This is a genomic window from Allochromatium warmingii (assembly GCF_900107145.1).
In the GTDB taxonomy this organism is placed as follows: domain Bacteria; phylum Pseudomonadota; class Gammaproteobacteria; order Chromatiales; family Chromatiaceae; genus Thermochromatium; species Thermochromatium warmingii.
This window is the reverse complement of record NZ_FNOW01000009.1, coordinates 1-57,671: the sequence shown is the minus strand read 5'-3', so window position 1 is coordinate 57,671 and position 57,671 is coordinate 1. Positions and strand designations below refer to the sequence as shown.

At 54.3% G+C, this 57,671-nt stretch carries 47 protein-coding genes and 1 tRNA gene (1 of these 48 running past the window's edge); 22 read left to right on the top strand and 26 right to left on the bottom strand.

The features are described 5' to 3' along the window. The 3 genes from BLW10_RS04420 to BLW10_RS04410 all read left to right on the top strand — a co-directional run. On the top strand, window positions 1-70 hold the 3' end of the coding sequence (locus tag BLW10_RS04420; RefSeq protein WP_091332591.1) for a DUF1134 domain-containing protein. Its footprint begins 611 nt before the window's first position; the window shows 70 of its 681 coding nt (coding positions 612-681); the start codon falls outside the window, past its left edge; the stop codon is at window positions 68-70. A 101-nt stretch (window positions 71-171) separates the two neighbouring features. Then, a complete protein-coding gene (locus BLW10_RS04415) occupies window positions 172-483 on the top strand; it encodes a YebG family protein (RefSeq protein ID WP_091332590.1) in 312 nt (103 codons plus the stop codon). Beyond that, entirely contained in the window at window positions 480-1,367 is an 888-nt protein-coding gene (locus tag BLW10_RS04410; RefSeq protein ID WP_091332589.1) for a trypsin-like serine protease, read from the top strand. Before BLW10_RS04415 ends, BLW10_RS04410 begins: the two co-directional genes overlap by 4 nt. Here BLW10_RS04410 and rimI read toward each other — a convergent pair. Continuing rightward, the gene (rimI, locus tag BLW10_RS04405; protein ID WP_425425882.1) at window positions 1,347-1,919 is read right to left on the bottom strand and encodes a ribosomal protein S18-alanine N-acetyltransferase; all 573 of its coding nucleotides are present in this window, start codon (window positions 1,917-1,919) and stop codon (window positions 1,347-1,349) included. The two genes, BLW10_RS04410 and rimI, sit on opposite strands and share 21 nt — an antisense overlap. Window positions 1,920-2,013: 94 nt before the next feature. Between rimI and nifJ the strand changes: the two genes are divergently transcribed. Then, window positions 2,014-5,595: a pyruvate:ferredoxin (flavodoxin) oxidoreductase gene (gene nifJ, locus BLW10_RS04400; protein ID WP_091332588.1), complete on the top strand. Its 3,582-nt coding sequence runs from the start codon at window positions 2,014-2,016 to the stop codon at window positions 5,593-5,595. 142 nt (window positions 5,596-5,737) lie between these two features. Continuing rightward, window positions 5,738-6,754 (top strand): dihydroorotate dehydrogenase-like protein, encoded by a 1,017-nt coding sequence (locus BLW10_RS04395; protein ID WP_091332587.1) that lies wholly within the window; start codon window positions 5,738-5,740, stop codon window positions 6,752-6,754. 110 nt (window positions 6,755-6,864) lie between these two features. Here BLW10_RS04395 and BLW10_RS04390 read toward each other — a convergent pair whose 3' ends face one another. The 3 genes from BLW10_RS04390 to hrpB all read right to left on the bottom strand — a co-directional run bounded on the left by BLW10_RS04390 (window position 6,865) and on the right by hrpB (window position 11,176). Then, complete coding sequence (locus BLW10_RS04390) at window positions 6,865-7,668, bottom strand: class I SAM-dependent methyltransferase (RefSeq protein WP_091332586.1); 804 nt, start codon at window positions 7,666-7,668, stop codon at window positions 6,865-6,867. Further along, window positions 7,668-8,465 carry a carbonic anhydrase gene (locus BLW10_RS04385; protein WP_091332585.1) on the bottom strand — a complete coding sequence of 266 codons (798 nt, stop codon included), beginning with the start codon at window positions 8,463-8,465 and terminating at the stop codon, window positions 7,668-7,670. Before BLW10_RS04385 ends, BLW10_RS04390 begins: the two co-directional genes overlap by 1 nt. Window positions 8,466-8,608: 143 nt before the next feature. Further along, window positions 8,609-11,176: an ATP-dependent helicase HrpB gene (gene hrpB, locus BLW10_RS04380; protein ID WP_091332584.1), complete on the bottom strand. Its 2,568-nt coding sequence runs from the start codon at window positions 11,174-11,176 to the stop codon at window positions 8,609-8,611. Window positions 11,177-11,293: 117 nt separating this feature from the next. Here hrpB and BLW10_RS04375 point away from each other — a divergent pair, with 117 nt between their 5' ends. The 3 genes from BLW10_RS04375 (at window position 11,294) to tsaB (ending at window position 15,282) form a co-directional block, all read left to right on the top strand. Then, on the top strand, window positions 11,294-12,016 hold the full coding sequence (locus tag BLW10_RS04375) for a transposase (protein WP_091332583.1): 723 nt from the start codon (window positions 11,294-11,296) through the stop codon (window positions 12,014-12,016). 710 nt (window positions 12,017-12,726) lie between these two features. Next, a complete protein-coding gene (locus BLW10_RS04370; protein WP_091332582.1) occupies window positions 12,727-14,442 on the top strand; it encodes a SufS family cysteine desulfurase in 1,716 nt (571 codons plus the stop codon). Between the two features lie 165 nt (window positions 14,443-14,607). After that, on the top strand, window positions 14,608-15,282 hold the full coding sequence (tsaB, locus tag BLW10_RS04365) for a tRNA (adenosine(37)-N6)-threonylcarbamoyltransferase complex dimerization subunit type 1 TsaB (protein WP_091332581.1): 675 nt from the start codon (window positions 14,608-14,610) through the stop codon (window positions 15,280-15,282). Window positions 15,283-15,311: 29 nt separating this feature from the next. Here the strand turns inward: tsaB and BLW10_RS04360 are convergent, their stop codons facing one another. After that, on the bottom strand, window positions 15,312-15,929 hold the full coding sequence (locus tag BLW10_RS04360) for an XTP/dITP diphosphatase (protein WP_091332580.1): 618 nt from the start codon (window positions 15,927-15,929) through the stop codon (window positions 15,312-15,314). A gap of 135 nt (window positions 15,930-16,064) precedes the next feature. Between BLW10_RS04360 and nifL the strand changes: the two genes are divergently transcribed. From nifL to carA, 13 genes are all read left to right on the top strand, one after another. Further along, window positions 16,065-17,711 (top strand): nitrogen fixation negative regulator NifL, encoded by a 1,647-nt coding sequence (nifL, locus tag BLW10_RS04355; protein ID WP_091332579.1) that lies wholly within the window; start codon window positions 16,065-16,067, stop codon window positions 17,709-17,711. A gap of 17 nt (window positions 17,712-17,728) precedes the next feature. Continuing rightward, a complete protein-coding gene (nifA, locus tag BLW10_RS04350) occupies window positions 17,729-19,330 on the top strand; it encodes a nif-specific transcriptional activator NifA (protein ID WP_091332578.1) in 1,602 nt (533 codons plus the stop codon). A gap of 133 nt (window positions 19,331-19,463) precedes the next feature. Then, window positions 19,464-20,117 carry a carbonic anhydrase gene (locus tag BLW10_RS04345; protein ID WP_091332577.1) on the top strand — a complete coding sequence of 218 codons (654 nt, stop codon included), beginning with the start codon at window positions 19,464-19,466 and terminating at the stop codon, window positions 20,115-20,117. A 41-nt stretch (window positions 20,118-20,158) separates the two neighbouring features. Beyond that, complete coding sequence (locus BLW10_RS04340) at window positions 20,159-24,175, top strand: response regulator (RefSeq protein ID WP_091332576.1); 4,017 nt, start codon at window positions 20,159-20,161, stop codon at window positions 24,173-24,175. A gap of 117 nt (window positions 24,176-24,292) precedes the next feature. Continuing rightward, window positions 24,293-25,624 (top strand): ABC1 kinase family protein, encoded by a 1,332-nt coding sequence (locus BLW10_RS04335; RefSeq protein WP_091332575.1) that lies wholly within the window; start codon window positions 24,293-24,295, stop codon window positions 25,622-25,624. Window positions 25,625-25,807: 183 nt separating this feature from the next. After that, on the top strand, window positions 25,808-26,386 hold the full coding sequence (locus tag BLW10_RS04330; protein ID WP_091332574.1) for a TerD family protein: 579 nt from the start codon (window positions 25,808-25,810) through the stop codon (window positions 26,384-26,386). 98 nt (window positions 26,387-26,484) lie between these two features. Further along, window positions 26,485-27,171, top strand: coding sequence for a TIGR00266 family protein (locus tag BLW10_RS04325; RefSeq protein ID WP_091332573.1), 687 nt, complete (start codon window positions 26,485-26,487; stop codon window positions 27,169-27,171). Window positions 27,172-27,280: 109 nt separating this feature from the next. Continuing rightward, on the top strand, window positions 27,281-27,877 hold the full coding sequence (locus tag BLW10_RS04320; protein ID WP_091332572.1) for a TerD family protein: 597 nt from the start codon (window positions 27,281-27,283) through the stop codon (window positions 27,875-27,877). 183 nt (window positions 27,878-28,060) lie between these two features. Then, window positions 28,061-29,098, top strand: a complete 1,038-nt coding sequence (locus BLW10_RS04315) for an ATP-grasp domain-containing protein (protein ID WP_091332571.1) — start codon at window positions 28,061-28,063, stop codon at window positions 29,096-29,098. Then, the gene (locus BLW10_RS04310) at window positions 29,095-30,228 is read left to right on the top strand and encodes a phosphoribosyltransferase domain-containing protein (protein WP_091332570.1); all 1,134 of its coding nucleotides are present in this window, start codon (window positions 29,095-29,097) and stop codon (window positions 30,226-30,228) included. The genes BLW10_RS04315 and BLW10_RS04310 overlap by 4 nt, the downstream gene beginning before the upstream one ends. 51 nt (window positions 30,229-30,279) lie before the next feature. After that, window positions 30,280-30,858: a TerD family protein gene (locus tag BLW10_RS04305; protein WP_091332569.1), complete on the top strand. Its 579-nt coding sequence runs from the start codon at window positions 30,280-30,282 to the stop codon at window positions 30,856-30,858. After that, the gene (locus tag BLW10_RS04300) at window positions 30,855-32,045 is read left to right on the top strand and encodes a TerD family protein (RefSeq protein ID WP_091332568.1); all 1,191 of its coding nucleotides are present in this window, start codon (window positions 30,855-30,857) and stop codon (window positions 32,043-32,045) included. The genes BLW10_RS04305 and BLW10_RS04300 overlap by 4 nt, the downstream gene beginning before the upstream one ends. Window positions 32,046-32,238: 193 nt before the next feature. Next, entirely contained in the window at window positions 32,239-33,393 is a 1,155-nt protein-coding gene (gene carA / locus BLW10_RS04295; protein ID WP_091332623.1) for a glutamine-hydrolyzing carbamoyl-phosphate synthase small subunit, read from the top strand. A gap of 34 nt (window positions 33,394-33,427) precedes the next feature. Here the strand turns inward: carA and rsgA are convergent, their stop codons facing one another. The 17 genes from rsgA to BLW10_RS04210 all read right to left on the bottom strand — a co-directional run bounded on the left by rsgA (window position 33,428) and on the right by BLW10_RS04210 (window position 49,787). Next, complete coding sequence (gene rsgA, locus BLW10_RS04290; protein WP_091332567.1) at window positions 33,428-34,426, bottom strand: ribosome small subunit-dependent GTPase A; 999 nt, start codon at window positions 34,424-34,426, stop codon at window positions 33,428-33,430. Between the two features lie 13 nt (window positions 34,427-34,439). Next, window positions 34,440-34,829: a preQ(1) synthase gene (queF, locus tag BLW10_RS04285; RefSeq protein WP_091332566.1), complete on the bottom strand. Its 390-nt coding sequence runs from the start codon at window positions 34,827-34,829 to the stop codon at window positions 34,440-34,442. Window positions 34,830-34,964: 135 nt separating this feature from the next. Continuing rightward, window positions 34,965-35,041: transfer RNA gene (locus BLW10_RS04280), tRNA-Arg, on the bottom strand. Window positions 35,042-35,115: 74 nt separating this feature from the next. Continuing rightward, window positions 35,116-36,183: a 3-dehydroquinate synthase gene (aroB, locus tag BLW10_RS04275; RefSeq protein ID WP_091332565.1), complete on the bottom strand. Its 1,068-nt coding sequence runs from the start codon at window positions 36,181-36,183 to the stop codon at window positions 35,116-35,118. Between the two features lie 2 nt (window positions 36,184-36,185). Next, entirely contained in the window at window positions 36,186-36,710 is a 525-nt protein-coding gene (gene aroK / locus BLW10_RS04270; RefSeq protein ID WP_091332564.1) for a shikimate kinase AroK, read from the bottom strand. Between the two features lie 56 nt (window positions 36,711-36,766). Then, on the bottom strand, window positions 36,767-39,076 hold the full coding sequence (locus tag BLW10_RS04265) for a type IV pilus secretin PilQ (protein ID WP_091332563.1): 2,310 nt from the start codon (window positions 39,074-39,076) through the stop codon (window positions 36,767-36,769). A 20-nt stretch (window positions 39,077-39,096) separates the two neighbouring features. Further along, window positions 39,097-39,621: a pilus assembly protein PilP gene (locus tag BLW10_RS04260; RefSeq protein ID WP_245709085.1), complete on the bottom strand. Its 525-nt coding sequence runs from the start codon at window positions 39,619-39,621 to the stop codon at window positions 39,097-39,099. Next, a complete protein-coding gene (locus tag BLW10_RS04255) occupies window positions 39,621-40,211 on the bottom strand; it encodes a type IV pilus inner membrane component PilO (protein ID WP_091332562.1) in 591 nt (196 codons plus the stop codon). The genes BLW10_RS04260 and BLW10_RS04255 overlap by 1 nt, the downstream gene beginning before the upstream one ends. A gap of 81 nt (window positions 40,212-40,292) precedes the next feature. Then, entirely contained in the window at window positions 40,293-40,853 is a 561-nt protein-coding gene (locus tag BLW10_RS04250; RefSeq protein WP_091332561.1) for a PilN domain-containing protein, read from the bottom strand. Continuing rightward, complete coding sequence (locus tag BLW10_RS04245; protein ID WP_091332560.1) at window positions 40,853-41,917, bottom strand: pilus assembly protein PilM; 1,065 nt, start codon at window positions 41,915-41,917, stop codon at window positions 40,853-40,855. Before BLW10_RS04245 ends, BLW10_RS04250 begins: the two co-directional genes overlap by 1 nt. 217 nt (window positions 41,918-42,134) lie before the next feature. After that, window positions 42,135-43,430: a citrate synthase gene (locus BLW10_RS04240; RefSeq protein WP_091332559.1), complete on the bottom strand. Its 1,296-nt coding sequence runs from the start codon at window positions 43,428-43,430 to the stop codon at window positions 42,135-42,137. Between the two features lie 115 nt (window positions 43,431-43,545). Further along, window positions 43,546-44,805, bottom strand: a complete 1,260-nt coding sequence (locus BLW10_RS04235; RefSeq protein WP_091332558.1) for a malic enzyme-like NAD(P)-binding protein — start codon at window positions 44,803-44,805, stop codon at window positions 43,546-43,548. Window positions 44,806-45,383: 578 nt separating this feature from the next. Next, complete coding sequence (rpmE, locus tag BLW10_RS04230) at window positions 45,384-45,584, bottom strand: 50S ribosomal protein L31 (RefSeq protein WP_091332557.1); 201 nt, start codon at window positions 45,582-45,584, stop codon at window positions 45,384-45,386. Window positions 45,585-45,697: 113 nt separating this feature from the next. Then, a complete protein-coding gene (locus BLW10_RS04225; RefSeq protein WP_091332556.1) occupies window positions 45,698-46,177 on the bottom strand; it encodes a Na+/H+ antiporter subunit E in 480 nt (159 codons plus the stop codon). A gap of 15 nt (window positions 46,178-46,192) precedes the next feature. Next, the gene (locus BLW10_RS04220) at window positions 46,193-46,594 is read right to left on the bottom strand and encodes a 4Fe-4S dicluster domain-containing protein (protein ID WP_091332555.1); all 402 of its coding nucleotides are present in this window, start codon (window positions 46,592-46,594) and stop codon (window positions 46,193-46,195) included. Between the two features lie 156 nt (window positions 46,595-46,750). Beyond that, window positions 46,751-47,182, bottom strand: a complete 432-nt coding sequence (locus BLW10_RS04215; protein ID WP_091332554.1) for a flagellar basal body-associated FliL family protein — start codon at window positions 47,180-47,182, stop codon at window positions 46,751-46,753. A 22-nt stretch (window positions 47,183-47,204) separates the two neighbouring features. Continuing rightward, window positions 47,205-49,787, bottom strand: a complete 2,583-nt coding sequence (locus BLW10_RS04210) for a methyl-accepting chemotaxis protein (RefSeq protein WP_091332553.1) — start codon at window positions 49,785-49,787, stop codon at window positions 47,205-47,207. A 48-nt stretch (window positions 49,788-49,835) separates the two neighbouring features. On the opposite strand from BLW10_RS04210, the gene BLW10_RS04205 reads away from it, so the two are divergent. Beyond that, window positions 49,836-50,141, top strand: coding sequence for a hypothetical protein (locus tag BLW10_RS04205; RefSeq protein ID WP_091332621.1), 306 nt, complete (start codon window positions 49,836-49,838; stop codon window positions 50,139-50,141). Window positions 50,142-50,149: 8 nt separating this feature from the next. Here BLW10_RS04205 and BLW10_RS04200 read toward each other — a convergent pair whose 3' ends face one another. From BLW10_RS04200 to BLW10_RS04185, 4 genes are all read right to left on the bottom strand, one after another. After that, window positions 50,150-51,379 carry a hypothetical protein gene (locus BLW10_RS04200; RefSeq protein ID WP_143117002.1) on the bottom strand — a complete coding sequence of 410 codons (1,230 nt, stop codon included), beginning with the start codon at window positions 51,377-51,379 and terminating at the stop codon, window positions 50,150-50,152. Window positions 51,380-51,495: 116 nt separating this feature from the next. After that, complete coding sequence (locus tag BLW10_RS04195) at window positions 51,496-53,778, bottom strand: hypothetical protein (RefSeq protein ID WP_091332551.1); 2,283 nt, start codon at window positions 53,776-53,778, stop codon at window positions 51,496-51,498. A 21-nt stretch (window positions 53,779-53,799) separates the two neighbouring features. Next, window positions 53,800-54,648, bottom strand: coding sequence for a sulfotransferase family protein (locus BLW10_RS04190; RefSeq protein ID WP_091332550.1), 849 nt, complete (start codon window positions 54,646-54,648; stop codon window positions 53,800-53,802). After that, entirely contained in the window at window positions 54,645-57,374 is a 2,730-nt protein-coding gene (locus tag BLW10_RS04185) for a glycosyltransferase family 4 protein (protein WP_177168976.1), read from the bottom strand. Before BLW10_RS04185 ends, BLW10_RS04190 begins: the two co-directional genes overlap by 4 nt. Between the last annotated feature and the right edge of the window lie 297 nt (window positions 57,375-57,671).

The window sequence follows — 57,671 nt, the reverse complement described above, 5'->3', positions numbered from 1 at the left end:
TGGTTGGCGACAAGGGGTCAGTGCTGGATATATTAGCTTTACGCGCACGGAGAATTATAATCCGTTTTGAGTAGGGGCTGGCAGCTTCCAGTGTGTTATTACGAAAGCAATGCACTGCCTAAAATCCTTTATACTCACCACCTAGACTACTCTTAAAGAGATACAACCACCGTGATTGAAATTGAGTACATCGTCAAAGACCGCCGGGGAGTCGAACGCTTGCGCACCGCCGATAAAAAAGCCGCTGAAGCCTATGATCGCATTCTGGAAAATGCCGAACGCCTCGCCGAGTGGCTTCGCGCTGAAGCGGTGTTACCGCAATTGCCAGATGAAGATTTGGAGACGTTGACGGTGCATCTGGCACGTCATGCGCGTGAGGTTGAATTGTTGCTGAAGGGCAAGCCGCTCGAACGCGAATCGGAGACCGACATCACACCTGCGGCACCGTCGCAACCGGTATCGCTCAAGGCCGTGACCGGGTGAAATCTTCGCTTCGTTGGTTGGCGCTGGGATTGGCGCTCATCAGCGCCCCAATCTCGGCATTGATAAACGGTCAGTTCGATGCCGCTGACCGTTATGCCGCTGTCGTCGTGATCTGGAGCGACGCAACGCGCCGTTGCAGCGCGACGAAGATCGCGCCTGATACCTTGCTCACTGCGGCGCATTGCGTCGTCGATGTCAAAACCGGCGCACTCGCTCCCGCCTTTCAAGCCGCTGGTACGCTGCATGTTGGCACCACGCCCGAAGCGACACCCGCGACCACTCTGAGCGTGACGGTACGAGCGACCCAACTCCCGCCCGCGTTCGCTGACGGATTTCAGCGCCTGTATACCTATCAACAATCGCTGATCGCTGAGTATCGCGCTCGCTACAGCGGCGATGCGTTAGCGCAACGCATTCGGCGCGTTCAAGCTGAGGCGCGGATTACGGATCGCTTTCCTGATGCGGCACTGGTGCAGCTTGCGACTCCAACCCCAATGATCCCCATGCAGCCGCTGAGTCTGGCCCCATTGCCTGCTGGCGCGGCGGTGATTTTGGTCGGCTACGGGTGCGAGCGGGTGCGCGATTGGCAGCGCCCCGACCGACACAGCCGTCCGGCGCGGCGGCATTGGGGTCAGAGTGAAGTGATCCGCGTCGATGCAGTGAATTTCTATACCTTCGGCAGTGAGCGCCGCGCTGGGAGTGCCACTTTATGCCCGGGCGATTCCGGCGGCCCGGTGCTGTTGAATAATCAGGTTGTCGGTGTGCATGGTACGGTCTGGGGGCTGAGTGGGCGCGATACCGCACGCTCGAATATGTCGGTTAATCTGCACGCGCTGGCGGATTGGCTGTCTAGCTTCCAACCGTCAGCTTTCAGCCACCAGTAATTCCCGCGCCATGACTAGGGCATCTTCGCGCCCGTTGGCGGCGGGATAATAGTTGCGTCGCCGACTGATTTCGCAAAATCCCTCAGCCCGATACAGCGCCAGCGCGGCAGTATTCGAGACCCGTACTTCTAAAAATGCCATATCAGCATTGCGTTTACGCGCCAGCCATAGCAGATGCCGCAGCATCTGGCGACCCAGCCCGCGCCCCTGCCAGTCGGGATGCACGCTGAGGTTGAAAATCTGGCACTCCCCGACCGCCACCGCCATCACGCCATGCGCGACAAGCATGGCGTCGATTTCACCGAGCCAGCACTGATAGCGTGTCTTGAGACAGTCAGCGAAAATCTCCCGACTCCAGGGAAACGCATAGGCCGCCTGCTCGACGGTCAGCACCGCCGCTAAATCCGCTTCACACATAGGCCGCAGTCGTAGACGTGCGCCCGTCATCGTCTCAGTCATCACGCTCTGTCCCCAAAGATATGCACGCCACGCGCCCAGCGTGCGCACTTGATCTCGGTCAGGATAACCGCGATTCGTGCCGCCGCTCGTCACATCCGGTCACCAATACAGCATATTTTCGGTCTATAGTGTCGATTGAAAATGCCGCGCTTGGCATCCCGTTTCACTCACATCACTGGACAGTCCGATGTCGCACCAGAGCCTAGTCACACTCGACGGCAACGAGGCCGCCGCTTATGTCGCGCACCTCACCAACGAAGTCATCGCCATTTATCCCATCACCCCGTCATCGAATATGGGCGAATGGGCCGATGAATGGTCGTCGTTGGGCGTGAAAAATCTATGGGGCACGATCCCCGATGTCGTCGAGATGCAGAGCGAGGGCGGCGCAGCAGGCGCAATTCATGGGGCGCTGCAAGGTGGGTCATTGGCGACGACCTTCACCGCCTCACAGGGATTGTTGTTGATGATCCCGAATATGTACAAGATCGCTGGCGAACTGACCCCAACGGTGTTTCATGTCTCGGCGCGGGCGCTCGCCGCTCAGGCACTATCGATCTTCGGCGATCATTCCGATGTGATGGCCTGTCGTGCGACTGGCTATGCCATGCTCTGCGCCGCGTCGGTGCAAGAAGTGATGGATTTTGCGCTGATTGCGCAGGCCGCGACGCTCGAAAGCCGTTTGCCGTTCGTGCATTTTTTCGACGGTTTCCGCACCTCGCATGAGGTCAACAAGATCGAGCGGCTGCCAGTTGCGACCATCCGCGCCCTGATCGACGAAAAGCTGGTCAGGGCGCATCGTGAACGCGGACTCAATCCCGATCATCCCAAACTGCGCGGCACCTCGCAGAATCCTGATGTGTATTTTCAGGGCCGCGAGACCGTTAATTCCTATTACGCTGCCGCGCCCGCCATCGTGCAGGGCGTGATGGATCGCTTCGCGGCGCTCACCGGTCGTCAATACCAGTTATTTGAGTATGTCGGTGCAGCGAATGCCGAGCGCGTGCTGATGCTGATGGGGTCGGGGCTGGGCGCAGCGGAAGAGACGGTCGAGCATCTGACTGCACGCGGCGAGCGGGTCGGGTTGCTCAAAATTCGGCTGTTCCGACCCTTTGATGCCGCTGCGCTCATCGCTGCGCTGCCGCCGACGGCGACGCGCCTCGCGGTGCTCGACCGCACCAAAGAACCCGGCTCCGATGGTGAGCCACTCTATAAAGATGTCGTCACCGCGCTCGCCCGTGCGTTCGCGGCTGGGGAACGTCAGATGATGCCGCGTGTGATCGGCGGGCGCTATGGTCTTGGCTCGAAAGAATTTACCCCGGCGATGGTCAAGGCCGTGTTCGATGAGCTGATGCAGGATGCACCGAAAAATCCCTTCACCATCGGCATCAACGATGATCTCAGTCACAGCAGTTTAGCTTGGGATCCCGATTTCAAAGCCGATGCGCTCCAGGGCGTGACTGCCTGCGTGTTCTATGGTCTCGGCTCAGACGGCACGGTCTCGGCGAATAAAAACTCGATCAAAATTATCGCTGAAGAAACGCCCAATCACGGTCAGGGCTATTTTGAATATGACTCGAAAAAAGCCGGCGCAGTGACCATCAGTCATCTGCGTTTTGGCCCCAATCCGATCAAAAGCACCTATCTGATCGGCGATAACGAGGCCAGTTTTGTCGCCTGTCATCAGCCGGTGTTTCTCAGCCGCTATGACATGCTCGACAAAGCCCGCGCTGGCGCGGTGTTCCTACTCAATTCGGCCACGCCGCCGGAGCGCGTCTGGGACGATCTGCCCCAAAAGATGCAGCGCACCATCATCGACAAAGGCTTGAGTTTTTACGTCATCGACGCCTATGGCATCGCGGCGGCGACCGGCATGGGGCGGCGCATCAACACCATCATGCAGACCTGCTTTTTTGCCATTTCCGGCATTTTGCCGAAAGCTGAAGCCATCGCCCACATCAAGCACGCCGTCGAAAAAACCTACGGCAAAAAAGGTCAGGCGCTGCTCGACCGCAATTATCAAGCCATTGATGCCGCGCTCGCCGGCCTGCATCCAGTCACAATTCCAGCACAGGTCACGAGTACCTTTGATCGGCCGTTGGTGGTGCCCGCCGCTGCACCTGAGTTCGTGCGTCAGGTGACGGCGACACTGATGGCCGGTCAGGGCGACCGGCTGCCGGTGAGCCTGATGCCCGCCGATGGCACCTGGCCGACCGGCACCACACGCTTTGAAAAACGCCAACTGGCGCTCCATCTGCCCAAATGGGATGACAACCTTTGCACCCAATGCGGCAAGTGTCCGCTGGTCTGCCCGCACGCAGCGATTCGCGCCAAAGTCTATCCAGCGGTACTGACCGACGCGGCTCCGGCCAGCTTCAAACACGCCGCGATCAAGGGCAAAGACTTCCCCGAAGGCTATCGCGTCACCTATCAGATCGCGCCCGACGACTGCACCGGCTGTGGACTGTGCGCCGAGGTCTGCCCGATCCGCGACCGCACCAATCCCGAACACAAGGCGCTCGACATGGTACCGGTCGCTGAGATTCAGGAACCTGAACGCGCTAACTGGGACTTTTTCCTCACGCTGCCCGAATATGACCGCACCCAGCTCGACGCGACCAAAATCAAGCACGCGATGATGATGCAGCCGCTGTTTGAGTTCTCCGGTTCGTGTGTTGGCTGTGGCGAAACGCCCTACATCAAGCTGGCCACGCAACTGTTCGGCGACCGGATGCTGATTGCCAATGCCACCGGCTGTTCGTCGATCTATGGCGGCAATCTGCCGACCACCCCGTACACGACCAATGCCGAGGGACGCGGCCCAAGCTGGAATAACTCGCTGTTCGAGGATAACGCCGAATTTGGTCTCGGCCTGCGGCTGGCGGTTGATAAACAGACCGAACAAGCCCGCGAACTGGTTACGCGGCTGGCGGCGCAACTCGGCGAAACCTTAGTCACTGGCCTGCTCACCGCCGATCAAACCAGCGAATCCGGCATTCACGCGCAGCGCGAACGGGTCGCGGCGCTCAAAACCAAGCTGGCTGGAATCGACTCCGATGATGCCCGCACCCTGCTGGCGCTGGCTGAACAACTGGTCAAGCGCAGTGTCTGGATCATCGGCGGCGACGGCTGGGCTTATGACATCGGTTACGGCGGCGTCGATCATGTGCTTGCCAGCGGGCGCAACGTCAATCTGTTAATTCTGGACACCGAGGTTTATTCCAATACCGGCGGTCAGCGTTCCAAAGCGACGCCATTAGGCGCAGTGGCTAAATTCGCCGCCAGTGGCAAGCCGACGTTCAAAAAAGATTTAGCGATGATGGCAATGGCCTACGAAACCGTTTATGTCGCACAGGTCGCCTTTGGCGCAAAAGATGTGCAAACGGTACGGGCATTTTTAGAAGCCGAATCCTATGATGGCCCGTCGATCATTATTGCGTATTCGCCCTGTATCGCGCACGGCGTCGATTTATCGAATAACTTGCGGCAACAAGATATGGCGGTCAATTCCGGGCACTGGCCATTATTGCGCTACGATCCGCGTCGCACCGCACGCGGCGAAAATCCGCTGCTGGTGGATAATAAAGCGCCGAGCCTACCTTACCGCGATTTTATTAACTCCGAGACCCGTTTTAATCTGCTGACCCGCACCCATCCTGAAGCTGCCGAGCGGTTCTTGCGCTTGGCACAAAAGCATGTGGATACGCGCTTCAGTCTCTACGAACAATTGGCGCATCTGGCTGTGCAAAAAGGGCCAGCGCACGAGTAAGCAACCGAAATAGACAGGATTAACAGGATGATGCAAGATTGACAAGATTTTTAAATCTTTTTTAATCCTGTTCATCCTGAAATATCTTGTTAATCCTGTCTAAATTTTATTCAGCTCCCAACACGACGAGGTTGCAACGGCCATGACCCTCAAAACACCCTATCTCGGACTGCAATTAAAAAATCCGCTGGTTCCATCCGCTTCGCCGCTGTCGAAAAGCCTGAGTTCCGCACGCGAATTGGAAGACAGCGGCGCGGCGGCAATTATCATGTATTCGCTGTTTGAAGAAGCGATTACCGCCGAAGCCGAAGCGATGACGCGCTTTTTGCATCATCAGGAAACCGGATTTGCTGAATCGAGCGATGGATTTTTGCCCGATCATCAGGATTTTGAAAATGGGCTAGAACGCTATTTAGAGCAAATTCGGCGCTTAAAAGAAAGCCTCGATATTCCAGTGATCGCCAGTCTCAATGGCGTGACACTGGGCGGCTGGATGAAACACGCGCTCGAATTACAGCAAGCGGGAGCTGATGCGCTCGAACTCAATGTTTATTATATTGCGGGTGATATTACGCAGAGCGGCGCTCAGGTCGAACAGCGTTATCTGGATGTCTTAACCGAATTGCGCGGACAGATTCAAATTCCGATCACCATGAAACTCTCGCCGAGTTTCAGTTCAATCGGGCATTTTGTCGGGCGATTAGCCGCAGCGGGCGCGAATGGCGTGTCGTTGTTTAATCGCTTTTATCAGCCGGACATCAATATTGATAGTCTGCGGCTGCAAGCACGGTTACATCCGTCCAATTCATCTGAAGCCTTGTTAGCAATGCGCTGGATTGCGCTGCTGCATGGTCGGATTCCGCATCTGTCATTGGGTGCAACCGGCGGTATTCATACCGCTGAAGATGCCATTAAATTATTGCTGGCGGGCGCAGATGTGGTGCATGTGTGTCATGTGCTCTTACAAAAAGGGCCGGCTTATATTGGTTTAATTCTGCGCGGGATTAAAGATTGGATGGAAGATCAGGGCTTTGAGTCAATTGACGATTTCCGCGGGCGCGTCAGTGCGCTCACGGTGCCGAATCCAGCCGAATTAGAACGCGCTAACTATATCAATGTGCTCGATAGCTATAGCGTTGCGCCTGGGGTGATGACTTGATGGTGAGCTTTCGGCTATCAGCCGCCAGCAATAAGCCTGTAAGCCTGTAGTCTTGCTCAATCTTGGTCACGAAGCTGGAGTTTCGTGACTAAGATGAAATACATGCTTATTTAGCCGCTTGCGCTAATATAAGCAATCCATGCTTCATCCGGTTCACCGTGCGCAACCGGCACAAAATAGCCATCCGCTTGATTCTGTGCCGTCCAGCCTTGCCAATAAACTTGGATGGCCGTAAATCCCGCCGCTTCGAGTAATTCCCGAATTTCCGGCAGTGTCCAGAGACGCCAATGATAGCTAAAGGCGCGTTCTAAACGCACGCCATCATCGAATTGAAAGTGAATATGACAAACTTGTCGCCCGCTGATTGGATCAAAGGCGGCTCGCTCCCAGCAATAATCAAAATCTTCGCCCGTTGGATCATGGATTCGCCGCCGCTCGCGTGTGAGTCGCTGGGCATCTGGCCCGCCGTGCGCGTCGAGCACAAATAATCCGCCCGGCACTAATTGCGTGCGCACGCGCTGAAAATAGGTCAGTAATGCCGCCCGCGTATCGAGTAACCAATAGCTAAAATTCAGCGCCAGCACCATATCAACCGGCGGTGTTTCAGCATGTAATACATCGGCGGTTAATAATTGGATACGTTCTTGCTGTTCGCTAGTAAGCAGGCGGCGTACTTGCCGCCGTCCCCAAATGAGCGCCTCGGGGTCGTAATCCACTCCCCAAGCATGATGTTCCGGTCGCCGCCGTACCCATTCAATAGCGACTGCCGCCGTGCCGCAAAAATCCTCGCGCAGGATGTGCGCGGTGCGTCCCGATTGCTCGCGAAATAGCCGTTCAATTAAATCAATTTCAGCGGCTGGATGCTGTACCGCGAGTTGATACAGATGAAAGCGGTCACGGCGGCGGTCGGGCATCACTCGACGATTAAACGCGCATTGAGTTCTTGAATCGGGCGATTATTCGGATGTCCCATCACATGCGCGAATTTTTCAATTTGCGCTTTTGAGACCGTAATCGGATGTTTCATGACCAGCCAGAGCACCCCTTCGGAACAGGGCGGCGTCGTTAGCGAACCACTAAAGCGGTAATAATCGCGATTCGCTGGGAGCAATTCTTCAGCGGACACTTCATTCGATAAATGTACTGCTGTATTTGGATGATAGGGCATCATCGGCCAGGTTTTCGCTAGGGCGCGATTTTCTTGGCCTGCTTCCATCATCACCGCAATTACTGCGAGATTACCCGCTTGATCGGCATGGACAAGATGCACTTCCATTGGAAATTCTTTGCCGCTGATGTGATTCTCGCTTGGCGTGTGAAAATGAAATTGCTTTAATTCATACTCACGCCCATCAATGGTAATGGTGCTGCCAGCGTCATAATTGACCTGAATGGTGTGACCATTGTTGATTTCATCCTGACCGCCGGGCTGATAATGAAAGCCAATCGGCGGCAGTTGTGAATCAACGAAATTTTTTAAATCAATCGGCGCTTGATTTTTGCCGCGCTTGCAGAGATCAAAATTCGGATCAAGATCGCCCCAATGATCGGGGCTGCCTGCGCCGACATAATCCCAATGGGGCGCGTGTCCGGCGTGTGCGTCAGCATGATCCGCCGATGGCGCGGCCGGAGGGTCTGCCGCTAACAGCGTGACACTGGCGGCGGTGAGGGTGAGCGTCAACGCGACTGTAGATAAAACGGGCTTGTGCATGGCAACAACTCGTGAAGTTGATAAAGTTGAAAATGAAACACGCCTAGCTGCCACACAGCGCAGCGGAGCAGCCAGAACCGACCGTCGAACGCCCGCTAATCATGGCGCGAAGCCGTTCGGCGTCAACTGCTTTTTTTACCGTTTTACGACGTTGAAGCGGTGGAATCAGACACGCGCCGCCGCCGAATCCCGCCCACCAGCGCCTGTGCTTGGGTAGGATCGTCGGGCCACTGATGCTTGGGATAGCGCCCGCGCAGTTCTTTGCGCACCTCGGCATAGCCTCGCGCCCAAAATCCGGCCAAATCCTGCGTCACCTGAATCGGGCGGCGAGCGGGTGAAAGCAGATGCAGCAACAGCGGAATGCGCCCGTGACACAGGCGCGGCGTGTCGTGCAGGCCGAATAATTCTTGCAGCGGCACGGCCAAAATCGGCGTTGTGCCACTGACATAATCAATCGGTCGCGTGTTGCCGGCGGGCGTCGTAAAACAATGGGGCGCGAGTTGATCGAGCTGTTGACGTTGCGCCCAGCTCAAACGGTCAATCAACACGGCATGAAGATCAAGCTGGCGCACCTCAGCTAACCGCGTGTGCGTCGCGATCAACGGGCCGAGCCAGTCGGCAAGCGTCTCGCGCAACTGATCTGTTGACCAATCGGGCCAGACTCCGGCAGCATCCTGTTGACGAAGCAGCGCGACCCGCGCTTGCAGTTGACGGGCAGCGGCTGACCAGTTGAGCGCGGTGTCAAAATCGGCGCGGATCTGCGTCAACAGATAGGCGCTGGCGTTGTCCTCGGGACGGAGCGCGACCGGCTGGGCATCGAGCACTAGTGCAGCAAATCGTGTGCTAAGACGACAGGCAACCGCCGCCCGTTCCGCATCCCAAAACACATCACGGCGCTGCTCCAGCCGCTCGCTGAACACAGTGCGCACCTCGCTCAAGCTGATCGGCAAGGCAGCTTGAATCCGCCCATCGCGTCCCCGCGCATCGAGCGCCGCGACCACTAGATAGGCGTGTACGGCGAGGGCATCATCACGCGGTAACTCCGCGCCCATCCCCGCCGCTAACAAATAACGCGCATCGGCACCTGAGCGCCGCTGCGCGATCCGGTCAGGATAGGCCAGCGCCAGCAGTGCGCCCGCTGTACGCGGAACTGCTGAGTCAGGCGCTGACGATGGCGGTGCAGCGGTCGCCCGTGCCGCAAGCTGTTGCACTTGGCGGGCAATGCGGTCGATGGCCTCAAGCCGCCGTCGATCTACACCGGATAGCTGGCCGTTTCGTGTGCGCCATGTATGCAGCGCGTCTAAGCGTAGCCCAAGATCAACCGCTCGCGCTTGCCCGGATTCGGCGAGCAACGGATCGCGTTCGGTGAGCAAGGCGCAGAGATCGGCAGCCATCTGGCGTTCCGCTGCGGTCGCATCCAATAGCATCACGCCGAGACGGGGATGCAGCGGCAATTCGGCCAGCGCCCGCCCGCGTGCGGTGAGCGCATCGCGGGCATCGAGTGCGCCCAGTGTACGCAAGAGTTCCTGCGCCTGTGTCCAAGCGGGCGCGGGCGGCGGATCGAGCCAGCTTAACGCCAGCGGATCTTTGACACCCCACACTGCCAATTCCAGCACCAATGGGGCCAGATCAGCAGTGCGGATTTCGGGTATGCGCTGCTCGGCGCGTCCATGTTCGTGTTCGCGTGTCCATAGCCGCCAACACACGCCCGGAGCCACGCGCCCAGCACGTCCGGCGCGTTGGTCGGCGCTTGCATGCGGAATTGCTTCAGTCACCAGCCGCGTCAAGCCTGACCCAAGATCAAAGCGCGGTTTGCGCGTCAGCCCCGAATCGAGCACAACGCGGATCCCGTCGAGCGTCAAACTGGTCTCGGCTAAATCAGTCGCCAGAATCACGCGCCGTTGCCCGCTGCCAGCGGGTCGCAACGCCCGATCTTGCTCGGCGGCTGATAGCGAACCGTGTAGCGGCAAGATCGCACTATCCGGCGCAAGCTGCGCGACGAGCTGCTCACGGGCGCGGTCAATCTCGCGGGCACCGGGTAAAAATGCCAGCAGATCGCCGGTTTCCTCCGCGAACGCCTGCCGCACCGCCGCGACCATTGCCCGCACCGGATCGCTGTCCGGCGGGCGCTCGGCATAGCGAATTTCAACCGGAAAACTCCGCCCCTCAGCCCGCAGAATCGGTGCATCACCGAGCAACTGCGCCACTGGCGCGGCTTCTAAGGTCGCCGACATCACCAAGATACGCAGATCGGGCCGCACACTGCGGGCGCTATCAAGCACCAGCGCCAATCCGAGATCAGCGACCAAACTGCGTTCATGGAACTCATCGAAGATCACCAGCCCGATGCCGCTCAACAGCGGATCGTGCTGGATTCGCCGCGTCAAAATGCCTTCGGTGACGACTTCGATGCGTGTCCGCGCACTCACGCGGCGTTCAAAGCGAATCTGATAGCCAACCTGTTCGCCGAGTGGTTCACCCAACTGCGCCGCCAGACGCGCCGCAGTCAAGCGGGCGGCAGCGCGACGCGGCTGTAACATCACGATCTGTTGTCCGGCTAACCAATCGGCATCGAGCAGCGCCAGCGGCACGCGGGTTGATTTGCCCGATCCGGTCGGGGCCTGCAACACGGCATGTCCGCGATGTAAGGCCGCGTCCAACTCGGCGAGGATTGAATCAATGGGGAGCGAATCACGCAGCAGCATGGGCATTCAAACAGTGGCCAGTTCAAGCATTCATCATAAACTCAAAAATCGGCGTATCAGCTTCAGCAATTTGCCAGCGGCTGTCTATACTCAAGGGCAGGTCAATCAACTGGATCCGACCCCATGGCACGTCTTCCGCGTTTTATTCTGCCTGGTTATCCACAACACGTCATTCAGCGCGGCCACACGCGACAGCAAATTCTATTTGAAGAAGAGGATTACTGGTTTATTTGGGACAAACTCAGTGTGGCGGCTGAAAAATTTCAATGCGACATTCATGCCTATGTGTTGATGCCGAATCATTTTCATCTGCTGCTGACGCCCTATCAGGAAAATGGTATCGGTAAATTGATGCAATATGTTGGGCGCTATTACGTCCAATATTTCAACTCGCGCCACGAACGCCACGGTACGCTGTGGGAAGGACGTTATCGCGCCACACTGGTCGATCCGAACGCGGCTTTTTTACTTCAGGTTGCGCACTATATTGAGTCTAATCCGGTGCGGGCCAGTCTCGTGACGCTACCGTCAGAATATGGTTGGTCGAGCTATGGCAGCAATGCCGAGGGGATCGAAGATCGACTGCTTACACCGCATCGTGAATACGCACGACTCGGTCGCAGTGCTAAAGCACGCCGTGAATATTATGCCGCGCAAGCGATGCGCCCGCTCGATGAAGGATGGATCAAGCGCATTCGTGATGCGACGAATAAAGCTTGGGTGCTTGGCAATCCGGAATTTTGTCAGGAAATCGAAAGCCTGCTCAATCGACGCGCTCTGCCGCGTCCGCGTGGCGGTGATCGGCGCTCGCAAGCCTATCGGCGTGGGGTGGGGGTGGTGAGTTGAATTGGGTTGATTTCTCTGATGACGAAGCGGGAGCTTTGTCATAAAAAAAACCGGCCTAAGAGCCGGTTTTTTTATTGCGATTTGTTTCTTGTTGTAGTGGATTGTGGGTCGCGACACTCCGCGATATGCTGCTCGAAAAGAATCGGCGCTATGGGTTTCAATCCTTGTTGTAGTGGATTGTGGGTCGCGACACTGCCGCCGTGCTGGCTAGTCCCGCAGCTCCTACGCTGTTTCAATCCTTGTTGTAGTGGATTGTGGGTCGCGACACTGCCCAACGCGCTTGCCGTCCGGTAGCCATTGCGCAGTTTCAATCCTTGTTGTAGTGGATTGTGGGTCGCGACCCCTGCATTTGCAGCATAATCCCTTTTAGATCAAAGGGATAGCATTTTTTAGCCGACCTCTTTTTGCTCACTTTTTCCCCCATTTTGCCCTCAAAACGACTGTTTTCAGCCACTGCTAACATCGAAAAAACGCCTTTTTCTGCTGTTAGATCAAAGACTTATAACAACCACTCGGCGAGACGCCAATATTTTTGTCTCAGCAGTCGTCACAGCGCAAGCATCAGCGGGACAAGCTAGAAACCGACCGCTGCCGATCATACCCAACATCCGCGCCACCAAACAACACCATTTTGACCGCCCGATCTATCCCCATAGCCCAACTGTTATACTCAAATTTCTGATTCTTGACCGCCAGCCAACACCACGCCCATGCTCGATATTGCTGCAATCCGCGCCCAGTTCCCGATTCTGACTGCGCCCACCGCTGGCCAGCCGCTGATTTATCTCGACAGCGCCGCCAGCACCCAGCAGCCGATCAGCGTGATGGCGGCCATCGCCGACTACCATCGCGGCCACCATGCCAATATCCATCGTGGCGTCTATCGGCTCTCACGCACCGCCACCCGTCTACACGAAGCCGCCCGCGAACGGGTCGCGCAGTTTTTGAACGCCGCCGAGCCGGTCGAATGTCTCTTTACACGCGGGGCAACCGAATCAATCAATCTCGTCGCTGCGACTTGGGGCCGCGCCAATCTTCAGCCCGGCGATGAAATCCTGATTTCAACGCTAGAACATCATTCCAACATCGTCCCCTGGCAACTGATCGCGGCCACCACCGGCGCTCAGATTCGCGTGATCCCGATTAACGATGCGGGCGAATTGGATCGCGACGCTTATCGCCACCAGCTCTCACCACGCACGCGACTGGTCGCCATCAATCAGGTTTCCAATGCGCTTGGCACCATCAATCCGGTTGCCGAACTCATCGCCGAAGCGCACGCAGTCGGGGCGCTAGTACTGATCGATGGGGCGCAATGGGTCGCGCACGGCAAGACCGATATGCAGGCGCTCGATGCCGATTTTTATGTCTTTTCTGGTCATAAACTCTATGGCCCGACCGGAATCGGCGTGCTTTATGGCAAACGGCGGCTGTTGGAAGCCATGCCGCCCTATCAAGGCGGCGGCGATATGATCGAGCGCGTCACCTTTGAACAGACGACCTATGCCGGACTGCCGAACCGTTTTGAGGCGGGCACGCCGCATATTTCCGGCGCGGTCGGATTAGCGGCCGCGATAGATTGGATCGAGTCGCTTGGATTCGACGCCATCGGCGCACATGAGCAAGCCTTGCTGCAACAAGCCACAGCGCGATTGATGCAGATTCCCGGACTGGAAATCAAAGGCACAGCGCAACACAAAAGCGGCGTCATTTCGTGGGTAATGACCGATCCGCCGTTAGCCACGCTCGACATTGGCACCGCGCTCGATCTGCGCGGCATCTGCATTCGCACCGGGCATCATTGCTGTCAACCGCTGATGGAGCGGCTCGGCGTGAGTTCAACGGCGCGGGCATCATTTGGTGTGTATAACACGGCTGAGGAAGTCGCGGCGCTGGCCGCTGCACTGAGCGTAATACGTGACGCCGCCGCCCGTCAGCCGCGCATCACCGCACCCGCTGAACCCGTGTTGCACTATCCTGAAGCGGCTGCCAGCTCACCGCAGGCGGCTGCTGCTGAGATTGCCGAAGTCTTTGAACTGCTCCCCGATTGGCCGATGCGTCATCAACAACTCATCGACCTCGGCGACCGTCTGCCGCCGCTCCCCGAGGCGCTAAAAACTGCCGCCAACGCGGTTCACGGCTGTCAAAGTCAGGTGTATATCGCGGCGCGGGTGCGCCCGGACACAGCGGCGGTTATCGAATTTCTCGCCGACAGCGACGCCAACATCGTGCGCGGTTTGATCGCGCTGCTGCAACAGCTTTATTCAGGACAGCACGCTGACGCGATTCTGGCGTTTGATGTGGCGGCATTTTTCAGCCAGCTTGGATTAGATGAGCATTTGAGCCTGACGCGGCGCAACGGCTTAGAGGCGATGGTGCGGCGGGTGCGTCAGATCGCGCTTGAGGCGACTCGCAAGCCAGGTTGACTAGGAAAAGCGGTATCCAACCCGCTACGTTTACAAAAAGCCGATCTTATTCTATTCCACTTTACGTAACCGAAACGGAGGACGCGAGATTGGCGGCTGAACGGTGCTCCGCACCGTGCGCTCTCCCTCCCCACCCCGAACGGAGGGGTTTCTCGCGCAAGACTGATGAAACTGCTTGCTATCGACACCTCGAATGCTGCTTGCTCCGCTGCGCTGCTCTGCGATCAGCAGGTCATTCAAGAACTCACCATCGCTCCGCGTCGGCACGGTGAATTGATCCTCGGCATGATGCAGCGGCTGCTGGAGCAAGCCGGTTTAGAACTGCGCACACTGGATGCGCTGGCCTTCGGCTGTGGGCCAGGTTCGTTTACTGGCATTCGCATTGCGACCTCGGTGATTCAGGGCGCGGCCTTCGGCTCAGAATTGCCTGTGGTGCCAATTTCGACGCTGGCGGCGCTGGCGCAGGGTCAGTTTCGCCGTGACGGACATCGACGGCTGCTGACGGCGCTGGATGCGCGGATGGATGAGGTGTATTGGGGTTGCTATGAAATCGGTGAGCAGGATCGCGCCGAGTTGTGTTGTGCCGAACAGGTCTGTGTGCCGACGCAGGTGTGCTATCCGGCCGGTGAGGGGTGGCAGGGAGTCGGCCCGGGCTGGGCGGTGCATGGCATGGCGTTGCGAGCACGTATCGGCGCGGCCTTGATCGGCACGAATCCCGAGGCGATCTGCGAGGCACAGGACATCGCGTGGCTGGCGGCAAGTGAGCTGGCGGCTGATCGCTGGGTTTCGGCGCAGCAGGCGCTGCCGGTGTATTTGCGTGATCGGGTGACGCGGGGGTGATTGGGGGTTCAGCTTCCAGCCGCCAGCCATCAGCTCAAACCACCCGCTAACCGCTCTCGCAACTGCCGCAATGCCTGTCCGCGATGACTGAGCTGATTTTTCGTCTCGGGATCGAGTTCTGCCGCGCTACAACCATGCGTTGGCACAAAAAAGATCGGGTCATAGCCAAACCCATTGGTGCCGCACGGTTCATATAAAACGCGCCCTTCCCAAGTGCCCTGACAGATCAGCGGCGTGGGATCAGTGGCATGACGCAGATACACCAGCACACACTGAAACCGCGCCGTGCGCTCTGATTCTGGAACTGCGGTCAAATCAGCTAAAAGTTGTTCAATATTCGCCGCATCGCTCGCACCCACACCGGCATAGCGTGCCGAGTAAATCCCGGGCGCACCGTGTAGCGCATCGACTTCCAACCCCGAATCATCGGCCAGTGCCGGCAGGCCGCTGTGTTGCGCCGCGTGACGGGCTTTGAGAATCGCGTTTTCGACAAAACTCAGGCCGGTTTCTTCAACTTCAGGAACGCCATAGTCGCGCTGGGCGTTGATTTGAAGGGGCGAATCGGCGAGCAAGTGCGCAAGCTCGCGAACTTTGCCAGCGTTATTACTGGCCAGCAGAATGGTAGTTTTGGGATGAACTATCGACATCAGCGCGTGCTCCGAAACAGTGGACAGTGTGTAGCAAGAAGGTAGCACAGCCACCCGACAACGCCACATCCGGCACCGCTTTTGCTTTACACTCGCGCTGCATCCTCATCGCCCTCGTCTATCAGGAGATCATCCGTGCCGGCCCGATCCGCCCCGGAACCCATCCAAGCGACCGAGCTGTTTAACACTCTCGGTGAATTTATCGCGTCGCCGCCCGACGGCACCCCGCCGGAGATTGTCGAGGCGCTGGCCCGCATGGGTGGAAATGGTGCCGATCCGTTGCCGCCCGTGTTGTTTTTTGAAGCGGTCGAACAGTCGCCAATTGCTATTTCGATCACGGACGCACAGGCGACAATTCTCTATGTTAATCAAGCATTTGAGGCGCTCACCGGCTATCGGCGTGATGCCGTGCTGGGGCACAATCAATCGCTGTTGTCGAATAATGCCACGCCAAAAAGTGTCTATGAACAGTTATGGCGCACCATTTTGGCGCGTCAGACTTGGAGCGGCACTCTGGTCAATCGCACCCAAGCGGGTGGGGATTATCTGGCCGAATTGACCATCACGCCCGTGCTCGACCGCGACGGCGCACTGAAATATTTCCTCGGAATGCACCGCGATGTCACCAAAGAACATGAATTGGAAGGAGCACTGCACCAACAAAAAGCACGACTCGAAACCGTGCTCGATGCCGCGCCGGTGATCGTCGCGCTGCTCGACAGCGCCGGACGGGTGATTCTCGATAATCAGGAATACAAACGGCTACTCGGCGAGCTGCACGGCCGCGAACCGGCAGAGGTGTTCCGCGCTGCACTCGGCGAACAGCTTGGGCTGGATCCGTTTGCTGCCTGTCTCGAACACGGACGCGCCTTTAAAAATATCGAAGTCAGTCTCGATATTCGCGGCCCAGTTGGGACGCGCTGGTTTGCCTGCTCGCTCAATCCGGTGGACGAATCCGACGCCAGCGCCCGCAGTTATTTTGGTGAATCGGTTGCCGGTGAGCGGCGGCTGTTGCTGTTAGCCAATGACATCACCAGCCGCCGCCGCGAGATTGAACGCGCCCATTTGGAGCATCTGCGGGCGCGGCTGGCGGAACAGCAGTTGATGCACGGGATGCGCGAAGCACTGGCCGCTGCGGTGTATCAGATTCAGGTGCCCTTGAATGTCATTCAGGCTGCCAGCGGCATGTTGCGCGACGGGGCCGCGAATACGGAAACTTTGACGGCCTTGCTCGATCAGATCAACGCCTCGGGTGCCAAAGCACTGGCCACGCTTACCGCCGCGCTGCCTGAAGAGCCACGCGAAGCCGGTGTGCGCGTCAACATCAATAAATTACTGCGACAAGTGCTCGAACTGGAAACCCAACGGCTGCTGGCCGGTGGCATCGTCGTTGATTGGCGACCGGCAACGCTGCTGCCAGAATTGACGGGGCATAAAAATCAGTTACGCGCCATGTTTAAGCATCTGATTGATAACGCCATTCAAGCCCTGCGCGAAGCGGCCCGCCCGCAGCGCGAACTGACCTTAACGACGCGCCCGCTCGACGGCGGGGTTGAGATTGAAATTCAGGACAATGGCTGCGGCATCGCTGCCGAGGATCGCTATCGCGTGTTTGAACCCTTTCATATCGGCTGGCGCGACCGCCGCGGACGCTCTGGCATGGGGCTTGCTCTTGCTCAAGAGATCGTCAACGCTCACGGCGGATCGATAGAAGTCGATCCTGAGTTCAGCGGCGGCTGTCTGATTCGACTCTCCTTGAATGCGGCCGCGGCCGACGACTGACTTGGACGGATCGACCCATGCGAGTCCCCCCCCACTCCCCTGACCTGCCTGGGGAGACGAGCCGATTGCTTCTGCTCGAATCCCAACTGGCCGCACTGTTTGAAGTCAGCCGCGTGCTGAGTCGTTCGCTTGACCTGCGCCAGACGTTGCGCGAGGTACTCGGCGTGCTGCACGAGCGGGCCAGTCTGCGGCATGGTCTGGTATCGCTGCTCGATGAAGAGCGCGGCGAATTGCTCATTAGTGCGCTGCACGGCCAAGATGCCCAAGATGCCGAACCGTTTGAAGCCGTCAGCTATCGTCCGGGCGAAGGCGTGATCGGCCAGATTCTCACGGCCAATCAACCCTGGATTCTGCCGCGTCTCGGCGATGAGCCGCGCTTTCTCGACCGCTTGAATCTCTACGATCCCGACCGGCCCTTTATCGGCGTGCCGATCCGTAGCGATGAACAAGCCATCGGCGTCTTTGCTGCGCAACCGCCGAGCGGCGCAGACTTGCTGGCAGATCGGGCGCGATTTTTGGAAATGGTCGCCAACCTCATCGGCCAAGCGGTGCGCTTGGCGCGTACCGTTGCGGCCGAACAGCAAGCCTTGCGCGAAGAACGCGACACCCTGCGGCGCACGGTGCGCGGGGCGCATGGTTTTGACAGCATCATCGGTCGCGCTGCCGCGATGCGCTTAGTCTTTGAGCAAGTGCGGCAGGTGGCCAAATGGAACACGACCGTCTTGATTCGCGGTGAATCGGGCACTGGCAAAGAATTGATCGCCAACGCCATTCATTACAACTCACCGCGTGCCCGTGCGCCCTTTATTAAGCTCAACTGTGCAGCACTGCCGGATAATTTGCTCGAATCGGAATTATTTGGGCACGAAAAGGGCGCATTTACCGGCGCGGTCGCGTTGCGCAAAGGACGCTTTGAGCAAGCCGATGGCGGGACGTTGTTTCTCGATGAAATCGGCGAAATCACCCCCGCCTTTCAAGCCAAGCTGTTGCGCGTGTTGCAAGAAGGTGAATTTGAGCGCATCGGCGGCGGGCGCACGCTCAAGGTTGATGTGCGCGTGATTGCCGCGACTAACCGCGATCTCGAATCCGAAGTGCGTGCCGGCGAGTTCCGCGAAGATTTGTACTATCGGCTCAACGTGATGCCGATTCGGATGCCGGCGCTGCGCGAGCGGATGGAAGATATTCCCGATCTGGCGCGGTTTTTGGTGGCAAAGGTGGCGCGGATGCAGGGCCGAGAGCTGGAAATCACCGACAGCGCCCTGCGCGTGCTGATGCGCTACGACTGGCCGGGCAATGTGCGCGAACTGGAAAACTGCATGGAACGCGCCGCTGTGATGAGCGAAGACGGGCTGATTGATCGCGCCGTGATTCAGCTCACTGGCATTGACCACAGCGCCAGCGCCCCCGAAGCGCCCCAAAATGCGGCGAGCATTTTGAGCGAAACCCGCAGTCAGGCCGTCGATTGCAATGCTCCCGATCTCGACGAACGCGAGCGCGTCATCGCGGCATTAGAGCAAGCGGGCTGGGTGCAAGCCAAAGCAGCGCGGCTGCTCAACATGACCCCGCGCCAGATCGCCTATCGCATCCAGACGTTAAATATCAAAGTGCGGCAATTCTGAGCGACTCGGGCGGCTGAAAGCTGGTAGCTGACCACCACCCCCCACTTGCGTATAGAATGTTGGGCCAGTGCGTGAGGCATCGCGCCGCACGCGCTCGCGCCCTCATCACCGCTGAACCCGAGACCGCCAGCCCATGCCCAACACTGTTTCTGCTCTCGAAGCCTTAGCCCGTCTGCGCGAAGGCAATAGCCGTTTTGCCCAAAATCTCACCAGCCTTGATCGGATGATGACCTATCAGCGCCGCGCTGAACTCACCGCCGGTCAAAAACCCTTTGCGATTATTCTTGGCTGCTCGGATTCACGCGCACCGGCAGAAATTCTCTTCGATCAAGGACTGGGCGATTTATTCGTGATCCGCGTTGCCGGCAATGTCGTCGCACCGTCGCAGATTGGCAGTGTCGAATTTGCCGTCTCGCGCTACAACACGCGGCTGGTCGTCGTCCTCGGCCATTCGCACTGCGGTGCGGTCGCCGCGACCATTGAAACCCTGCTTGATGGCGAAGGCAGCGCATCGCGCAACATCGCTTCCATCGTTGATCGCGTCAAACCCTCGGTGCAACCACTGCTCGACACCGATCTGCGCCACGATCCCGATGCCCTGCGCCGTGCTGCTGTCCGCGCCAACGTCCGCGCCTCAACCAATCAACTGCGGCACGGCTCGCGCATCATCGAATCGTTGATAGACAATGATGGCCTGCTCGTCGTCGGTGCAGAATATGCGCTCGAAACCGGCGTAGTCGAGTTTTTCGATGGTCTGCCGGACGATCCCGCCTCGCCCACGATGTGAGTGATTTGATGCGGTGTGTTGACTAGGCGTGGAGCCGAGACTTGGGGCACTTATCTAACATTCCCGATCTGTTTTTTCTGTTCGCACCCGATGGCACCATTCTGGAGTTTCACGGGCCGACCGATAAGCTGTATCTCCCGCCGGAGCAGTTTTTAGGCAAGCGCCCCAGTGAGGTGTTGCCGCCGGAGGTGGCAACACTGTTTGACACCGCGCTTATCACCGCCCAGCAGGGCGAGATCGTGACTTTTCAATACACGCTGCCGGTGGATGCGGTGTGGCGTGACTTTGATGCGCGAATCTGTCTCTTCACCACTAACGGTCAGTTACTGGCGGTGGTGCGCGATCTGACCGAGCAGCAACAATTACTCCGCGCTCTGGAGCACGAACGGGCGCAACTGCGCGAACGCGAACAGTTGCTCGAAACCCTGTTCGATCAAACCTCGGATGCAGTGGTGCTGCTTGATCCTGACACCGGCGGATTTATCAGCTTCAACAGTGTTGCCTATCGCACGCTGGGTTACAGCCGTGAGGAGTTTGCACGCCTGTCGATCAGCGATATTCAAGCCGAACACGATGCGGAACTGATTCAGCACAATATCGCCGAGATTTTAGACGGCTCGCTCAATGCTTTTGAAACCCGCCATCGCGCCCGCGATGGCAGCATTCGCGATGTCGAAATCCGCTTTCGGCGCGTGATGCAGGACAAGCGCCTGCTGATTTCGAGCGTGTGGCGCGACATCACCGCCCGCAAACGCCGCGAGCGTGAACAGAATCAGCGTCATGAGCGGCTGCGGCAACAGGGCGAATTGATCCGCACCTTTAGCTTGGCGCAAACCGGACTCAACGGCGAGATCACCGCCTTTGCGCGGGAGATCACCGCCGCTGTTGCCGAGCGGTTAGCGATTGCGCGGGTGTCAGTCTGGCTATTTAACGACGCCGACACGGTACTGACCTGCCTTGACCTCTACGACTGCGCCAACAAGCAACATCAATCCGGGCTGTTTTTGACTGCCGCGCAATGCCGCGCTGAACTGGCGATTCTCAAAGCGCATCGCTATGTCGATGCTAACGATGCGCTCACCGATCCGCGCACTCAGGGCTATGTTGACAGCTATCTTAAACCGCACGACATCCGCTCAACGCTCGATTGCTGCATTCTCGTCGGTGCCCAGCCACGCGGCGTGATTTGCTTTGAGCAGGTCGCACAAGCGCATCGCTGGCTGCCGGATGAAATCCAGTTCGGCTGTCAGATCGCCGATCAGTTGGGCATGGCACTGTTAAACCGCGAGCGGCTGGCGCTGGTGGCCGATCTGCAACGCAGTCAGGCGATTTTGAGTCGTGCGCAGGCGGTGTCGTGGACTGGGCACTGGCATCTCGACATCGCGCAGGATCAACTTATCTGGTCAGATGAAACCTATCGTATTTTCGGGCTGGCGCTGGGCACGCCGCTGACCTTGCAACGTTTTTTCGATTGCGTCTATCCCGATGACCGCGACAGCGTGGTACAAGCGTGGAACCAGGCACTCAACGGGGCACTGTATCGGATTGTGCATCGGATTCAGACCCCAAGCGGCGTAGTGCGCTGGGTGGAAGAACGCGCCGAGCTGACCTTCGATGCCGCCGGCCAGCCGCATGATGCACTCGGCATCGTGCAGGACATCACCGAACGTCTGGAAACGGCCCGCGAACTGGAAGCCTATCGCGGTCATCTGGAGGAACTGGTGGCCACGCGCACGGCGGAACTCGCAGCAGCTAAAGCTCATGCTGAGAGCGCCAATCTAGCCAAGAGCGCATTTTTATCGAACATGAGCCATGAGATTCGCACCCCGATGAACGCGATCATCGGGTATTCGCATCTCATCCGCCAAGACCCGCTGACCCCGCGCCAGCGCGATCAGTTGCAGCGGCTTGGCGATTCGGCGCAACACCTGCTCCAGATCATCAACGATATTCTCGATCTATCGAAAATCGAAGCCGATAAGTTGCAACTGGAGGTGCGAGATTTTGAGCCAGCGCGGGTGGTCGATCATGTGTTCAATCTGGTCGCCGATCAGCTTCAGGCCAAAGAACTCGATGTGCTGGTCAATCTCGATCACGTTCCGTTACGGCTACACGGTGATGGCATCCGTTTGGGGCAAATTTTGCTCAATCTGGTGAGTAATGCCGTCAAATTCACTGAACACGGTCAGATTGCCATTGCCGCGACGCTCTTGCCCACTGCTCCAGCTTGGGCAACCGAACCGCCTGAGGCCGAGTGCTGCTGGCTACGCTGGACAGTGCGCGATACCGGCATTGGCTTGACTTCGGAGCAATGTGCGCGGCTGTTTCGCGCCTTTGAACAAGCCGATGCCAGCACCACGCGCCGCTACGGGGGCACTGGGCTGGGTTTGGCCATCAGCAAGCGCCTGACCGAATTGATGGGCGGACGCATCGGGGTGACCAGTGATGTCGGCAGCGGCAGCACCTTTTGGCTCGAAATCCCGTTTGCGCTGGCGCGTGAACCAGCACAATCCGATCCTAAGCTCGACGGGCTACGCGGACGGCGGGTGCTGGTGATTGACGATCATCTGGAAGCCCGCACGATTTTAATGCACTTGCTGGAAAGCTTCGGATTGCGCGTCGAAGCTGTGGCCAGCGGTCTGGAAGGGGTATCGGCTGTGATCGAAGCCGAGCGCCAGAATGATCCGTTTCAGTTACTGACGATTGATTGGAAGATGCCCGATCTGGACGGGCTGGAAACCGTGCAACGACTGCAGGCGCTTGAGCTTCAGTCACCGCCGGATGTGCTGATGGTCACGGCCTATGGCGATCAACTGCCACACGAATGCCGCGCCGGAGCCAGTGCGGTGCAGGTGCTGGCCAAGCCGATCACGCCTTCGGGCCTGCATGATGCGCTGATTGCCGTGCTGCAAACCGCTCGCACCGCGTCGAGCACGGCCAGTGCGCTGCTGACTCAGGCCACCGATCAGCGCGAGCGTCTGCGCGGGGTGCGGATTCTGGTTGCTGAAGATAACGAGATCAATCAAGAGGTGGTGTTGCAGTTACTGCGGGCCACCGGCGCACAGGTGACGCTGGCCGAGAACGGTCAAGAAGCTGTCGAGCAGGTGCGCACCCAGACATTTGATCTGGTGTTAATGGATGTGCAAATGCCGCACATGGATGGACTGGAAGCCACCCGCCAGATTCGGGCGCAACCGGCCTACCGCGAATTGCCGATTTTGGCGATGACCGCCAATGCTTTTGAGAGCGACCGCCAGCAGTGCCTGGAGGCCGGAATGAATGACCATCTGGCCAAGCCGATTGAACCCGAGCAACTGACCGCAACGCTGGTGCGCTGGCTGCCGCGTGCGGCTGGGGAGCGCGACACGGCAACGCCCCGCGATGTGCTGCCGACCGTGACTGCGCTGCCGGAACTGACCCAGTTGATGAACAGCGCGGCGCTCGACAGCATTTCGGGGCTGGATTGGCAACAGGGCTTAAAACCACTGCGCGGACAGTTGGGGATGTATCTCAACTTGCTGGGGCGGTTTGTCGAGCATGAGCCGGAGGAGCGGGCGCATTTACTCGATGCGTTTACATGCAATGATCTGCCCACGCTGGAACGTGCCGCCCATCGTCTCAAAGGCGTCGCCGCGACGTTGGGGGCATATAGCGTGCGCGATCTGGCGCAGAGTCTCGAGCAGGCCGTGCGCACGCATCAGCCCCGCGAGCGGTTGCAAGCACTCTTGGAACTGCTGACTCTCGAACTGGCAACACTCACCGCTGCGCTACAAGCGGCCCTGCCGCATCTGAGCGCCGCGCCTTCGCCTAAGACAACCACTGCGCCGACTGAAGTCGATTGGGTCGCGCTCAAAGCAACGCTCACGGAATTGGCGCAGTTGCTGGCACGCCATGACACCGCTGTCAATGATCTGTTTGAGCAGGCACGTCCGCTGTTACGTGCCGCATTGGGCGAAGTCGCTGGGAAGCTCGAACGCCAGATTCGCGGCTTTGATTACGAACTCGCATCTGAAACAGTGCAGGCGCTGCTGAAGTCCGACAAGTTTGATCGGGATTGAACTTTTCGCGTTAGGGTCTTCAAAGCTTCCAGCCGCTGGGCGCTCGTGGCGGCGCATCCTCTTAATTTCTTAGACTGCGCTTGGTGTGGTCTTCAGCTTTTATGGAATCGTGTTGTTATGTCACAGTTTTCTGAATCACGCGGTCGTGCCGTACCGAGTCAACGTTTAAGCCGCCTGTGGCATCTGGGGCGGGCGACCGGCGATCTGGCCGCTGGGATTGGCGTCAAAGGCTTGATTGATCTAGCTCGCACGCGGGCGGGCGGTCAACCGGCCCGCATTCAACTTTCTGCCGAACATACCCGCCGTTTTACCGACCGTTTAGCACGGATGCGCGGTGCAGTGATGAAAATGGGGCAGTTGATGTCAATGGACGGCTCCGACATTTTTACGCCGGAAGCAGCGGAAATTATGAGCACCTTGCGCGAACGTGCCGAGCCGATGCCGTTGAGTCAATTAGCGCGGGTGCTGGAAACCGAATACGGCGCGGGCTGGGATAAGCAATTTAAACGCTTTGAATTTACCCCGATTGCCGCTGCATCAATTGGTCAGGTGCATCGCGCTGAAACCCGCGATGGGCGACGGTTGGCGCTCAAAATTCAATTCCCCGGCGTGCGTGACAGTATCGACAGCGATATTGCCAATCTCGCCATGCTTGGGCGTTCTTTTGGCATGGCACCGAAGGGTGTTGATATTGCGCCGTTTTTAGAAGAAGCGCGGCGACAATTGCATCGTGAAGCCGATTATGATGCCGAAGCTGAAGCGATGGAATCCTATCGCGCTTGGGTTGGTGAGGATCGTGATTTTTATATTCCCGCTGTACATCGTGATTTAACCACGCGCAATATCTTAGCGATGGATTTTGCTGAAGGCGTGCCAGTCGATCAGTTGGCCGGGCCAGATTATCGCCGTGCCGAGCGCGACCGTGCCGCAACCTTATTGATGCGCCTGACCTTGCGCGAGCTATTTGAATTTGGCTTGGTGCAAACCGATCCGAATTTCGGCAATTTTCTCTATGATGCAACCAGCGGCCGAATTGTCTTGCTGGATTTCGGTGCCACCAAAGCGGTCGCACCGGAATTAGTTGCACACTACCGGCAATTAGGTGTGGCGCTGCTGGCCAATGATCGGGCTGGAATGCGGGCCGCATCAATTGCACTGGGCTATGTCGGTGCCCATGATCCTGATGAGCATATTGATTCAATGATGAATTTATTGGCGCTGGCGTCAGAACCACTTTGCAAACCTGGGCAATATGATTTCGGCGTCTCGGATTTATTCGAGCGTGTCTATCATCGCGGACGGGCGCTCTTTCATTCCGGTGTATTCAGCACCGCGCCCGCACCGGATACGATGTTTTTACATCGGAAATTCATGGGATCATTCATGTTAGCGCGGCGCTTGCGGGCGCGTGTCGAATTAAGCGACATTGCGCGAAGCTGTTTGGTTTAAATTATTCGCGCTAGAGCGTGCTAGAGAGATCGGTCACGAAGAAAATGGCAGCTTTGTGACCAGATCAATACGCATCAATGCGCCCATCGCTTTCGCAGTCCCGCCCGGCCAGCAACTTCGGTTACACTAACCCAAGTTGTACCAAAACAACCCGTTCCCTAACGACCCACAAGAGGACTCAACATGGCTATCAGCTTGCAAAAAGGCGGCAACGTCAGCTTGACCAAGACCGATCCAGGTTTGACCAACGTTCAGGTTGGACTCGGCTGGGACGCTCGCTCCACCGATGGCGCGGCCTTCGATTTGGATGCCAGTGTGTTTTTGGTCGGCGACACCGGCAAGGTGTTATCTGACGGTCATTTCGTGTTCTATAACCAAAAGACCTCCCCGGATGGTGCGGTGATTCATGCCGGCGACAACACCACAGGCGCGGGCGAAGGCGATGACGAAACCGTATCGATCAACCTGCCGGGCGTTGAAGCCGGTGTGCAGCGAATCGTGTTTGCTGTGACCATTCACGAAGCCGAAACCCGCAAGCAAAACTTCGGCATGGTGCGCAACGCTTTTATGCGCGTGCTCAATAAAGACAGCAGCACCGAGCTGGCCCGCTACGATCTGTCGGAAGATTATTCGACCGAAACGGCGATGATCTTCGGCGAAATCTACCGCAACGGCGAGGAATGGAAGTTCAAAGCCGTCGGGCAAGGCTTCGCCGGTGGTTTGGCGGCGCTGGCGCAGGATCACGGCGTGAGCATCGGTTAAATCTGCCCATCTCGCGCCTTCCTGAACGGCCCTCACTCGCTCGCCGCTGGCTTACCGGCGGCGAGTTGCTGCCAGTCCGGTCACGAGGTGATAACACCATGCCTGTGTTTACCGTCATGGGCGAAAACGACCCGTTTCTGCATGTCAGTTTGCGCAAAAATGAGCGGATTTTTTCTGAATCCGGCGCAATGGTGATGATGGAAGCGCCGCTGCAAGTCAAAGGACAAATTCGCGGCGGTCTTGGACGCGCATTGATGCGGCGTTTCACTAGCGATGAATCTTTTTTTCAGCAGGAAATTGAAGCGGTTGGCGGCGATGGTGATTGCCTGCTTTCACCGGCGCTGCCCGGCGATATCGAATTACTCGATGTCACGCCCAATTCATCCTATACGCTGTCAGATGGCTGTTTTTTAGCCGCTGATTCCGGGGTACAAATCAATCCGCGCTTGAATACCATTGGTGGCGGATTATTTGGCGGCACTGGCGGTTTTGTCATTATGGAAGCCGTCGGACAGGGCAAACTCGCCGTATCCGGTTTTGGTTCAACCTTTACCCTCGATGTCACCCCTGGGCGCGATGTGGTGATTGACAATAATCACGCGGTCGCCTGGTCATCAACGCTGCATCACGAAATCGGAATGCCACGCACTGGCGGCGGGTTTTTTGGCTCGCTTGTCAATTCCGTGACCTCTGGCGAAGGGCTAATTATCCGCTTTAGTGGTCAGGGGCGAGTGGTAATCTGTTCGCGTAATAAAGCGATCTTTCATCCGCCAGCGGCGACCTGACTTCCAATCAACAGCAGCGGCAGATCGGGGTTTACCTGACCTGCTTGATTCAGCGTGATTCGGTTTGATTCCATCTGATTGATTTCATTTCATCTGAGGAGTGACCCACATGGGCATCAGTCTGCAAAAAGGTCAAAAAATCTCACTCGACAAGGAAGCGGGGAGTACCCTAACGCGCATTGTAATGGGCTTAGGCTGGGATGCCGGACAGTCGAATAAGGGCGGTTTTTTGGGCGGATTATTCGGCGGCGGTGGCGAGACGAGCATCGATCTTGATGCCTCCTGCTTGCTATTTGATGAAGCGGGGAATTTGGTGGATGCGGTGTGGTTCCGGCAATTAACCAGCCGCGATGGCAGTATTCATCACACCGGCGATAATCGCACCGGCGAAGGGGCGGGCGATGATGAGCAGATTCAGGTGAATCTTCAAGCCATTCCGGGCAATGTGAAAAGCTTGGTATTTACGGTGAATAATTACACCAGCCAAGATTTCTCGCAGGTCGCGAATGCCTATTGCCGCATTCTTAATGGCGCAAATAACAGCGAAATCGCCCGCTATGATTTAAGCTGTCAAGGCAATCATACAGCGATGATTATGGCGAAGGTGTATCGTCATAATAACGAATGGAAGATGCACGCGATTGGCGAAGTTGGTCAGGGTCGCACCTTCGATCAATTATTGCCGCAAATTCAACCGCATTTGTAATACATGCGGGGCGCGTCGATTGAACGTCGGCGCGTTCCGTCTAGCTCGCTTAAGATTTAAGACAGGATGAACAAGATTATTCAAGATTAACAGGATTTTTCTAGTTATTTTTTAATCATAATCATCCTGTCAATCCTGAAATATCCTGTTAATCCTGTCTCAATTCAAATCTAATCAATCACCATGACCCGCGTTTGGTTTAATCGCACCTTTTCTAACGTCCGCACGCTGTTTGAGCTGATTCGCCGTGCTGATACGGCCGCTGATTTCACGCTGATTTGCACCCATCCCGAACCGAGTTTCCCCGGCTTTACGCTGGCCCATGAATATGCGCTCGAACCGGCGGAGTTAAGCGACGCGGAGTATCTCGATTTCTGTCTCGACTTCTGCCGCACGCACCGCATCGATGCGCTCTGGCCAGGGAAAACAGCGCACCTGCTTGCCGAACAGCGCGACCGCTTTGCCGCCAATGGGGTGCGGGTGCTGGCGGTCGCCGCACCCGAAGTGCTCGACCGATTACACGATAAGGCGCAGTTTGCGCTCGCGGCCCGCCACTGCCATATCCCACCACCGGAAACCATCGCGTTTCGTACTGCCGCTGAGTTCGAGGCAGCCTATGAGCGCCTGAGCTTCAGCCATGCAACGCTGTGTATTAAACCAGCGCAGGGCGTGAATGGCGCGGGTTTTCGGGTGATTCAGCCCGGCAATGCTGGACTCGACGCGCTGGCGCGGGATGAGCTGTACACCATTTCGTTAGCCTGTCTGCGTCAACGGTTAGCTGTCACGCCGTCGGCGCAAACGTGGCTGCTGATGGAATATCTCGACGGCACAGAATACAGCGTCGATGCGGTCGGCGATGGGCAGCGCGTGCGGGCGTTGGTGCAACGCGCTAAAACTACGGGGCGTGGCTATGGTCAGCGGCTGGTGGCACGGGCTGATTTGACGCAGGCCGTAAACGAATTGACGGCACAATTTGGCTTAACTGGATTGTTTAATATTCAGTTCCGCGCTGGACGGCATGGGCTGCGCCTGCTTGAAATCAATCCACGTTTTGCCGGTGGCATCGGTTACAGCGGCGCGGCGGGCATCAATCTGCCGTATTTGGCGCTACACGGTATGATTCACGGCTTTGCATCTGCAACCCAGACCGCCCCGCAGCATGCGCCTGAGATGACCGTGCTCGAAGTCGCACACTATCTGCGTCATGAGGACGCCGTATGATCGAACGCAGTGTGTCATTAGCCACTGGTTTACTGCGGGTGCGCGTGCATCAGGCCGCCTTTGCGCTCGACGATCTCTGTGGCTTTGCAGCGCGACACAATCCCCGACGCGGCTTTCTTTTTTTGAGCAAGGTGCTCGGCAAGCATTGGCCGGCGACGCCGACCCAGATGCGCCAGATTCATACCTATTTAGCTAGTCAGCTTCAGCTTGGTGCGGGGCCGTGGCTGTTTGTGGCGATGGCCGAGACCGCGACCGGCTTAGGTCAAGGCGTGTTCGAGGCGCTGCTAGAACGTCAGCCCGACGCCGAGGCGCTGTTCAGCCATTCGACCCGCTATCAGATCGCCGACCGTCCGGCGCTTGATTTTCAAGAAACTCACTGTCACGCGCCTGATCAGTTGCTTTATGAGCCGATAGCGCCCGAATTACGCCAGCGATTTCGCACAGCGCGAGAGCTGATTTTGATCGACGATGAACTCAGCACCGGCAATACCCTGTGTAATTTAGTGACCGCGTATCGGCGCATCAATCCACATTTGGAGCGCGTTCACATCGTCACCATCACTCAATTGAGCGGCGCGGACAGCGCGGCGCGTTTGACAGCACGACTCGGATTGCCGGTTGCGTGTGTTGCCGCGCTTCAGGGCGAATTTAGCTTTGAACCCGCCGCCGACTGGCACCGCGCACCGCCGCCGCCAGCAGTCGGCGACAATCGGCTGGCCGCCGCCGATCTGGCGGAACACTGTGGACGGTTCGGCATCGACCGCCCGCTGACGCTGCCCGCTGCTGATCTTGCCGATCTGAGCGATGGGCTGGAGTCGGGCGCGTCGCTGCTGGTGCTCGGTACCGGCGAGTTTATGCACGCTGCGTTTCGGGTCGGGCTGGCGCTAGAAGCGCAAGGCTTTCAGGTCAGGGTACAAGCCACCAGTCGTTCTCCGATTTTGCTCGGCGCTGATGTTGGGCGGCGGCTGGTCTTTGCGGATAATTACGGCGAGGGCATTGTGAATTATCTTTACAATGTCAATCCCGCTGACTATGCGCGGATCATCGTCTGTCATGAAACACCGCGTGCGGGTCTCGATGACGTGTTGCAACAGCTTGGGCCACATCAGCGCACCTATCGGCTGCTGTGACTGATCAAATCATGGTTAAATCATTAACCGCTTACTCAGGAGTCATTTGCGATGGCAATTAGTCTAAATAAAGGCGGCAACGTCAATCTGAGCAAAGAAGCGCCTAATCTGGAAAACGTGCTCATTGGTTTAGGTTGGGATGCACGCGCTACGGATGGCCAAGCATTTGACCTCGATGCCAGCGTCTTTATGGTCAAAAGTGATGGCAAGGTGCCCAATGACAGCCATTTTATTTTTTATAACCAACTCAAATCACCCGACGGCTCAGTCGAACACACCGGCGATAATCTCACCGGCGATGGCGAAGGCGATGATGAATCCGTGCAGGTCACGCTGTCGCGAGTACCGGCTGAAATTCAACGGCTAGTGATTGTGGTCACCATTCATGACGCCGACGCCCGACGCCAGAATTTCGGTCAGGTAAGTAATGCATTTGTGCGCATTGTCAACCGTGATAATCATCAAGAAGTGGTGCGCTTTGATTTATCAGAAGATTATTCAACTGAAACCGCGATGATTTTCGGTGAAATTTACCGTCACGGCGGTGATTGGAAATTCCGTGCTGTCGGACAAGGCTATGCGGGTGGATTACGGGCATTGGCGCTGCAACATGGAGTGAATGTCGGATGAATTTACTGCGCGGACAACGCGCCAAGATCGCCGATCTGGTGCCGACTGGTCAGCGCCTAACGCTGGGCGTGGCGATTGACGCGCCCGGCTTGATCCTCGATTTTGCCTGTTTTGGGCTGGATGCGCAGGGTCAATTATCCGATGAACGGTATATGACCTTTTTCAACCAGCCTAGCTCACCCTGTGGTGGCGTGCGGTTAGACGCGCCGCTCGGCGATCAGGCAGGCTTTGCCATTGATTTAGCGCGTCTGCCGCCGAGCATCGTCCGCTTGACCATCACCGCTGCGCTTGACGGCACGGGCACCATGTCACGGATTGGGCGCGGGCATGTGCGCGTGATGGATGGCAGCCGCGAGGCCGCACGGTTTGCCTTCAGCGGCGCGGATTTTGCCGAAGAACGCGCCCTGATGCTGCTAGAACTCTACCGCAAAGATCGAATCTGGCGCATCTGCGCCCTCGGGCAGGGCTTTAATGGCGGATTAGCGGCGCTGGTCGCGCATTTTGGCGGCACGGTCGCAACCGAGATCAGTGCCCCACCGCCCCCTTCACCGCCCAAGCCATCACCAGCAGTCAATCTCAATAAAATCACGCTCGAAAAACGCGGCAATTCGATTTCATTACAAAAAGAGCCGCATACCGCGCATGGCGAGATATTGATTAATCTTAAATGGCGCTCAGTATCTGGTGCCAAAAAAGGCTTTTTGAGCGGCTTGATCGGTAATAATCGCACCGATTTAGATGTCGGGTGTTTGTATGAATTGATGAACGGTGAAAAAAGCGCGGTGCAGGCGCTAGGTAATACCTTCGGCAATTATACTAGCCCGCCCTATATTGCGCTTGATGCTGATGATCGCACCGGATTGAGCGCCAGCGGCGAGAATCTGCGGATCAATGGTCAGCATTGGGAGCAGATCCGGCGCGTGTTGATTTATGCCTTTATTTATGAAGGCGCACCGAATTGGGCTGAAGCCGAGGCCCGCATTACGCTCAAAATGCCGGGTCAGCCAGAAATCGAAGTGCGGCTTGATTCACACCGCAATGATCGCCCGATGTGCGCGATTGCGCTGTTAGAAAATCAAGGCGGCGCGGTCAAAATTACGAAGCTGGTTGATTATCATCGCGGGCATTTGGATATGGATCAGGCGCATCATTGGGGGCTGGAATGGGTGCGGGGGAGTAAGGATTGAGCCTGTATTATCTAGCGCCGCATACATCATCAAATTGATGGCCGCATTGGGCCAGCCAGCGTGCGTGGACAGTCCCGCAGCGGTTCTCTAAAATGCTTCAGCATCAGCGCGTCGCACGCTCAGCGACGTTGCAATATATCCGCGTTGTTGATCTAGGATGATCGCCCGTCTAGCCCCCCATTTGGAGACTCTCTTGAGAAAACCCGCGATTTTGGTTCTGGAAGACGGCTCGGTCTTTCGCGGAACGTCGATCGGTGCCGACGGCTCCAGCGTCGGTGAGGTCGTATTCAATACGTCGATGTCCGGCTATCAGGAAATCCTGACCGATCCCTCGTATCTGCGCCAGCTTGTGACCCTGACTTATCCACATATCGGCAATGTCGGCGCGAATCCCGAAGATGATGAATCGGGCATCATTCAAGCAGCGGGACTCATCGTGCGCGATCTGCCGACGCGGGCGAGCAATTTTCGTCTCACCGAAGCCCTCGACGCCTATCTGATTCGTCATAATGTGGTCGGGATTGCTGACATTGACACCCGCCGCCTCACGCGCTTGCTCCGCGAACACGGCGCACAAAACGGCTGTATTCAGGCCGGCGAGAATCTTGATGAAGCCGCTGCACTGGCTCAGGCGCGGGCTTTTCCAGGACTCAAGGGCATGGATTTAGCGCAACACGCTTCGACGACTGAAGCCTACCCGTGGACACAGGGTTCATGGACGCTCGATGGCGGTCTGCCCGATTCGCTCAAACCGGTCGGCGGCAAGCTGCCCTATCATGTTGTCGCCTATGACTATGGCATCAAGCGCAATATCTTGCGGATGCTGGTTGATCGCGGCTGTCATGTCACTGTGGTTCCGGCGCACATGCCCGCTGCGACTGTGCTGGCGCTTGAACCGGACGGCGTATTTCTCTCCAATGGCCCGGGCGATCCTGCGCCCTGTGATTATGCCATCACAGCGATTCGTGAACTGCTGAAAACCGATATTCCGCTGTTCGGCATCTGTCTCGGGCATCAGTTGCTGGGGCTGGCCTGCGGTGCGCAGACGCTCAAAATGAAGTTCGGTCATCATGGCGCGAATCATCCGGTGCAGGATCTCAAAACCGGCGCGGTGATGATTAGCAGCCAGAATCACGGCTTTGCGGTCGATGAGGCGAGCTTGCCGGAGACGCTAACGGCGACGCATCGCTCGCTGTTCGACGGGTCATTACAGGGGATTCACCATCGGCAGCGTCCGGCGTTCAGCTTTCAGGGGCATCCTGAAGCCAGCCCGGGGCCGCATGATGTCGCGCCAGTGTTCGATCACTTTATTGAGCTGATGCGGGCGCGTCAAGCACTGCCCAGATAATACCGCGCAGCGCCTTATTCGCTTAATTCACTGATCAATCACCCAGCAAATGATGAAAATTCGCCAGCCGTTCGGGGGCAATTTGGCCCTCAGCGACGGCTTGACGAATCGCGCAATCCGGCTCGTGCGTGTGCCGACAATCGCCAAAGCGACAGCGACCCAAATAGGGGCGAAATTCTCGAAATCCCTGTTGTAACTCAGCGCGGTCGAGTGCGCCAAGCCGAAAACTGCGCACGCCAGGTGAATCAATCAAAAACCCATCGCCCCGCAACCGATAACAGGTCGCCGCTGAGGTGGTGTGGCGTCCGAGTCCGGTCGCCTGCGACAGTCGCCCGATCTGAATTGCTTGATCCGGCAACAGGTGTTGCACCAGCGACGATTTACCGACCCCCGATTGACCAACCAGCACGCTGGTCTGGCCGGCGAGTTCCGAGACGAGCGCGTCGAGCGATTGCGGTTCGAGCACGCTAATCCAAAATGTTCGGTAGCCAATCGCCGCGTAATGGGCAAATCGTGCTTGAAAAGCATCGCGTTCGGCGGATGTGGGCAGCAGATCCATCTTATTGCCGACCACAATCGCTGCTACGCCGATGCGCTCGGCAGCAACCAAATATTGATCAATGAGATAGCCGCTTGGCTCCGGCTCAGGCGCGATGAGAATAGCGAGCCGCGTGAGATTAGCCGCAAGTGGTTTATCACGTCCGCTGTAATCAGGGCGGCTCAGGGTGCTGATGCGCGGCAGAATCGCAGTGACGACGCCCTGACCGTCCGGCAGACGCTGCCACACGACGCGATCCCCGCACACCACATGCCCGATATTTTGACGCGCCAGACAGTGAATCAACTGCCCGTGCGCATCTTCGACTGCGAGATGTGCCCCATGTCGCACCACAACGCGCCCGGCTTCGGGTGCTAACTCGGCATCGATTTCAGCCAACGCCAGTTCGGGGCGGGTGGCGAGCCGCTCGCGGCGGCGCTCCTGAATCGCTTGGATGCGTTCGATCTGGCGGGCGGAGAGGCGGCGTTTGGTCAAATCAGCCGCCGCATTAGGGCAGCATGACCGGCTGCGGTGGCTGCCAGTCGGCGGCGCGATGCTCGACGACAACCGTAGTATAGATGCCGCCGCGCACGTTGAACTCAGCGGTCAGGCGCATAAAACGCGGAGCGGTCGCCTCGACCAGATCACCGAGAATGCGATTGGTCACGGCCTCATGGAAGCCGCCTTCATCCCGATACGACCAGACGTAGGTTTTGAGCGATTTCAGCTCAACGCAGTGCTGTTCGGGCACATATTCCAGCGTCAATTCGGCAAAATCTGGCTGGCCAGTTTTAGGGCAAAGACAGGTAAACTCAGGCACGCGAATACGGATCGTATAATCACGTTCGGGTTGCGGATTCGGGAAGGTTTCGAGCGATTTGCTCGGGGCGCTGGGCATGGTTCGGGTCTCCATCAAAATGCGGCCATCTAAAATAATGGGATCGCGGGCGCGGCGGACACACGGCGGCGCTGGCTGAGCGTGCGATGAGTGCGAATGCGGGACTAAACAGCGGTGCGGTCAGTCATGCGGAATTGGCGCGCCCGACAGGATTCGAACCTGTGACCCCAGCCTTCGGAGGGCTGTACTCTATCCATCTGAGCTACGGGCGCGTACTAGAGGGCTATGCATTATGCCTGTCGGCAAGCGGTTCGTCAAAGGCCACTGCGGTGAAAAAGCTGGCGGCTCAACCCAAACTGTGCAGCAGCGCGTCCTGTGCAAATTCACTGGTCACGACAGCTTCACCGAGTTGTTTCAGCAACACCAAGCGCAATTGACCGGCGAGCACTTTTTTATCCACTGCCATCAGTTCGCGCATCCGTTCCGGGGACAGATGTGCTGGACGAGCGGTGGGCAAGCTGGCGCTGGCGATCAGATGGCGGGCGCGTTCGAGTTCCGCGTCTGTCAGCCAGCCGAGATGCGCTGAAAGTGTCGCCGCAAGACACATGCCCGCGCCGACGGCTTCGCCATGCAGCCATTCACCATAGCCGACGCCGGTTTCAATCGCGTGGCCAAAGGTGTGGCCAAAATTGAGTAGAGCGCGGCTGCCGGATTCAAACTCATCTTCGGCGACAATTTGCGCCTTGAGTTCGCACGAGCGCCAAATGGCGTGCGCGAGGGCATCGGGGTCGCGTGACATCAGCCCAGTCATGTGGCATTCGAGCCAATCGAGAAAGGCCGCATCACGGATAAAACCGTATTTGAGTACTTCGGCCAATCCCGCCGACAGTTCGCGCTGTGGCAGAGTGCTGAGGGTATCGGTGTCGGCGATGACGGCGCGGGGCTGATGAAATGCGCCGATCATGTTTTTGCCAGCGGGATGATTGATGCCGGTTTTACCGCCAACGGATGAATCGACCTGTGCCAGCAGCGTCGTCGGGACTTGAATAAACGCCACGCCGCGCTGATAACAGGCCGCTGCAAAGCCAGTCATGTCGCCGATCACGCCGCCACCGAGTGCAATCAAGGTGCAATCACGGGCAAAGCGTTCTTTTAACAGCGCGTCGAAAATCTGGTTCCAGATCTCAAGCGTTTTATAACTCTCGCCGTCGGGCAAGATCACTTCGCGCACCTGATAGCCGTCGAGAGCGTGGCGCACCGCTTCCAGATACAGTGGCGCAACGGTGGTGTTGCTGACGATTAGTACCTGTGTACCGCGCAGGTGCGGACGATAGAGGTCAGCGTGATGCAGCAGACCGGAACCGATGTGGATCGGATAACTGCGTGCGCCCAGTTCGACAGTCAGTGTTCGCATGATTAAACGTCCTCGGATTCGAGGCGGCGGCAAATTTCTTTGACGACCGAGCTAGTGCCGCGTTTTTCGGTGGAGACGACGAGATCGGCGACTTGGCGATAGAGCGGTTCGCGCTCGGCCATGATTTCGCGCAGACGTTCGAGTGGATCTTCGGTTTCGATCAGTGGGCGGTTGCGGTCACGGGCGGTACGGGCGTATTGCTGTTCGGGGCTGCAATGCAGGTAGATGACGACGCCGCGTGCCGAGAGGTCTTGGCGATTTTCGGGGTTCAGCACTGCGCCACCGCCAGTGGCGAGCACGATGCGTTCCTCGGTAACGAGTTGTTCGATGACGTGGCGTTCGCGGACGCGAAAACCGGCTTCGCCTTCGAACTCGAAGATGGTGGGGATATCGACGCCGGTGCGGCGCTGGATTTCGTGGTCGCTGTCCTTGAAGGTGTAGGACAGCGCCTCGGCCAGTTGGCGTCCGACGGTACTTTTGCCGGCACCCATAGGGCCGACGATGAAGATATTCTGTGCACGTAACATGGCGAGAGGTATGCCAGATTTTGGGCGCTAACGCAAGTTAGGCTTTTTTTAGGGGTTCAGTTTTGCGCCATATCTCGGCTGAGGATTTTGGGCGTCACGAAGATCAGTAATTCAGAATTGCTGTCTGATCTAGCTTCATTTTTAAATAAGCGCCCTAGTACAGGAATATCCCCTAACCAGGGAACCTGTTCTTTATTATATGAGCGTGTGCGTTCATAGACGCCGCCCAACACAACTGTTTCGCCATTATCGACTAAAACTGATGTTTCAACTGAATTTGTATCGATTGGATAGCCATCAGGTGTCAACTGAGAATAGTTAGCAGCATCTTTACTTACAACCAAATCCATAATGACTCGCTGATCTGGAGTAATGTGAGGTGTTACATTAAGCTGAAGCATGGCTTCCTTAAATGATGTGGTAGTTCCATCTTCAGAAACAGTTTTGTAAGGAATTTGCTGGCCCATTTTAATGGTAGCTTGTTTTTGATCTGAAGTAATAACACGCGGACTTGAAACAATTTCACCACGCCCTTCTCTTTGCATTGCAGAGAGTTCGAGTTGCAGTAAATAAGAACCAACTTTTCCGATTAAAAAATTAACAGATCCAGAAGCTCCCGCTACTGGTAGATTAGTAATAATATTAGCCATATCAGATCCACTCGAAGATATTGCTGAATTATAAGAAACACCTCCAGTATTCAATCCAAATGGCCCTGTATCATAGTTAGCAGTACCAGTAAGATATCCGTTTTCTCCGCCACTGATAAGCATTTCATTCCCACCTACGCTACCAATCGATCCGGATACCCCAAAACGAACACCAAGATCACGCGCAAAATTACTATTTGCTGTAACAACCCGCGATTCGATTAATACTTGTTGTGTTGGGATGTCAATTTTAGCAATGATCGGCATGATTTTATTGATTTGTTCACGTGTATCAATAACGACTAGGGTATTTGTTCTTTCATCTGCTGTCACTTTGCCGCGTGGTGATAGCATGTTTTCTTGTGAAAAATTCATTGAGTTTGTTTTATCTTCTGCGCCAGTTACTGATTCTCCATCTACCGATCTCCCGCTAGATACAGAAGCTGTTTTCGATCCACCACCCTGTAAAAACGAAGCAACATCGACCGCTTTCGCATAATTAATTTTGACAAATTCTGTTACTAATGGTGCAAGCTCGGCAATTTTTTTCATTGATTCCATTTCGACCTGCTCTTGCGCTGCTAATTCTTGCGCCGGAGCCACCATCATCACATTTCCATTCTGCCGCATTGCCAATCCCTTTGTTTTCAAAATAATATCTAACGCCTGATCCCAGGGCACATTTTTTAATCGCAACGTAATATTTCCGCCAACCGTATCACTCGCCACCAAATTCATATCCGTAAAATCTGCGAGCACCTGCAACACCGCCCGCACCTCAATATCCTGAAAATTCAACGACAACCGCTCACCATCATACACCACCTTCTGCCGTGCAATTTCTTCCTTCTCTGCTGCCGTTAACGACCGAAAATCCAGCGTAAATAATTCATCCGTTTGATACGCCATATAATCAAATTCACCCTGCGTCTGCACCTCAATTTCAACATTCGCGCCACTACTCCGCGACTCAACCATCGTCACTGGCGTCGCAAAATCCACCACATCCAACCGCCGATATAATCGCTGCGGCAATGATGTTTGATACAAATCCACATATACGCGACTCGCCTGCTCACGCACTGCCACCCGCGTATCTGCGCTCGGCAGCCGAATGACAACCCGCCCCTCGCCGGTATCACCACGGCGGAAATTAATATCTCGCACCGCTGGCCCAGGATTCGCTGCGACCCGTTGCGCACGCGGGAGTTGCGTCCAAGCTGGAGCCTCGGATTGTGCCGCTGCTGCATTCGCTACTGGCGATGATGCGGATGCTAAATTAGCCCGCGCCTGACCTGCTACCTTAATCGTAATTTGATTACCCGCTGTGCTCACTTCATACGGCATCGGATCAGTTAAATTCAACACGACTCGCGTGCGATTGCTCGCCTCTACTGCCACCAAACTATGTACTGGCCCCAGACCAATCGGCACCGATTTACTGGCTAATTGACTATTCACCCCAGGTAAATCAAGCGCAATCCGCGCTGGAGAATCCGTCGCAAATGCCTGAGGTTGCGCAATCGGCCCAGTTAAATTTAACTGAATTTGAATTTGATTCCCTGGTAAACTCGAAAACTGCACATCGCGCAATTCAACCGCCAACGCTGGAGTTGCTATTAGCATCCATACCATCACCGCGCTAATCAATCGACGAGATTGCTTCCAACTATTTATCATCCCAGCAGCGCAGTCATATTGATTTAGACGGTTCATCGCTGTCTCTCCAAACTTTTTTATTGACTTAGCGCCACAGCGGCTGGTCGTTCGCGCCATTGACCTGGTGCATCCGACACAATTTCAGTTAACTGGAGACCATCTTGGTTAATCGCAATGATTTGACCATGATTCTGCCCCAGATAATTCCCAACAGTCACACGATGCACAACCCCTGCTTTAGTCCGAATCAAAGCCCAACGCGAGCCATGCTGCTCTAGTGTGCCAACCATGCGCAATGAATCCAGCGGATAATTTTCAAGCTCTTCGCGTGGTCGATTCGGATCAGGTGTTGGCCCGCTATCAGTTGGTAAAGGCGCAGTCGTTGTTGCTGTTTTTGCATCCGATTGAAATGGATTGCGGCGCTCACCCGGCTCATAGACAAAGGTCTCAACCGGCTTCATTTCTGGCAAGGGTTCAATGGGGGCAGGTGGACGCGCATTAATCCGTTTCACTTCATTTTGCAAATCGGTCATATCCGTTTCGCCACAACCCGCTAACAGCACGGCCATCGTCAACCATACACTGAGATGCTTGCTGCTCATCATTTCGCCTCATCTTGCAGATAGCGATAGGTCTTAACTATAGCCTGTAGCGAATCAGTGGCCGCTTTGTCACTCCCGCCCTGAATCCGGACGTTATGAATCGTCACAATACGCGGTAGAGCTGCTAAACCACTAACAAAACGCCCGAAATCATGATATTGACCGCGCACACGAATTTGTATCGGCAATTCTGCGTAAAATTCCCGCGTCGCTTCATTATTTGGCTGAAATAGCTCAAATTCTAAACCATTTGCTAATCCAGTTTGTGAGACATCAACCAGCAATGCTGCGACTTCAGTGCGATTCGGCAACTGTTTTAGCATCGCGCCAAATGATTGCTCCATATCAGCAAGTTGATTACGATAGTTTTCTAAATTTGCGGCTTTTTGCTGCTTTTTTGTCAGATCAGCAAGCGCAGCTTGTTCAGCACGCTGTTCTGCAGCAAGTCGCTCGCGTTGCGGACTGGTATCGTAATGATAGGCTAATCCAGCCAACACAATACAAACCAAACCAATAGCAACCGCTTTAATCGGTTTTGGCCATTCGCCGAAGTCGTTGAAATCAATTTGATTGAGTTCGTTGAGATCCATAAACGATTCTCGTGCGAATAGCGATAACAGGCAATTTAAAGCTGCAACGCTTAGGCGTTATTGTCCGGTTTGTCGCTGTTGTTAGGTTTTCGGCTTAGGCTTGGTAGCGATTTGGCTAAATGACAACCGAAAATGACTCAGCCCGGTATCGGTTTTTTCTTTATTTTCAATCAGCATTAAACGCGGCTGACCGATGGTTTTGGATCCTTCGATGCGGCGCATAAAGGTCGAAACCCGCGCATTCGACTGTGCTCGCCCTTCGACTGTTACCGAACGCTCGGCTTGTTCGAGTTTCGTCAAATACACGCCTTCCGGCAACGCATTGACTAATTCATCAAACAGCCGCACGATTTCAGGACGACTGGTTTGTAACCGCTGAATAATATCCATCCGTGCGAGCAAATCCGCTTTAGTTTTTTCAATTTCGGCGATTTCTTTAATCTTACGATCTAATACGCTAATTTCAGTTTTGAGATATTGCACCCGCGCCTGTTGATAGCTAATACGATCCTCGAAATAAAAATGCACTAAGGCGATGACACCAACCATCGCGCCGAACGCGACTCCTAATAGCGTGATAAATTCCTGCCGCCGCTGTTGACGTGCCGCTTCACGCCAGGGCAAAAGATTGATGCGTGCCATCAGTCAAACCCTCGCAATGCCAAGCCAACCGCTACCATCATGCTCGATGCTTCGTGTAGCAACGCTTTAGATTGAATGCGCGGCGAAACGGTCATTTGGGTAAATGGATTGGCCACAACTGTTGGAATTTTCAGCCGATCTTCAATAATCACATCAATGCGCGGGATGCTTGCCGGGCCACCAGTTAAGAGCAACCGATCAATATTGTTAAATGTCGTACCAGAATAGAAAAATTGCAGAGCACGACCGATTTGTTGCGCTAATGCTTCTTTAAATGGATTTAAGACCTCAACGCCATAATTATCCGCAACATTGCCCTCACGAATTTTTGGGACAGCTTCTTCTTCGGTTAAACCATAGCGGCGTTGCACTTCTTCGCGTAATTGACGACCACCAAAATTTTGTTCGCGGATGTACAGACTGCGACCACCGCTAAAAACATGCAGCGTCGTTGTTGATGCGCCGACATCGACCACCCCTAAAATGCCCGCTTCTTTATCCGCTGAACGCGGCAAATCGAGTAATGTTGAGCAGGCGTTTTCAATTGCATAGGCTTCGATATCAACAACAATTGGGATTAAATCAGCAATTTCTAGCACACTAACCCGATCATCAACATTTTCACGCCGTGAGGCAGCGAGCAAGATATCAACTAACGTTGGGTCATTCGATGAGGGGCCGAGTACATTAAAATCGAGATTAACTTCTTCGAGCGGATAGGGGATGTATTGATCGGCGTCGAGCTGAATTTGCGCTTCAATTTCTGCCTCTTTGAATACAGCCGGCAGATTGATCACTTTGGTAATAACTGCTGAACCGGCCAGCGCCACGGCAGCCCGCTTCGCCTTAGTACCTGAGCGACGCAGTGCCCGCCGAATACTTTCGGCAACAACATCATGCTCAATGATCTTTTTTTCGACAATCGCCGTTTTGGGCAACGGTTCGATGGCGTAATGCTCGACACGAAAAGTTGTCGCCGTGCGCGACAACTCGATTAACTTGACAGCGGTCGTGCCGATGTCGATCCCCAAGAGCGGACTGTTTTTGCGCATGAGGCCAAGCATGATCGCGTCATCTCGCTGGTCAGAGGTCGGTGTGTGCTGGGATACGCTCAGACGTCAGCAACACCGGATACCGGAGTTCGAGAAATACCACGCATCATTATAGGCACATCATGCTTGATGTCGATGGTATTATTTTTCCAACATACGCACACGCACTGACCGATTGTGGGCAGCATCTAAGCGGTAATTGTTGCACTAATACAACAAATCGCGCTGTTCACCGCTTGGACAGCGGCAAATAATCGCGCTGCCCGGGGCCACGATAAATCTGGCGTGGCCGACCGATCCGATTATTCGGATCATCCATCATTTCTAGCCAGTGCGACACCCAACCGACAGTCCGGGCTACGGCAAACATCACCGTAAACATATTACGCGGAATGCCGAGTGCCTGATAAATAATTCCCGAATAAAAATCGACATTCGGATAGAGCTTGCGCTCGACAAAATATTCATCATTGAGCGCGATTTCTTCCAATTTCATCGCTAACTCAAATAGCGGGTTATTAATATCGGCGAGTTCATCAAGCACCTGATGACAGACTTCGCGGATAATTTTGGCGCGTGGATCATAATTTTTATAGACCCGATGCCCAAACCCCATGAGCCGGAATGGATCGTCTTTATCTTTGGCTTTTTCAATATATTTCGGCACATTGCTGACATCGCCGATTTCTAGCAGCATATCCAGCACCGCTTCATTGGCACCGCCATGCGCTGGCCCCCAGAGTGAAGCAATCCCAGCGGCAATACAGGCAAACGGATTGGCCCCGGAACTACCGGCTAATCGCACCGTTGAGGTGCTGGCATTTTGCTCGTGATCGGCATGGAGGATGAATAATAAATTCATCGCTTTTTCAGCAATCAGCGTCGGCTTATAATCTTCGCACGGCGTGGCAAACATCATGCGCAAAAAATTCGCGCAATAGCGCAGATCATTGCGTGGATAAATAATTGGCTCGCCAATGCTGTGTTTATAGGCGGCGGCGGCAATGGTAGGAATTTTGGCAATCAACCGATGCGCCGCAATTTCACGATGACGCGGATCGTTGACGCTGAGTGAGTCGTGATAAAACGCCGAGAGTGAACCAACGACCCCCATGAGCATTGCCATTGGGTGCGCGTCATAATGAAAGCCATTGAGAAAGTTTTTCAGGTTCTCGTTGAGCATGGTGTGACGCATAATCAACCGCTCAAAACTAACGAGTTCCTTTTTTGCCGGTAATTCACCGTAGAGTAATAAATAGGCGACTTCTAAAAAACTGGCTTTGGTGGCTAATTGTTCAATCGGATATCCGCGATAGAGCAAAATGCCCTGTTCGCCGTCGATATAGGTGATACGGCTATTACAGCTTGCTGTGGACATAAAGCCCGGATCATAGGTAAAAAATCCGGCTTCGCGGTATAAAGACGAGATATCGACCGCTGGCGGCCCCATCGTTCCCTGTCGCAGTGGAAAGTCACGGCTATCGCCCGTGAGATTATTCGTGACGGTGATGGTTTCGTTCGTCATAGGCGGATTCCTAAACACGGCGGGTGTCGTGCAGAATACGCTTAAATCTGCTGCGACACCGTATTGCCGGTGAATGAGCCATCGATCCGAATCAACGCGATCGAACAGGTGAAGATCAGTGCGTGGCGGGTAAACGCGCCACACCGCTGTCACGCGCCGCTTGCGCAACTGCTGCGGGTACACGCTCCCGCAAGCGCGGATCGAACGGCTTGGGAATAATGTAATCCGGCCCAAAACGCAAATCGGTCAGCCCGTAGGCGGCCAGCACCTCGGGCGGCACCGGCTCGCGGGCCAGCGTGCGCAGCGCTTCGACGGCGGCAATCTGCATCGCTTCATTGATGCACGCGGCGCGGACATCGAGTGCGCCACGGAAAATAAAGGGAAAGCCGAGTACATTGTTGATTTGATTGGGATAATCCGAACGGCCAGTGGCCATAATCAGATCATCGCGTACCGCCAGCGCCACCGCTGGGCGGATTTCGGGCACTGGATTGGACAGCGCGAACACGATGGGGCGCGGGGCCATCGTCGCCAACATTTCAGGCGTGACGAGATCCGGCCCCGACACGCCAATCAAGACATCGGCATCGCGCATCGCATCGGCCAGTGTGCGCTGTTCAGTTTCGACCGCTACACTCCGTTTATAGGGGTTGAGGTCGGTGCGTGCGCTGTGAATGACGCCCTGCCGATCAATGCAAAAAATGCGCTCCGGCTGGGCACCAAGCGCCACTAGCAGCCGCACGCCCGCAATGCCCGCTGCGCCTGCGCCGAGCACCACGATCTGTGCTTCAGCGAGCGTTTTGCCTTGCAGCTCTAATGCGTTGAGCAGTCCGGCGGCAATGATGATCGCGGTGCCGTGCTGATCGTCGTGAAAAACTGGAATATCGAGCCGTTCGCGCAATGCGTGCTCGATTTCAAAGCAATGCGGCGCGGCGATGTCTTCCAAATTGATGCCGCCAAAGGTCGGCGCAATGCGGGCAACGGTGTCGATGAACGCCTGTGGACTCTCGGCGTTGACCTCGATGTCAAAACAGTCGATGTCGGCAAACCGCTTAAATAACACGGCTTTGCCTTCCATCACCGGCTTGCCGGCAAGACTGCCGACATTACCTAACCCGAGTACGGCGGTGCCGTCGGTGATGACCGCGACGAGATTGCCTTTATTGGTGTAACGATAGGCGAGATCGGGATCGGCATGAATCTGACGCACCGGCTCGGCGACGCCGGGGGTGTAAGCCAGCGACAAATCGTGCTGAGTTACGGCCGGCTTCGTCACCTCGGTGCCGATTTTGCCCGGTCGCGGCAACGCATGAAAATCAAGTGCCTGACGGTTGAGGTCGGCGTCAAGCGACGCTGAATGCTCGGAATCGGTCACAGTGGTCTAGTCTGCTGCATTTAACTTGAGCGAACGTGCTCAATGGATTTATCTGCACTTGGTTGACGCAGCGAACCGCCCAACTCAAGCCCGTGACGCTCAGTGGCGCCGGATTCCCTCAATCGATCAAGCTCTCCAGAGGTTTCATCCCCGTGCGGTAAAGCGCCAAACCGAAGTCTGGCCACTTGCAATGTCCTCTATCAGCTCGTCGTTAAACCGCTGTTAGCGGTCTCAAGCAATGCTCATCCTGAGCATCTGTCAATACGTTTGAGCAAAAATCAGCGATCAGTTAGCAGCTCCGCAGAGTGCAAACTAAAGACGCCCTCGCTCGACGAGCTTCCGGAGTCCATGACAGCGGGGTGACGGGGCGGAACGCACGCGGGCAGGCAAACAAAACAGGCGACATCATCGTCGCGGGCGGGCAGCGAGTCAAATCGAGTCAACTCGGTTGGGTTGTGCGCACACGAAAAGCATTAGCGTGCCGGACGCTGATGTGTACGCACCGCGAGACCGCAACCACAGCGGGGGCGGGTCTCGGGGTCGCTAGGCAGGTGGGCTATCGGAACTGCCGCACCGCTTCAACGCGCATATTTGCGGCGGAACTTATCGACCCGACCCGCCGTATCTAACACCTTTTGTTTGCCAGTGTAGAACGGATGACAGGCCGAGCAGACTTCGACATGCAGCTCTTTGCCTTTGGTCGAGCGCGTGGTGAAGGTGTTACCGCAGCTACATGCGACCTTCACTTCGTGATATGCGGGGTGGATGCCGTCTTTCATGGTGATCCTGCTGCCTAAATAGGCGGAAAAATTCTTGGGAAACGTGCAAATCTATCAGCTTAACGCTTGGTGCGCAATCTAAGCGACCGGGCAGTATATTACACGAGAGCGGCTTAAATCCGCTGAATGGCGCGTTCGAGTTCGCCTTTGATCGTCTCACCGGCGGCATCGGGATCGGTGGTGCGGACATCAATCCAATGCACATAAAGATCCGCGTCGGCGGTCTCCAGCGTCACCGTGCCTGGGGTGAGCGTAATGCTATTAGCTAATAACAGGCGCTGATAGGGCTGTTGCAGTTCCGTGCGAATGCGCACAATCCCCGGCGCAATCGGTAAACGCGGATCGAGCACACGGCGGGTGACATCGAGATTGGATAAAACCAGTGCTTTCAAAAACACGGGTAGATAGCGCAGTAATCCAAGCACACTCCAGGGTTTATCTGCGTTCGGGGTTGCCGTCAGTGGCACCGTGAACCAAAGAATTACGGCGACGACAATCAATCCGGCGATGAGTTCTTGAATGTGGAGCGAATTGGTTAGCCCCAACCAAATAATTAACAGTACCGCACCCCATTGCAGGTGTTGCCTGTGCATGTGTTGTGCTCCGCGCTATGGGTTTTTAATGGATTTGGGGACATATAAAAAGCTGTCGGCATCGGCATTGACATAGGTGTATTCACCTTCGAGCCGCAGTGAATAGGGGCCGCAGACATCGGCGCATAAACTACACCAGCAGCAGCGACCATAATCAATACGCGGCACTAAACCGCTGGCATTTTTGGGATTGATCTCACCGCTGGCCTCGACCATATCAATGGCTTCATTCATGCAGATTTCTTGACAATTACCACAGCCGACGCACAGGCTAAGGTCATTGACATGAAAGCCGCGATAGCCCGGCACGAGCTGACGCTTCTCGACTGGATAATTGAGCGTATGCGGTTGTTTTAGGCTCTGCTTGAGCACACTGAAGGGCAGGGTTACGCCCTTGATGTCAGGATTCCAAGCCATGATAGCGTTACCTGTGCTGAGGGTCGTATGGGTTTAAACCGCAGATTTAACTGTTTCGCAACTGCAAAGAACGCAAAGAACGCAAAGTTATTAAAAATTATTAAAGCTAAACATTAAAAATCTTTGTGTTCTTTGCGCCTTTGCGGTTCAAATGATTTATTGCACAATAAAATCCGTGAAATAAATCACGCTAATTGCCGGGCGTCCGGTCAATTCCATCATGGTTTCACGGAGCTGATCGAGCAATTCGCGGCGTAATTGCTCGCGTGATTCGGCGCTCATTAATTGCTCGCCATCGCGTCCGCCGAGCATGGAAATCATCCGATCCCGCAAGCGCGGCAAATGCTGGGTAATTAAATCCGCTTCGGGTTGAGTTTCAATAAAAAACTGCAAGCTGAATTTGAGATACCGCGCTTTGCGGGGATTGGCTAGATTGACAATTAACGGCTTTTCTAGCGCCATATAGCCCGGATAGGCCGCTGTTGCTGCTTTTTTATCATCACTGGCCAGCAATTGCGTCAGCGGCAGCAATCCGAGTAAAAGCAGAACAATAAGCTGAATCATGGTCTTGCGCGATGCACCGGTCATCGTGACACGCTCCTGTCGTCAATTAATGTTGATTGAGTTTAAAAATCGCAATCGCTCGCGCTAATTCACGGGCTTGATCTTCGAGGCTTTCAGTCGCCGCTGCCGCTTGTTCGACCAGCGCAGCGTTTTGTTGAGTCATGGCATCCAGTTGCGCAACAGAACGTGTCACCTGATCGATGCCGGTCGATTGCTCGATGCTGGCATTCGCAATCGCTGAGATCAAGGTTGCCACCTGACGGAAGCTCTCGACGACCTCATCCATTTCGATTCCTGCTTGCTGGGCCAGCTTTGCGCCATCATCGACCTGACTGAGCGAGGCGAGAATTAAGGTCTTGATTTCTTTGGCCGCCTGCGCACTGCGTTGCGCTAAATGCCGCACTTCCATCGCCACCACCGCAAAGCCTTTGCCTTGCTCGCCAGCGCGTGCCGCTTCGACGGCGGCATTGAGCGCGAGAATATTGGTCTGGAAAGCAATCGAGTCGATCACGCTGATGATGTCGGCGATGCGCTGGCTGGATTCCTGAATCAGCCCCATGGTGCCGACCACCGAGCGCACCGTCTCGCCGCCGCGCTGGATGCGCTGATTGGCCGTCGCGGATAAGGTATTAGCCTGTTGCGCATGTTCGGCATTGCGCTGCACGCTGGCATTAAATCGCTCCATTGAGCTGGCGGTCTGTTCGAGCGAACTGGCTTGGGCTTCGGTGCGGGTGGAGAGATCCTGATTGCCGGTCGAGAGTTCCTGCGCGGCATGATTGATCGCGGTGCTGGTGTCGAGAATGCGCCCGACGACCGCACGCAGATGTTCCAGCGTGGCGTTGGTGTCGCTTTTCAGATTGCCAAAGGTGCCCTCATACTCGGCGTCGATGCGCTGGCTCAAGTCACCTTGAGCAATGGCGTTCATCACCCGCGCTAAATCGCTGAGTCCAGCCGACACAATCCCGAGCAGACGATTGAGTCCTTCGCTGAGATGCAGAAAAAAACCGCTTTTGCCGCGTGAGTCCAGATGCCCGCTAAAATCGCCATGCACCGCTGCCTCGACGAGCGCCGATAATTCCTGTTCGATGCTGACCTCGCCAGAACGATCTGTCCATTCCACGACGGTGCCGAGTCGCTCGCCGTTGTCGTTATGCACTGGATTAGCCACGCGCCGGAACAGTCGCCCGCCGAGGCGGATTTCTTCGCTACGTTCATGGGTCAACTCGGCCAGCGGCTCGCGGGTGCGCGGGCCAGATTGTAGCGCCGCAAACGGCTGACCGATGAGCGCCGAGGCGTCAAAATCGGGTAAATCTAAGCGAATTTCCGCTTCCGCTTCGTGCATCAGACGCTGCATCGCCGCGTTCATGTAAATAATGTGTTCGGTGGTATCGACGACCATCACATTGGTTGACGCCTTGTCGAGCGCACTCTGAATGCGCCGACTATCCGCCGCTAACTGGCGCTCGGCTTCGATGCGCTCACGCAGTTGCTGCTGCATGTGTTTCATCGCGGCCAGCAAGCTGGTGTGATCGTCGGCACGCAACGGAATCGCTTGATTGAGCGCTCCGTCCGCAATCGCCCGCGCCACGCTGACGGCAAAAGCCGGTTCACCGCCCATCTGCCGCACAATGCCGCTGACCATGACCGCGCCAAGCCACACCGTCACTAACAGAGTTAGACCAATCAATAATAAAAAGGCGATCAGCGCGGCGTGCGCCTGCTGGCGCTGTTGCATGACGGTGGCGGTGATAACCTGTGAGAACTGCTCTTCGACACTGCGCAGGCGGTCAATTTTGACGGTAATCTGGTCAAACCAGAGTTCGGGCGGATAGATCAATTCACTGCCGACGCCAATACTGCGCACCATCTGTTCGACCTGCTCGACTTCCTTGACGCTAGGATGATCGAGCGCCTGATTCAGCGCAGCGCGTTGTTCTGGGATCGCTAACGTCAGGGTGAGGCGCTGAAAATTAGTCTGATCGCTCAAGAGCGTGAGCAGCATTTCATACTGCGGCGCGGCGATCTGACCGGCACTCAATGCACCAGATAAAATCGCTCGCTCTTGACCGTTGCGTTCTTTGAGATACAGCAGGGCGCTTTTAGTGTTCGCCAGCCGTGCCAAGTGCGCATCTGGCAGTTCGTTACTAGAGCGCATTGCCACATCCAGCAGCTTGGCAATTGCATCACTGTAGATTTGAAACGACTCCGGCGGCAGAACGCTGAATTGATCAATGCGGGCGCGGACTGCGGTGAGGCGCTCCAGATCGTCGAGCGCAGTGCGCAGCGCACCGCGATAATCAGGCGCAGTGCCGGTCAGATCGACGGCGTTCAGGGTGGTGCGCAAGGCGACGATCTCGGTTGCCGAAGCAGTGCGCTGTGCGGGGAGTCGGTCGGCGAATTTTGCGCCACGACTAGCTAAAAAGCCTGCGGACAGGCCGCGTTCTTTTTGTAGCTCATGGGCCACTTCGCCCAGCGCCACCACCAGCGCGGCAATCGTCTGAGCGTGATGCGCGTTCTGAATCTCGGTGGTCAGGCGCGTGACGTTCATCAGCGTGAGCACTAGCAAAATGAACGTTGGCACACCGGCCAGTAGCCGCAGTTTCGTTTTGATCGTGAGACGATTGAGCATGTGAATCGCGTGCGTGTCGAGTCGTCACAACTTGGAAAACGTAAAATGATGACACAAACCGCCCCGCCGGATGGCAGAGTTTCGCCGCGCAAACCAGATGTGCCGACCGTGATGCGCACCCTGATTGCGCAGACCCGCGCTACCCTGCCCTTTGATGCGCCCGACGCGCAGCTCTGTAGCGGCAACTGTCACGGCTGCTCACGCAAATTGCTGGAGTTTCTCGACACGGAATTAATGAGCTGGGAACAGCGACTTGATGCTGGTGAGCGCCCGGGACTAGCCGAGCTGTCGCGTCTGCTTCAGACTGTCGGCAAAATCGAGCGGGTGTTGATGCGGAATGGCATTCGCTTTTAGCGCTTTACTCAGGATGGCTGTAAGCGTGATTCGATATATTGGATAATTGGCGCGACATAAGTAGAATAGTAATGATTTAAAAAGCCGGTTTTCAACCAGTTTATATTATATTTGGAATGCTCAACAAGTTTGTTAAAAAACACTTTGTCACCAGCCGCCAAATTGATTTTAAAATCGATAAGTGAGAAAAATATGGATTCTAACCGCCGCGCCTTGTTTTCTATGTGATCGTAACGATGATCGATCACATCGGAAAAATCCGAAAAGCCCAGCTCCTTTATCAAATACAGCGTATTCGGGTGATTGTACATTAAAAATGGATGACCGAGCGCGAGTGCTTTGAATGTTTTCTCGGTGATTCTCGCCACGCCATCATGGACGGCTGTCTCGGTCACTAAAGATATCCATGATCGCCTATAATTCTCTAGATCTATTTTGAAAACTAAGCGATCATTTTCATTGTAGTCATCCACTTTAAAGGGAATTGAATTAGCGATAAATTCCAATGATAATTCAAGATTATTGGGGGCTTCAGGATGTTTGGAAACGGCTTTCTGAATATCAAAACCAGCATTTTTTCGGTAGCCATCTGGAACGGGAAACGACACCAATGATTCATCTAACAATCCAAATTTATGCAACATGGCGCATGTATAAACACGATGATTTCTGGGAGTCCCATTCAAGCATAGGATAAACTTATCCTTGTTGTTGTTGGTCATGGAAGCGATCAAATTATCTTCCCATTCACCATCTATGATATCAAGTATATGCATGGCACACGCAATCGGATAATAATCATATGCGCAACATTTTAACTGGTATGAAATATTATTTAGCAATCTATTTTGAGATAGATATAATACATTTTCGAAAGAACGCATACCTTTTGTCTTGAATTTATCTTTAATCCATTTAATTTCTTGCGCGGTTCCTGGCTCGTTGGAGTGATCGAATAAAACAACAGCCTTATTGTCGCGTAAATTTTTAAACACATAGTCCGGCAAGTCTTCGATCAATTCCAAGTTATTAATATTACGTTCTTTGCATAATTTTACTGGAAAAATAATAATATAGCGACCATCCATGAGTCCGTCTTGATTCATCGGCAAAGGTTTAGGATCTGATTTAAAAAATCCACTCCTATCCATTATTGGATTCCATTGCCTCATGGACTTAAAAAAGAAGCCAGCATCACGATGCCCGTAAAAATATACATTTATTCCCATCAATGACATTAATGTGTACCTCTCAGTAGCTGTCAATCTGTCACTACGCACTCTGCGCTGAGACGAGATATAAACAACTACTCGACGTTAGTATTCGGTTAGGTTTAACAGTAAATGCTGTAGCTTCATTTACGTGTTTGATTAACTTGCTTGGCAATTTTGGTGTACAGACAGCCAACTAATCGCGCCACCTCCTCCGGTGTGTCGCCCTTAATCCCATCAGACACCGCATTGTCACCAATCAGCGCTTTGAGTGCATCAAGCGTCTCTGGCTCCACCTGCAGCAAATCCGCGTCGCGCTGAATATCCCCGGCTGAAGGCGTCATATCTTCCTCTAGCGACGATCCTAAACGCGCTTCCATCCACTCGATATCCTCGCGGTGCGCATCCAGAATTGGTTGCACCCATTCGGGCGCAAATCGCAGCTTATCCGTGCCAATGTTCCATAATGCATCAACTAATCGCTGGTTAATACGCACCGCCTCGCGGCCTATCGGTGTCGCTTGACCAAATCGACGATAGATATACAACAATTGCGTTGCCTGCTTGGATAAGGATTCATTAACTTTTTGGGGAGTAACAGGGATATAAATATTCAGACGTCGACAAAAATCTTGCACAACATCCGAGTACGGAAAAGCAGCTGGATCGAATTTCCAGAGCTGCACCTGCTCGCAACCATATACTTGATCAAATTTTTCAAAAAGGCGACGGTAGCGCGGATATTTCGTTTCAAGATTAAACCGATTATCAACCCCACCTTTTAGTTGCTGTTGAAAAACACTTTGCATGAAAGAACGCGGTGGACGAACATAGGCAACAATCATGATGTTCTCAAATCGATCTGCTAGGAAATGCCTAAATTTCTCAAGTTCGGGCTTTTTCAATGAGCCAATTCCTTCGCCGGAAAATAGCCATGTTTTTCGCGGGTTATCTGCCAATTCTTCATCAAGTTGCCGCAGTGTTTCACGATTCAGTTGATCGATCTCGGTGCTGGTTCGTGCCAATCTTTGATTGACCGGAAACTTTTCGGGCGCGTCTGAAAATAGACTGCAAATTCTCACGCTATGGTTCTCGTCAATATGCGAATAAAAACAGTTTGGATCAACGAGATTGTGATAAAGCACCTGCTGTAAGGCAGTGGAGCCAGTTTTTTGCATACCGACGTGGATAATCACCGAGTTAAGTTTTTTACCTCGCCAGATCTTGTCTTGTCTAATCTCGTTGCTTTTAGTATGAGCGTTATATTTTTCTGGATCTGGCTGTTGCAATTCTGGCGACACCTTCACGGCAGCTTGTTGCTTAGGTGCTGCTGTGTCGCAAGTCGTCGCGAGTTTCCCCGCTAAATCGTTCACGCGGTCTTTCAATTCGGTGATTTGTCGAGCTTGCCACATCGTAATCTGAGCAAGGACAGCAAGCATTTTCGACGGATCGACAGTCATCGGCGGAATGTTTAGCTCGGATTCAACAAGTGGCGGTTGTCCGCTCTGTTTGAGCAATGCATTAACCGCCTGACGATCAAGCTGAGTTTCTTGCAATACCTGCTCTAGCGCGTCGCGTGTTGGCATCAGTTGTCCCAGCCAATCGTCAAGTGTTTGATTATAATCAATGTTTACTCCTGTCAAAGCTTTTTGAAATAGAGGCGATGGCGACGCTTCTTGTACTTGATTATTAAAGAGCGTGCGTAAAAGCAATTCTTCTGGCGCAAGGGTAGTATTGACGTGATAAAACGATAACACTTGCTGCTCATTTAGGCCAAGCAACTGATAAAAATCTACAACAACATCCTCAACACAATCAAAATTTCGCACCAATACCGCATTGGGAAAACGCTCTAGCCAGGGTTGCAAGCCAAACATAAAACAACCTTTTTCTTTCCATCTTTCGTACCATTGCGGAAATGAACGGATAGGCCCCAAATAACCCTTGTGTTTTAGACCCCATTGTACATAAGCCGACCGCGCCCAAACGTCATGGCGCCGAACATAGGCAAGAATTTGTATGCCAATGCCGCTTTGTTGCAGTTGGGCGAAAGCATTAATTGCATAATCGCTTCGGGGAAAAAACCATTCATTACTCCAAATCGCCATACGAAAGCCTTGATTACGGATGTCTATCAAAGCTAGGTTCAGTACATCCTTGAGTTCGGCTTGCCTTGTCACCACACTCGCATCAAAAAATTCGGCTTGACCGCCACGCCGCTGCCAAGAAAACTTCATCAAGGGCGCATGTTCGAGCATTTCCCCCAAATACCATACTCCTTGAGCTTTCAACTGTTCGCGCTGATTTTTTAACATCTGCTGAATCGAACTGGTGCCCGTTTTCCCGGCGCCAATATGAAAGACGAGACGAAATGGATTGTGAGCCGATGTTAAATCAAGAGACGTTAAAGTCGTTATTTTTTTCATTGTCAGCAAAATTCCATAAAATTAATTAGAATGCCACAGCGAAGATAAATCGCGATGGATTATTTCTGATGTTTTTGCTATTTCATCATGAAACATCGCTCGTGCTTTCGTAACTAGATCGGGCGATAAACTGATATCGACTACTTTAGGCGAAGCATTAATTTTTTCGTTAAGATCGAATAGAATATTCAGCCCAAGAAAATCACACAAAGTTTGCAGCCAAATCTCCGGTTGATCGCGTAGATCTTCATAAATCAACACGCAAACGTTATCACGACCAAACAGGCGAATATAAGCACTCAAATTATCAGCATAAAAAGACTGCGCTACACAACTGCCGGGGCTATACCAATCGCGTATGGAGACGGCATTATCCTGCACAACACGCATTCCGGATTCAAGAAAAGCCTCAAGATCAGTTTCGATCATGTTGCGTTTGTGATGCTGAAGATAATGTTTATACTGTGAAATGAGCCGCTCAACAGGCTCGCGTAGCATGATAATAATTTTCACATCCGCAACGAGGCGATGTATCCAATCCGCTGCGCCTGGAACGCTGAAATATACTGGGGAAATTTCACATAAATAGCGTTCATTCTTTGCTGGCAAAAAAAGACGCTCGTAGTCTTCTATGCGCCACCCCATTCCGTTAGGTCGAAATTCTTGTTGAAAAACACCAAAAAAATTCACTTCCTTGATCGGTGACACATAAACTTCCGGTTGTTTTTTCAATAGTTCATAAAGCAAAGTTGTCCCGCAACGCGCCACACCAACGCCAATTAAGTTAGGGCGACGCCGCTGGCGTAAACTTGCCATAAGTACTTTGTAATAGCTTTCTATGTCATTCGCGGTCAAAGCTGGAATTGTCATGCTGAGTAACCCTTATCCTGATTAAGAATATCAGCGATCATATCTTTCAATTGATTGGCTAACAATTCAGGTGCAAGCGTCTTTCTGATTGAGCGAGCGGCTTCCTCTCCAATAAATCGGCGTTTTTCAACATCAAGCAGCGTACGCATCAGATGGCTTGCGGCTGCGAGATCTGGGTCTCCCCAGCGCGTACCGGCTGGATAAGGGCCATAGGGTCGATCTGTTTCAATGACTTGTGTTGGAACGAGAAGACTATTCTGTTCGGTCATAAAGTCTAGATTTCCAGAATACTGACTGGCGATCACAGGTAATCCAAGCGCCATGGCTTCGGCGCAGGTGAGACCGAAACCTTCTGCACGATGCAGCGAAACATAAACATCTAAACTTTTTATGAAATCAAAGGTTTTTTCGTGCGACATAGTCATCTCCATGACTAAGATACGATCTGAATCTACCCGCGCCCGAATCATTTCATACTCGTAAGTTCCTCGCGATTGGCCATTGACTTTTAGCACTAGATAACAACGGTCATTGTCACGGAAGGCATCTTGAAATGCTTGCACTAAACCCGCAACATTTTTGCGCTCAAGAATGCTATTTGGATCGAAAGCAAAACCAAATAAAATTGCCTCTGTGGGTAAGCCAAATGCTTGACGATTCGCCACAGCACGATCAAGCGCAGGGAAATCTAAAACATGCGGAAAAACGCGCACATTTCGTCGGCTAGTTTTTCGGATAGCTGCAGCCGAATAATGGCTAGGCGTCCAAATTTCATCGAACAACGTATCTGAATTTTTAAAGTGGTGGGGTAAAGTTTCAGTCTCCCATACCCAATAGCCAACATTTTTGTTTGCCCAATAAAGACTCGGAAGCATATGTTCAAAAGATTTGCTGGAATCGGCATTAGCTACCGTAATCGATAAATCCGCGATGGCGCTTGGCCAGCCAAACAGAGCGGGTTGTTTTGGAAACCCGACTGATTGAGCTTGAACATGTGGCAAAGTGACAGCGCGAAAAGGCAGTTTGGTGTTTTTAAGTGTTGCCACTATGCCACGGCCAGCCTCGCCGGTTCCTGATGGAGCTGTTAAAAATCCTGCCATGTTGATTATCGGATAGGATCGCTCGACAGCAAGAGTTGATCGCAGTGTCTTAATGAAATCGAAGTTCTCCATTGCCATTAAACCCGGCACGGAACATGTGCTAAAGTCATTGAGTATGGAGCGGTCGCGCCCAAAATGGGCGACAAAATGATCAGCAGGCGATATCGCTTTTTCTTTTTTAAGCCAAGTAAAAATCTGATTAGTATTCGCTGCAATACTGCAAAGATATCGCCTATCATCGATCGCGTATAGTGACGGCAAAATTTTCTGTTTCTTGCCGAAATTTTGATAAAGAAATCGGATTTTTTCAAATAATACAGGGCGAGCACTGATAAACTCAACGAACAATGAAATTTCGTTCAAGGAAAGATTTAAAGTATATCTGTGCTGACGTAACCATTCTGCAAATTCTTCGATTTGGTATTTTTCCCATAGTTTCATGAATTTGACTTGCAGGTCGCCTCGTAAGAAATAAAGATTAAAAATGCGAAAGACCCCAGCGCGTGCATTGCTAAGGCACTCGGCATCATTTTTTTCAAAACCCATTTCTTTAACGCCGTGAGTTGCAATCCAGCCCAAAAAACAATTAAAAACATCATCATTGATCCACATATCTTGAAATGCAGCAAACACATCTACGCGATTAGCTTGACGCAAGCGAAAAAACAAATCCGCTACATTATCTCGAATTTTATCGCCTTCGTAAGGAAACAGATCCTGAAGCTGCGCTTCATGACCACCATGATTTAGTAGCCAATTGCGAAAATCGCTATCGTCACTATTGTCAACAGCGTGCGGGAAAGCAACCACAAGATCCTGACGCTGCTGAAGCAAAAAGAAATATAACAGCACTACATTTGGACGTTCTGGCAAATAACCTCGCGACATCAAAAATCGACAAAAATCATCAGGATGGGTGCGCGGATTAGGTGTTGGTACGCCGGTTCTAGATGCCCATTGCATGACACTGCGGACGATATGCATGGGAAGGCGGACACCATTGGAAAGCGTTTCAAACGCATAAGGCCAAGTTATTGATGTTTTATATCCATTTTGAAAAAGTGCTGCTCCATAATAGACCGCGATATTAGCAAAATCTGGAATTTGATTAATTTGATGGCGGTTTTGATGTGTAGAAATTGAGTCAGGCGCAATGGGAAGATATCCAGAAAAATGAAAAAACGCTAGTGGTTGTTCATCAACTTTCCAATTATTTATATCCCCACTGATTTGGCGTTCATGCAAATTCCAATAGGCGACATTATAGCTAGGATCATGGATAATTTTGGTGTCAGGAAAAAAGCCTGGAACAAGATCAATCCATTTTTGGTCAACAAACAATCCTTTAGGAATATCAACAACGCAATCGTGATACAGCTTTTGCATCCACCAATCAAGCAATGATCGAGCACTTTTGGTGTTTTTAAGTCCAATAAATCCGAGATTATAAGTACCACTTTGCAGAATGCTTAGATCGCTTGGATGATGGTTATCATAATAGGGGCGTCGTATATGTGGAGTCAAAACGATAGATGCACTGCTAAATGCTTGATAAATTTCTTCTAGATAACGAAAAATCCAAATATCGGGATCAAGATAAATCAAAGTATCGTAGTTACGAGCCACGAAAAGCTCGGAAAGCACGAAGGGTTTAACCGCCGTGTTTAACTCCATGATCGTGTAACGGTAAATGAAACGATCTAAATCAGGAATTTTAAATCGGTTAATTTCGATGATTTCCGTTCCAGATGAAAGACTGTCAGGAATATCGTCGTTCTTTTTATCAACAAGAACAATAATAAAATCATGTTCGGGATGATATACTAAACTGATACCGATTTTTCGTTTTTGACAATTAACCGATAATAGAAAAATTCTCTGTCAGCAAAGAACGCAGCTCGCTTTTGTATTGACTTGGGTTCG

Bases quoted from the DNA above. Each gene is read 5' to 3' on its own strand.
- queF (WP_091332566.1), bottom strand. From the start codon at position 34,829: ATGCCCAGCGCCCCGAGCAAATCGCTCGAAACCTTCCCGAATCCGCAA.
- aroB (WP_091332565.1), bottom strand. From the start codon at position 36,183: ATGCGAACACTGACTGTCGAACTGGGCGCACGCAGTTATCCGATCCAC.
- BLW10_RS04385 (WP_091332585.1), bottom strand. From the start codon at position 8,465: ATGCACAAGCCCGTTTTATCTACAGTCGCGTTGACGCTCACCCTCACC.
- BLW10_RS04330 (WP_091332574.1), top strand. From the start codon at position 25,808: ATGGCTATCAGCTTGCAAAAAGGCGGCAACGTCAGCTTGACCAAGACC.
- BLW10_RS04240 (WP_091332559.1), bottom strand. From the start codon at position 43,430: ATGACGAACGAAACCATCACCGTCACGAATAATCTCACGGGCGATAGC.
- BLW10_RS04325 (WP_091332573.1), top strand. From the start codon at position 26,485: ATGCCTGTGTTTACCGTCATGGGCGAAAACGACCCGTTTCTGCATGTC.
- BLW10_RS04220 (WP_091332555.1), bottom strand. From the start codon at position 46,594: ATGGCTTGGAATCCTGACATCAAGGGCGTAACCCTGCCCTTCAGTGTG.
- BLW10_RS04315 (WP_091332571.1), top strand. From the start codon at position 28,061: ATGACCCGCGTTTGGTTTAATCGCACCTTTTCTAACGTCCGCACGCTG.
- BLW10_RS04205 (WP_091332621.1), top strand. From the start codon at position 49,836: ATGACACAAACCGCCCCGCCGGATGGCAGAGTTTCGCCGCGCAAACCA.
- rpmE (WP_091332557.1), bottom strand. From the start codon at position 45,584: ATGAAAGACGGCATCCACCCCGCATATCACGAAGTGAAGGTCGCATGT.
- BLW10_RS04320 (WP_091332572.1), top strand. From the start codon at position 27,281: ATGGGCATCAGTCTGCAAAAAGGTCAAAAAATCTCACTCGACAAGGAA.
- BLW10_RS04200 (WP_143117002.1), bottom strand. From the start codon at position 51,379: ATGTCATTGATGGGAATAAATGTATATTTTTACGGGCATCGTGATGCT.
- BLW10_RS04225 (WP_091332556.1), bottom strand. From the start codon at position 46,177: ATGCACAGGCAACACCTGCAATGGGGTGCGGTACTGTTAATTATTTGG.
- aroK (WP_091332564.1), bottom strand. From the start codon at position 36,710: ATGTTACGTGCACAGAATATCTTCATCGTCGGCCCTATGGGTGCCGGC.
- BLW10_RS04300 (WP_091332568.1), top strand. From the start codon at position 30,855: ATGAATTTACTGCGCGGACAACGCGCCAAGATCGCCGATCTGGTGCCG.
- BLW10_RS04260 (WP_245709085.1), bottom strand. From the start codon at position 39,621: ATGAGCAGCAAGCATCTCAGTGTATGGTTGACGATGGCCGTGCTGTTA.
- BLW10_RS04245 (WP_091332560.1), bottom strand. From the start codon at position 41,917: ATGCTTGGCCTCATGCGCAAAAACAGTCCGCTCTTGGGGATCGACATC.
- BLW10_RS04305 (WP_091332569.1), top strand. From the start codon at position 30,280: ATGGCAATTAGTCTAAATAAAGGCGGCAACGTCAATCTGAGCAAAGAA.
- BLW10_RS04250 (WP_091332561.1), bottom strand. From the start codon at position 40,853: ATGGCACGCATCAATCTTTTGCCCTGGCGTGAAGCGGCACGTCAACAG.
- tsaB (WP_091332581.1), top strand. From the start codon at position 14,608: ATGAAACTGCTTGCTATCGACACCTCGAATGCTGCTTGCTCCGCTGCG.
- BLW10_RS04195 (WP_091332551.1), bottom strand. From the start codon at position 53,778: ATGAAAAAAATAACGACTTTAACGTCTCTTGATTTAACATCGGCTCAC.
- nifA (WP_091332578.1), top strand. From the start codon at position 17,729: ATGCGAGTCCCCCCCCACTCCCCTGACCTGCCTGGGGAGACGAGCCGA.
- hrpB (WP_091332584.1), bottom strand. From the start codon at position 11,176: ATGCCCATGCTGCTGCGTGATTCGCTCCCCATTGATTCAATCCTCGCC.
- BLW10_RS04190 (WP_091332550.1), bottom strand. From the start codon at position 54,648: ATGACAATTCCAGCTTTGACCGCGAATGACATAGAAAGCTATTACAAA.
- BLW10_RS04310 (WP_091332570.1), top strand. From the start codon at position 29,095: ATGATCGAACGCAGTGTGTCATTAGCCACTGGTTTACTGCGGGTGCGC.
- BLW10_RS04375 (WP_091332583.1), top strand. From the start codon at position 11,294: ATGGCACGTCTTCCGCGTTTTATTCTGCCTGGTTATCCACAACACGTC.
- BLW10_RS04210 (WP_091332553.1), bottom strand. From the start codon at position 49,787: ATGCTCAATCGTCTCACGATCAAAACGAAACTGCGGCTACTGGCCGGT.
- BLW10_RS04265 (WP_091332563.1), bottom strand. From the start codon at position 39,076: ATGAACCGTCTAAATCAATATGACTGCGCTGCTGGGATGATAAATAGT.
- BLW10_RS04215 (WP_091332554.1), bottom strand. From the start codon at position 47,182: ATGACCGGTGCATCGCGCAAGACCATGATTCAGCTTATTGTTCTGCTT.
- BLW10_RS04335 (WP_091332575.1), top strand. From the start codon at position 24,293: ATGTCACAGTTTTCTGAATCACGCGGTCGTGCCGTACCGAGTCAACGT.
- BLW10_RS04255 (WP_091332562.1), bottom strand. From the start codon at position 40,211: ATGGATCTCAACGAACTCAATCAAATTGATTTCAACGACTTCGGCGAA.
- nifJ (WP_091332588.1), top strand. From the start codon at position 2,014: ATGTCGCACCAGAGCCTAGTCACACTCGACGGCAACGAGGCCGCCGCT.
- BLW10_RS04390 (WP_091332586.1), bottom strand. From the start codon at position 7,668: ATGCCCGACCGCCGCCGTGACCGCTTTCATCTGTATCAACTCGCGGTA.
- BLW10_RS04370 (WP_091332582.1), top strand. From the start codon at position 12,727: ATGCTCGATATTGCTGCAATCCGCGCCCAGTTCCCGATTCTGACTGCG.
- BLW10_RS04345 (WP_091332577.1), top strand. From the start codon at position 19,464: ATGCCCAACACTGTTTCTGCTCTCGAAGCCTTAGCCCGTCTGCGCGAA.
- BLW10_RS04360 (WP_091332580.1), bottom strand. From the start codon at position 15,929: ATGTCGATAGTTCATCCCAAAACTACCATTCTGCTGGCCAGTAATAAC.
- BLW10_RS04395 (WP_091332587.1), top strand. From the start codon at position 5,738: ATGACCCTCAAAACACCCTATCTCGGACTGCAATTAAAAAATCCGCTG.